The 54,979-nt window shown below is 73.7% G+C and carries 54 protein-coding genes (2 of these 54 cut by a window edge); 19 read left to right on the top strand and 35 right to left on the bottom strand.

Translation table 11 applies throughout. The features are described from left to right. The 5 genes in view from ACIQVI_RS02575 to ACIQVI_RS02555 are tightly spaced (at most 8 nt apart) and all read right to left on the bottom strand, a layout consistent with a single transcriptional unit that may run on beyond the window. Positions 1–766, bottom strand: the 5' portion of a protein-coding gene (locus ACIQVI_RS02575) for a glycosyltransferase family 2 protein (protein WP_403590104.1). The gene continues 119 nt to the left of window position 1, outside the view; 766 of the gene's 885 nt are visible here — the first part of the coding sequence; its start codon is at positions 764–766; the stop codon falls past the left edge of the window. Between the two features lie 8 nt (positions 767–774). Continuing rightward, complete coding sequence (locus tag ACIQVI_RS02570; protein ID WP_121829577.1) at positions 775–1,554, bottom strand: CDP-alcohol phosphatidyltransferase family protein; 780 nt, start codon at positions 1,552–1,554, stop codon at positions 775–777. Next, entirely contained in the window at positions 1,532–2,593 is a 1,062-nt protein-coding gene (locus ACIQVI_RS02565; RefSeq protein WP_121829578.1) for an iron-containing alcohol dehydrogenase family protein, read from the bottom strand. The genes ACIQVI_RS02570 and ACIQVI_RS02565 overlap by 23 nt, the downstream gene beginning before the upstream one ends. Continuing rightward, on the bottom strand, positions 2,581–3,318 hold the full coding sequence (locus ACIQVI_RS02560; protein WP_121829579.1) for a sugar phosphate nucleotidyltransferase: 738 nt from the start codon (positions 3,316–3,318) through the stop codon (positions 2,581–2,583). Before ACIQVI_RS02560 ends, ACIQVI_RS02565 begins: the two co-directional genes overlap by 13 nt. Next, positions 3,315–5,123, bottom strand: coding sequence for a DUF5941 domain-containing protein (locus tag ACIQVI_RS02555; protein ID WP_403592212.1), 1,809 nt, complete (start codon positions 5,121–5,123; stop codon positions 3,315–3,317). The genes ACIQVI_RS02560 and ACIQVI_RS02555 overlap by 4 nt, the downstream gene beginning before the upstream one ends. Before the next feature lie 414 nt (positions 5,124–5,537). Here ACIQVI_RS02555 and ACIQVI_RS02550 point away from each other — a divergent pair, with 414 nt between their 5' ends. The 3 genes from ACIQVI_RS02550 (at position 5,538) to idi (ending at position 8,784) form a co-directional block, all read left to right on the top strand. Next, the gene (locus ACIQVI_RS02550) at positions 5,538–6,479 is read left to right on the top strand and encodes a cation diffusion facilitator family transporter (RefSeq protein ID WP_403590101.1); all 942 of its coding nucleotides are present in this window, start codon (positions 5,538–5,540) and stop codon (positions 6,477–6,479) included. A 245-nt stretch (positions 6,480–6,724) separates the two neighbouring features. Then, positions 6,725–8,011, top strand: a complete 1,287-nt coding sequence (locus tag ACIQVI_RS02545; protein WP_403590098.1) for a GNAT family N-acetyltransferase — start codon at positions 6,725–6,727, stop codon at positions 8,009–8,011. Positions 8,012–8,163: 152 nt separating this feature from the next. Continuing rightward, positions 8,164–8,784 carry an isopentenyl-diphosphate Delta-isomerase gene (gene idi / locus ACIQVI_RS02540; RefSeq protein ID WP_351970580.1) on the top strand — a complete coding sequence of 207 codons (621 nt, stop codon included), beginning with the start codon at positions 8,164–8,166 and terminating at the stop codon, positions 8,782–8,784. Here idi and ACIQVI_RS02535 read toward each other — a convergent pair. Continuing rightward, on the bottom strand, positions 8,750–9,271 hold the full coding sequence (locus tag ACIQVI_RS02535) for an ATP-binding protein (RefSeq protein WP_351970592.1): 522 nt from the start codon (positions 9,269–9,271) through the stop codon (positions 8,750–8,752). The two genes, idi and ACIQVI_RS02535, sit on opposite strands and share 35 nt — an antisense overlap. A 130-nt stretch (positions 9,272–9,401) precedes the next feature. Continuing rightward, positions 9,402–10,028, bottom strand: coding sequence for an HdeD family acid-resistance protein (locus tag ACIQVI_RS02530; RefSeq protein WP_403592209.1), 627 nt, complete (start codon positions 10,026–10,028; stop codon positions 9,402–9,404). A gap of 138 nt (positions 10,029–10,166) precedes the next feature. On the opposite strand from ACIQVI_RS02530, the gene ACIQVI_RS02525 reads away from it, so the two are divergent. Next, positions 10,167–10,910 carry an enoyl-CoA hydratase/isomerase family protein gene (locus ACIQVI_RS02525; RefSeq protein ID WP_351970579.1) on the top strand — a complete coding sequence of 248 codons (744 nt, stop codon included), beginning with the start codon at positions 10,167–10,169 and terminating at the stop codon, positions 10,908–10,910. Between the two features lie 12 nt (positions 10,911–10,922). Here ACIQVI_RS02525 and ACIQVI_RS02520 read toward each other — a convergent pair whose 3' ends face one another. After that, complete coding sequence (locus ACIQVI_RS02520; protein ID WP_351970578.1) at positions 10,923–11,561, bottom strand: DJ-1/PfpI family protein; 639 nt, start codon at positions 11,559–11,561, stop codon at positions 10,923–10,925. 35 nt (positions 11,562–11,596) lie between these two features. Next, the gene (locus ACIQVI_RS02515) at positions 11,597–12,568 is read right to left on the bottom strand and encodes a GlxA family transcriptional regulator (protein ID WP_403590093.1); all 972 of its coding nucleotides are present in this window, start codon (positions 12,566–12,568) and stop codon (positions 11,597–11,599) included. 137 nt (positions 12,569–12,705) lie between these two features. On the opposite strand from ACIQVI_RS02515, the gene ACIQVI_RS02510 reads away from it, so the two are divergent. Next, on the top strand, positions 12,706–13,572 hold the full coding sequence (locus ACIQVI_RS02510; RefSeq protein ID WP_403590091.1) for a hypothetical protein: 867 nt from the start codon (positions 12,706–12,708) through the stop codon (positions 13,570–13,572). Positions 13,573–13,667: 95 nt separating this feature from the next. Then, positions 13,668–16,100, top strand: coding sequence for a Tex family protein (locus tag ACIQVI_RS02505; protein ID WP_403590088.1), 2,433 nt, complete (start codon positions 13,668–13,670; stop codon positions 16,098–16,100). A 63-nt stretch (positions 16,101–16,163) separates the two neighbouring features. On the opposite strand, the gene ACIQVI_RS02500 is transcribed toward ACIQVI_RS02505, so the two are convergent. The 6 genes from ACIQVI_RS02500 to ACIQVI_RS02475 form a co-directional block, all read right to left on the bottom strand. Beyond that, positions 16,164–16,568 (bottom strand): hypothetical protein, encoded by a 405-nt coding sequence (locus tag ACIQVI_RS02500; protein WP_351969887.1) that lies wholly within the window; start codon positions 16,566–16,568, stop codon positions 16,164–16,166. A gap of 128 nt (positions 16,569–16,696) precedes the next feature. Next, positions 16,697–18,334: an ABC-F family ATP-binding cassette domain-containing protein gene (locus ACIQVI_RS02495; protein ID WP_351969886.1), complete on the bottom strand. Its 1,638-nt coding sequence runs from the start codon at positions 18,332–18,334 to the stop codon at positions 16,697–16,699. 68 nt (positions 18,335–18,402) lie between these two features. Then, positions 18,403–18,900 (bottom strand): hypothetical protein, encoded by a 498-nt coding sequence (locus ACIQVI_RS02490; RefSeq protein ID WP_403590084.1) that lies wholly within the window; start codon positions 18,898–18,900, stop codon positions 18,403–18,405. Positions 18,901–19,245: 345 nt separating this feature from the next. Beyond that, on the bottom strand, positions 19,246–19,548 hold the full coding sequence (locus ACIQVI_RS02485; RefSeq protein ID WP_351969884.1) for a hypothetical protein: 303 nt from the start codon (positions 19,546–19,548) through the stop codon (positions 19,246–19,248). Between the two features lie 118 nt (positions 19,549–19,666). After that, positions 19,667–20,980: a M14 family metallocarboxypeptidase gene (locus ACIQVI_RS02480; RefSeq protein WP_403590081.1), complete on the bottom strand. Its 1,314-nt coding sequence runs from the start codon at positions 20,978–20,980 to the stop codon at positions 19,667–19,669. Then, positions 20,977–22,998 carry a Xaa-Pro dipeptidyl-peptidase gene (locus ACIQVI_RS02475; protein WP_403592206.1) on the bottom strand — a complete coding sequence of 674 codons (2,022 nt, stop codon included), beginning with the start codon at positions 22,996–22,998 and terminating at the stop codon, positions 20,977–20,979. The genes ACIQVI_RS02480 and ACIQVI_RS02475 overlap by 4 nt, the downstream gene beginning before the upstream one ends. Positions 22,999–23,229: 231 nt before the next feature. Between ACIQVI_RS02475 and ACIQVI_RS02470 the strand changes: the two genes are divergently transcribed. Next, positions 23,230–24,855 carry a M1 family metallopeptidase gene (locus tag ACIQVI_RS02470; RefSeq protein ID WP_403590078.1) on the top strand — a complete coding sequence of 542 codons (1,626 nt, stop codon included), beginning with the start codon at positions 23,230–23,232 and terminating at the stop codon, positions 24,853–24,855. A gap of 30 nt (positions 24,856–24,885) precedes the next feature. Here the strand turns inward: ACIQVI_RS02470 and ACIQVI_RS02465 are convergent, their stop codons facing one another. Both ACIQVI_RS02465 and ACIQVI_RS02460 read right to left on the bottom strand, forming a co-directional pair. Then, positions 24,886–25,749, bottom strand: a complete 864-nt coding sequence (locus tag ACIQVI_RS02465) for an oxygenase MpaB family protein (protein ID WP_403590075.1) — start codon at positions 25,747–25,749, stop codon at positions 24,886–24,888. A 97-nt stretch (positions 25,750–25,846) separates the two neighbouring features. Further along, the gene (locus tag ACIQVI_RS02460; RefSeq protein WP_403590072.1) at positions 25,847–26,332 is read right to left on the bottom strand and encodes a hypothetical protein; all 486 of its coding nucleotides are present in this window, start codon (positions 26,330–26,332) and stop codon (positions 25,847–25,849) included. Between the two features lie 125 nt (positions 26,333–26,457). Here ACIQVI_RS02460 and sph point away from each other — a divergent pair, with 125 nt between their 5' ends. Further along, positions 26,458–27,483, top strand: a complete 1,026-nt coding sequence (gene sph, locus ACIQVI_RS02455; protein WP_351969879.1) for a sphingomyelin phosphodiesterase — start codon at positions 26,458–26,460, stop codon at positions 27,481–27,483. Positions 27,484–27,493: 10 nt separating this feature from the next. Here the strand turns inward: sph and ACIQVI_RS02450 are convergent, their stop codons facing one another. Continuing rightward, on the bottom strand, positions 27,494–27,985 hold the full coding sequence (locus tag ACIQVI_RS02450) for a hypothetical protein (RefSeq protein WP_403590068.1): 492 nt from the start codon (positions 27,983–27,985) through the stop codon (positions 27,494–27,496). 94 nt (positions 27,986–28,079) lie between these two features. Continuing rightward, on the bottom strand, positions 28,080–28,574 hold the full coding sequence (locus tag ACIQVI_RS02445; protein ID WP_403590065.1) for a macro domain-containing protein: 495 nt from the start codon (positions 28,572–28,574) through the stop codon (positions 28,080–28,082). A gap of 123 nt (positions 28,575–28,697) precedes the next feature. Between ACIQVI_RS02445 and ACIQVI_RS02440 the strand changes: the two genes are divergently transcribed. After that, on the top strand, positions 28,698–29,435 hold the full coding sequence (locus ACIQVI_RS02440) for a MerR family transcriptional regulator (RefSeq protein ID WP_351969877.1): 738 nt from the start codon (positions 28,698–28,700) through the stop codon (positions 29,433–29,435). 4 nt (positions 29,436–29,439) lie between these two features. Here ACIQVI_RS02440 and ACIQVI_RS02435 read toward each other — a convergent pair whose 3' ends face one another. From ACIQVI_RS02435 to ACIQVI_RS02420, 4 genes are read right to left on the bottom strand one after another with little or no spacing between them, the layout of a single operon-like run. Next, on the bottom strand, positions 29,440–31,614 hold the full coding sequence (locus tag ACIQVI_RS02435; RefSeq protein WP_351969876.1) for a 3-hydroxyacyl-CoA dehydrogenase NAD-binding domain-containing protein: 2,175 nt from the start codon (positions 31,612–31,614) through the stop codon (positions 29,440–29,442). Between the two features lie 40 nt (positions 31,615–31,654). Beyond that, a complete protein-coding gene (locus ACIQVI_RS02430) occupies positions 31,655–32,869 on the bottom strand; it encodes an acetyl-CoA C-acetyltransferase (protein ID WP_121829755.1) in 1,215 nt (404 codons plus the stop codon). A gap of 57 nt (positions 32,870–32,926) precedes the next feature. Then, complete coding sequence (locus tag ACIQVI_RS02425) at positions 32,927–34,069, bottom strand: acyl-CoA dehydrogenase family protein (RefSeq protein ID WP_121829754.1); 1,143 nt, start codon at positions 34,067–34,069, stop codon at positions 32,927–32,929. Next, complete coding sequence (locus ACIQVI_RS02420) at positions 34,066–35,214, bottom strand: CaiB/BaiF CoA-transferase family protein (protein WP_351969875.1); 1,149 nt, start codon at positions 35,212–35,214, stop codon at positions 34,066–34,068. Before ACIQVI_RS02420 ends, ACIQVI_RS02425 begins: the two co-directional genes overlap by 4 nt. Positions 35,215–35,463: 249 nt before the next feature. Between ACIQVI_RS02420 and ACIQVI_RS02415 the strand changes: the two genes are divergently transcribed. Further along, positions 35,464–36,687, top strand: a complete 1,224-nt coding sequence (locus ACIQVI_RS02415) for a saccharopine dehydrogenase family protein (protein WP_403590059.1) — start codon at positions 35,464–35,466, stop codon at positions 36,685–36,687. 110 nt (positions 36,688–36,797) lie between these two features. Here the strand turns inward: ACIQVI_RS02415 and ACIQVI_RS02410 are convergent, their stop codons facing one another. The 3 genes from ACIQVI_RS02410 to ACIQVI_RS02400 all read right to left on the bottom strand — a co-directional run bounded on the left by ACIQVI_RS02410 (position 36,798) and on the right by ACIQVI_RS02400 (position 38,469). Beyond that, positions 36,798–37,106 carry a hypothetical protein gene (locus tag ACIQVI_RS02410; protein ID WP_403590055.1) on the bottom strand — a complete coding sequence of 103 codons (309 nt, stop codon included), beginning with the start codon at positions 37,104–37,106 and terminating at the stop codon, positions 36,798–36,800. Positions 37,107–37,260: 154 nt separating this feature from the next. Then, positions 37,261–37,632 carry a VOC family protein gene (locus ACIQVI_RS02405; RefSeq protein ID WP_351969872.1) on the bottom strand — a complete coding sequence of 124 codons (372 nt, stop codon included), beginning with the start codon at positions 37,630–37,632 and terminating at the stop codon, positions 37,261–37,263. Positions 37,633–37,761: 129 nt separating this feature from the next. Next, positions 37,762–38,469, bottom strand: coding sequence for an endonuclease V (locus ACIQVI_RS02400; protein ID WP_403590050.1), 708 nt, complete (start codon positions 38,467–38,469; stop codon positions 37,762–37,764). A gap of 89 nt (positions 38,470–38,558) precedes the next feature. Here ACIQVI_RS02400 and ACIQVI_RS02395 point away from each other — a divergent pair, with 89 nt between their 5' ends. Further along, positions 38,559–38,858 carry a YciI family protein gene (locus tag ACIQVI_RS02395; protein WP_351969870.1) on the top strand — a complete coding sequence of 100 codons (300 nt, stop codon included), beginning with the start codon at positions 38,559–38,561 and terminating at the stop codon, positions 38,856–38,858. 28 nt (positions 38,859–38,886) lie between these two features. On the opposite strand, the gene ACIQVI_RS02390 is transcribed toward ACIQVI_RS02395, so the two are convergent. After that, the gene (locus ACIQVI_RS02390; RefSeq protein ID WP_403592203.1) at positions 38,887–39,993 is read right to left on the bottom strand and encodes a WD40/YVTN/BNR-like repeat-containing protein; all 1,107 of its coding nucleotides are present in this window, start codon (positions 39,991–39,993) and stop codon (positions 38,887–38,889) included. 559 nt (positions 39,994–40,552) lie between these two features. Here ACIQVI_RS02390 and ACIQVI_RS02385 point away from each other — a divergent pair. From ACIQVI_RS02385 to ACIQVI_RS02375, 3 genes are all read left to right on the top strand, one after another. After that, positions 40,553–40,969, top strand: coding sequence for an SsgA family sporulation/cell division regulator (locus tag ACIQVI_RS02385; RefSeq protein ID WP_121829748.1), 417 nt, complete (start codon positions 40,553–40,555; stop codon positions 40,967–40,969). A gap of 259 nt (positions 40,970–41,228) precedes the next feature. Next, positions 41,229–42,872: an ABC-F family ATP-binding cassette domain-containing protein gene (locus tag ACIQVI_RS02380; RefSeq protein WP_403590046.1), complete on the top strand. Its 1,644-nt coding sequence runs from the start codon at positions 41,229–41,231 to the stop codon at positions 42,870–42,872. Between the two features lie 266 nt (positions 42,873–43,138). Continuing rightward, entirely contained in the window at positions 43,139–44,113 is a 975-nt protein-coding gene (locus tag ACIQVI_RS02375; protein WP_351969868.1) for an acyl-ACP desaturase, read from the top strand. A gap of 73 nt (positions 44,114–44,186) precedes the next feature. Here ACIQVI_RS02375 and ACIQVI_RS02370 read toward each other — a convergent pair whose 3' ends face one another. After that, positions 44,187–44,444, bottom strand: coding sequence for a WhiB family transcriptional regulator (locus tag ACIQVI_RS02370; protein ID WP_062756753.1), 258 nt, complete (start codon positions 44,442–44,444; stop codon positions 44,187–44,189). Positions 44,445–44,671: 227 nt separating this feature from the next. Between ACIQVI_RS02370 and ACIQVI_RS02365 the strand changes: the two genes are divergently transcribed. After that, on the top strand, positions 44,672–45,502 hold the full coding sequence (locus ACIQVI_RS02365) for a hypothetical protein (RefSeq protein ID WP_403590042.1): 831 nt from the start codon (positions 44,672–44,674) through the stop codon (positions 45,500–45,502). On the opposite strand, the gene ACIQVI_RS02360 is transcribed toward ACIQVI_RS02365, so the two are convergent. The 7 genes from ACIQVI_RS02360 to ACIQVI_RS02330 all read right to left on the bottom strand — a co-directional run bounded on the left by ACIQVI_RS02360 (position 45,492) and on the right by ACIQVI_RS02330 (position 51,766). Beyond that, positions 45,492–46,589: an LLM class flavin-dependent oxidoreductase gene (locus ACIQVI_RS02360; RefSeq protein WP_403590039.1), complete on the bottom strand. Its 1,098-nt coding sequence runs from the start codon at positions 46,587–46,589 to the stop codon at positions 45,492–45,494. The two genes, ACIQVI_RS02365 and ACIQVI_RS02360, sit on opposite strands and share 11 nt — an antisense overlap. A 4-nt stretch (positions 46,590–46,593) precedes the next feature. Beyond that, on the bottom strand, positions 46,594–47,457 hold the full coding sequence (locus ACIQVI_RS02355) for an ABC transporter substrate-binding protein (protein WP_403590036.1): 864 nt from the start codon (positions 47,455–47,457) through the stop codon (positions 46,594–46,596). Next, positions 47,454–48,245 carry an ABC transporter ATP-binding protein gene (locus ACIQVI_RS02350; RefSeq protein ID WP_351969864.1) on the bottom strand — a complete coding sequence of 264 codons (792 nt, stop codon included), beginning with the start codon at positions 48,243–48,245 and terminating at the stop codon, positions 47,454–47,456. Before ACIQVI_RS02350 ends, ACIQVI_RS02355 begins: the two co-directional genes overlap by 4 nt. Next, a complete protein-coding gene (locus ACIQVI_RS02345; protein WP_403590033.1) occupies positions 48,242–49,129 on the bottom strand; it encodes an ABC transporter permease in 888 nt (295 codons plus the stop codon). The genes ACIQVI_RS02350 and ACIQVI_RS02345 overlap by 4 nt, the downstream gene beginning before the upstream one ends. Beyond that, a complete protein-coding gene (locus ACIQVI_RS02340; RefSeq protein WP_403590031.1) occupies positions 49,126–50,148 on the bottom strand; it encodes an ABC transporter substrate-binding protein in 1,023 nt (340 codons plus the stop codon). The genes ACIQVI_RS02345 and ACIQVI_RS02340 overlap by 4 nt, the downstream gene beginning before the upstream one ends. A 161-nt stretch (positions 50,149–50,309) precedes the next feature. Continuing rightward, positions 50,310–51,374 (bottom strand): ABC transporter substrate-binding protein, encoded by a 1,065-nt coding sequence (locus ACIQVI_RS02335; RefSeq protein WP_403590029.1) that lies wholly within the window; start codon positions 51,372–51,374, stop codon positions 50,310–50,312. A 275-nt stretch (positions 51,375–51,649) separates the two neighbouring features. Further along, positions 51,650–51,766, bottom strand: coding sequence for a putative leader peptide (locus tag ACIQVI_RS02330; RefSeq protein ID WP_403590027.1), 117 nt, complete (start codon positions 51,764–51,766; stop codon positions 51,650–51,652). A gap of 200 nt (positions 51,767–51,966) precedes the next feature. Here ACIQVI_RS02330 and ACIQVI_RS02325 point away from each other — a divergent pair, with 200 nt between their 5' ends. From ACIQVI_RS02325 to ACIQVI_RS02310, 4 genes are all read left to right on the top strand, one after another. Further along, a complete protein-coding gene (locus tag ACIQVI_RS02325) occupies positions 51,967–52,758 on the top strand; it encodes an IclR family transcriptional regulator (protein ID WP_351969859.1) in 792 nt (263 codons plus the stop codon). 40 nt (positions 52,759–52,798) lie between these two features. Next, the gene (locus ACIQVI_RS02320; protein ID WP_403590025.1) at positions 52,799–53,455 is read left to right on the top strand and encodes a TetR/AcrR family transcriptional regulator; all 657 of its coding nucleotides are present in this window, start codon (positions 52,799–52,801) and stop codon (positions 53,453–53,455) included. A 673-nt stretch (positions 53,456–54,128) separates the two neighbouring features. After that, the gene (locus ACIQVI_RS02315; RefSeq protein WP_202526684.1) at positions 54,129–54,323 is read left to right on the top strand and encodes a hypothetical protein; all 195 of its coding nucleotides are present in this window, start codon (positions 54,129–54,131) and stop codon (positions 54,321–54,323) included. 86 nt (positions 54,324–54,409) lie between these two features. Beyond that, a protein-coding gene (locus ACIQVI_RS02310; RefSeq protein ID WP_403590023.1) for an MDR family MFS transporter crosses the window boundary here: on the top strand, positions 54,410–54,979 show its beginning. The gene runs 1,524 nt beyond the window's last position; only the first 570 of its 2,094 coding nucleotides appear in the window; the start codon lies at positions 54,410–54,412; its stop codon lies beyond the right edge, outside the window.

The raw sequence follows: 54,979 nt of genomic DNA, 5'->3' as shown, positions 1-54,979 counted from the left end.
GCGCGGGGAGCGAGGGCCGCCGGACCAGAGTGAGCAGCAGCCAGACGCCGAGGTAGACCGGCACCAGGGGTGCGGGCAGATTGCGACGGGCCAGCCACACCCGGTTGCGTGCCACGTTGAAGTGGTAGGAGGCGTGCCGGGAGGGTGCTGTCGTGGGGTGCAGCAGCACCATGTCCGAACGGTAGTCGATCATCCATTCGGCGTCGAGCGCGCGCCAGGCGAGGTCGGTCTCCTCGTGCGCGTAGAAGAACTCGTCCGGCAGGCCGCCGACTTCGGCGAAGACCTTGGTGCGGACGGCGTTGGCGCCGCCGAGGAAGGTGGTGACCCGCGAGGAGCGCATCGGGTCGGCGGCGCGCAGCCGCGGCACGTGCCGGCGCTGGGTGGCGCCGGTCTCCGGGTCGGCGATGCGGAAGCTGATGATGCCGAGGCGCGGGTCGGCGGTGAAGGCCTGGCGGACCAGCTCGGCGGTGTCGGTGTGGGCGAGCAGTCCGTCGTCGTCGAGGAAGAGCAGGACGTCGACGTCGGTGCCGCCGGGGCCGAAGGCCTCGATGCCGACGTTCCGGCCGGCGGGGATGCCGACGTTCTCGGGCAGGTCGACGGTGCGGACCCCGTCGGGCACCCCGGTGACCGGGGTGCCCTGGCCGACGACGACGACCTCGACCGGGTCGCCCTCCTGCGCGGCGACCGAGTCGAGCAGCGCGCGCAGGTCGTCGGGACGGTTGCCCATGGTGATGACGACGGCGCCCACCTTGAGCGGGGTACTCACGGCCGGCCTCACTTCAGCCTGCTGGAGACCATGATCGACACCAGGTGCAGCACGGTCTGGAGCAGGGCGATGCCGGCGAGGACGGCGACGCCGAGCCGGGAGAAGAAGAGGTCGCCCCTGACCTGGTCCGCGATCGCGAGGACCAGGATGAGCAGGGAGGCCTCGATCCCCAGGACGAGCCGGTGGAACTTGAGCGCGGCGGCGGCCCGGCGGGCCAGCGCCATGCCGGAGGAGCGCGGCTCGGCGGCGGACTCCTTGACCGGCGGGAGGCCGCCCTGGTGGCGGGCGACGCCGACGAGGTCGGTCTCGGCCTTGATCAGGATGGCGCCGAGGGCGGCGAGGGTGCCCAGGAAGGCCCACAGCCAGTCGATCCGCCCGGTGCCCCACAGGTCGGCGGCGCGCAGGCCGAAGCCGACGAGGACCGCCGCGTCGCACAGGTAGGCGCCGACCCGGTCCAGGTAGACGCCGCCGAGCGAGAACTGCTTCTTCCAGCGGGCCAGCTCGCCGTCGACGCAGTCGAGCAGCAGGTAGAGCTGGACCATGAGCACGCCGAGGACGGCGCCCGGGATGCCCGGCACGAGGAGCGCCGGGGCGGCGAGCACCCCGAAGAGGGTCATCAGGTAGGTCAGCTGGTTGGGGGTGACCCGGGTGTTCGCCAGCTGCCGGGTGATCCGCAGCGAGATCTCCCGCATGTAGAGGCGGCCGCCCCAGTGCTCGCCGCTGCGCCGGTCCTTCACGCCCGGGGGGTGGACGACCGGTCGGAGCTCAGCTACCGATGGCTTGTGCATAGTCGGCGTACGCGTCCCTGATCTCGTCGTCGGACAGGTCGAGGTGTTCGAGGATGGTGAAGCGGCCCGGTCGGGTCTGCGGGGCGAAGGACACCGCCCGGACGAACTCGTCCACGGTGAAGCCCATCTCCTCCGGCGTGACGGGCAGGCCGTGCCGGCGCAGGGTCTCGACGATCAGACCGGACTCCTCGCGGGCACCGCGCAGGTGCATGGCGAAGGCCGCTCCGAGGCCGCACTGCTCGCCGTGGCTGGCCGCGCGGGCCGGGAAGAGCAGGTCGAAGGCGTGGCTGATCTCGTGGCAGGCGCCCGAGGAGGGGCGGCTGTCGCCGCTGATCGACATGGCGATGCCGGACATGACCAGGCCCTCGGAGAGGGTGACGAGGAAGTCGTCGTCCCCGATGCCGCCGGGGTGCCGGAGCACCGCCTCGCCCGCGCTGCGGGCCATGGCGGCGGCGAGTCCGTCGACCTTCTCGCCGGTCTCGCGGTGGGAGAGCTCCCAGTCCGCGATGGCGGAGAGGTTGGAGACCGCGTCGCCGATGCCGGAGCGGACGAAGCGCGCCGGGGCGTCCCTGATCACGTCCAGGTCGATGACGAGGGCGATCGGGGTGGGGACGCCGTAGGAGCCGCGCCCGTTGTCGTTGTCCAGGGTGGAGATCGGGGAGCAGATCCCGTCGTGCGACAGGTTGGTGGCGATGGCCACCAGCGGCAGCCCGACCCGGGCCGCCGCGTACTTGGTCACGTCGATGATCTTGCCGCCGCCGAGGGCCACCACCGCGTCGTACCGCTTGCCGCGCATGGCGTCGGCGAGCTTCACGGCCTCGTCGATGGTGCCGCCGGAGACCGGGTACCAGTCGGCTCCGGGCAGCTCGGCGGCGAAGCGGTCGCGCAGCTTGAGGCCGGAGCCCCCGCTGATGGCGACGGCGATCTTGCCGTTGCTGGAGATCCGCTGGTCCGCGAGGAGCGCGGACAGGTCGTCCAGCGCTCCCCCGCGGATGTCGACGACGACCGGCGACGGGATCAGCCGGGTCAGTACTGGCACGCGATCTCACGGCCCTTCGCGAGGTCGTCGTGGTTGTCGATCTCGACCCACTTGACGTCGCCGATGGGGGCCACGTCGACGGTGAAGCCGCGGTTGACCAGCTCCTGGTAGCCGTCCTCGTAGTAGAGGTCGGGGTCGCGCTCGAAGGTGGCCTTGAGGGCGTCCGCGAGCTCCTCGGCGGCCTCGGCCTCGATCAGGGTGACGCCGATGTACTCGCCGGTGGCGGTGGCCGGGTCCATGAGCTTGGTGATCCGCTGGACGCCCTTGCCCTCGGCGGTGATGACCTTCATCTCCTCGTCGGCGAGGCTCTTCACCGTGTCGAGGGCGAGGATGATCTTCTGGCCGTTGCCGCGGGCGGCGAGCAGGGTCTCCTCGACGGAGACGGGGTGGACGGTGTCGCCGTTGGCGAGGATCACACCGCGCTTGAGTACCTCGCGGGCGCACCACAGGGAGTAGGCGTTGTTCCACTCCTCGGCCTTGTCGTTGTCGACGAGGGTGATCGTGAGGCCGTACTTCGCCTCCAGGGCGTCCTTGCGGTCGTAGACGGCCTCCTTGCGGTAGCCGACGACGATCGCGACCTCGGTGAGGCCGATCTCGGCGAAGTTCTTCAGGGTCAGGTCGAGGATCGTGGTGTCCCCGTCGACCGGCACGAGGGCCTTCGGAAGGGTGTCGGTGTAGGGGCGCAGACGCCGTCCGGCACCGGCTGCCAGTACGAGACCGATCATGCTGTTTCTCCTTCGTCGTGAACGGCGGGTGCTCCGGCGGAGACCCAGAAGCGGATGGACTCCACGAGCACCACCAGCGCGACGGCGGCCGCGAGGGCGGTCAGTGCCAGGGTGAAGTCGTCGCCGCGGCCCGCGAGGAGGGCGGCGAGGACGGTCACCAGGAGCGTGCGCCCCTCGTGTCCGCCGGTGACGCGCACCAGCCAGGCGGGCGGCGCGCCGGTGCCGCCGCGAATGCGGTACACCGTGTCGTAGTGATGGTAGGCGACCGCCGCGACCAGCCCGAACGCCGCCGGGAGGGCTCCCGGGGAGTCGGAGCGGGCGGCCAGGACGAGGACGGTGGTGTACTCGGCGGCGCGGAAGAGCGGGGGTACGAGCCAGTCGAGGGCGCCCTTGAGGGGCTGGGTGACGGCGAGCCCGGCGAAGATCGTGTAGCCGACGGCGGCGATCACGATCTGCCGGTCGCCGAACGGCCACGTGAGGACGGCGAACAGCAGGCCGGCCGTCGCGATCGCGGCGAAGACGACGCCGAAGCTCCGGTCGCCGGGGCGGTGGAAGAGCCGGGCGGCGAGCTGGGCGAGCGGGCCGGAGTCGGTGAGGTCGAAGAGCGCCCGGGCGGCCCGGTCGGTCCTCTTCCCCTTGCGGGTCAAGGAGCGCAGGACGCGGCCGGCGGTGGTGTAGCAGGCGCCGAAGGCGCAGCCGGCGATCAGGGCCCAGAAGACGATCCGGGGGCTGGTGACGGCGGTGAGGACCGCGATCATCGCCCAGCGCTCGCCGATCGGCAGGATGATCATGCGGCGGGCCCAGACGGTCCAGCCGACGCCGTCCAGTCTGCTGGAGAGGGCCAGGCTGGTCTTGGCGGCGGCGCCGGTGCTCTCGGCGTTGGCCTCGTTGAAGGAGAAGTCCACGACGTGCCGGCAGGTCATGAGGACCATGGCGCCGAGCGCGAGGGCCCAGACGTCGTCGCCGTTGCGGGCGGCGCCGAGGGCGAGGCCCGCGTAGAAGGCGTACTCCTTGGCCCGGTCGAAGGTGGCGTCGAGCCAGGCGCCCATCGTCGAGTACTTCAGCGCGTAGCGGGCGAGCTGCCCGTCGGTGCAGTCCAGGACGAAGGAGACGAGGAGGAGGACGCCGGCGGCGACGTAGCCGCCGCGCTCGCCGGTCGCCGCGCAGCCGGCCGCGATCAGGGCGGTGAGCAGCGAGGCGGTGGTGACCTGGTTGGGGGTCAGTCCGCGGCGCGCGCACCAGCGGGCGATGTAGCGCGAGTACGGGCTGATGAAGAAGGTGGTGAAGAAGCCGTCGTGGGCCTTCACGGCGGAGCGGAGGCGTACGGCCTCGTCGTCGACGGCCTCGACGGCGGCGCGCGCCGCGTGGCGGGCCCCGGCGTCGGTGGGGACGGCGGCGACGAGGGTGCCCAGCTGGGGCCGGTGCACGGCGACGCCGTCGGCGTCGAGGGCGTCGGCGAGGGTGCCGGGGAGGTCGTCGGCGGCACCGGGGCCCGCCCCGGCGGGCACGGCGGCCGCGCTCAGGGCGCGGGTCAGCGCGGGGCGGGCCTCGCTCTGCGCGGTGAGCGCGCCGGGCACGACGGCGGCCGGGAACCGGGGGTCGGTGAGGGCGAGGCGCAGCGCGTGCAGATGGCCGACGAACCGGGGGTCGACGAGCGCGACGCGCTCGCCCGCCGGAACGGCGGCGAGCAGGGCGCCGGTCTCCTCGGCGCCGGAGGCGATCCGGACGTCGAAGCCGAGCGACCGCAGATCACCGTCGAGCGAGGATCCGGGTGCCGGGGGGCCGGTGAGGATGGCGGTCGACAGACGAACTCACTCCTTGGAGCTGACGGCGGGGCCGGCGGGGCCCATGGCGGCCCCGGGCGCGGCGGTGCGGCCCGGCACCGGGCGGCGACACGTCGGCTGAGGCTATCCGATGAACAGAAGGACAGTTCACCGAGGCTTCGCGGGCAGGACTCCCCCGGGCCCGCCGGTGTCCGTCCGGATGTGCCCCGTCCGCCGGAGATCATGATGGGCGATCGCCCGCCCGCCCCACAAACCCCGGTCGGGGGCCTTCGCGGGGGCCGCTTCCGGACACTTCCCCGCACTCCCCGTCCGGATGGCATCACCGCAGGTCAGAGCATATGACAACGGTGTTCAGTACCGTGTTGCGCATACCCCCCACCCGTAGTTGACTTGCGCACCGGGGCATACGGACGACACCGACCGGGAGGCCATGTCATGGGGGCTGGACACGATCACGGGCACAGCCACGGAGGCCCGCCGCCGACGGGCACCGCGGGGGCCGCGTACCGGAACCGGTTGCGGATCGCGCTCGGCATCACGCTCTCCGTGATGGTGATCGAGATCATCGGCGGCGTGGTCGCGGACTCGCTCGCGCTGATCGCGGACGCGGCCCACATGGCGACCGACGCGGTCGGCCTCGCGATGGCGCTCCTGGCGATCCACTTCGCCAACCGGCCGCCCTCGGGGAACCGCACCTTCGGATACGCGCGGGCCGAGATCCTGGCGGCCCTCGCGAACTGCCTGCTGCTGCTCGGCGTGGGCGGGTACGTGCTGTTCGAGGCGATCCAGCGGTTCATGGAGCCGGCCGAGACCAAGGGCGGCCTCGCCATCGCGTTCGCGGTGGTCGGCCTGGTGGCGAACGTGATCTCGCTGACGCTGCTCATGCGGGGCCAGAAGGAGAGCCTCAACGTGCGCGGGGCGTATCTGGAGGTGCTCGCGGACGCGCTGGGCTCGGTCACCGTGATCGTCGCGGCCGGGATCATCCTGGCCACCGGCTGGCAGTACGCGGACCCGATCGCCTCGCTGGTGATCGGCCTGATGATCGTCCCCCGCACGGTCAAGCTGCTGCGCGAGACCCTGGACGTGCTCCTGGAGGCGGCCCCCAAGGGCGTCGACATGGCGGAGGTGCGGGCGCACATACTGGCCCTGCCGGGGGTCGAGGACGTGCACGACCTGCACGCCTGGACGATCACCTCGGGGATGCCGGTCCTCTCGGCGCACGTGGTCGTCGACCAGGGGGCGCTCGACTCGGTGGGCCACGAGAAGATGCTGCACGCGCTCCAGGGCTGCCTGGGCTCGCACTTCGACGTGGAGCACTGCACCTTCCAGCTGGAGCCGGTCGGCCACGCGGAGCACGAGGCGAAGCTCTGCCTGTAGCGCACCGGCTCCGCAGTGGCTCTCCAGCGCACCGGCTCCGTAACGCACCGGAGCGCCTGTTAGTCTTTTCGTACGAACGCGTGGTGGAGAGGAGCTGGGGTCGATGACCGTCGCGATGGAGGCTGCCTTCTGCGGCAGCGCCCGGTCGTCCCTCAGCCTCCGGGTCTCCGGCTGACCTGATCCCGGTCCTCGCACCGGTACGTCACGTCGTCGGCCGGGGCCCTCTCACCCAAGGGTTTCCCACGTTGTCCGACCACGCTCTTCGCGATTCCTTCTTCGCCCTGCACCACGGCCTGCCGCGCCAGGGTCCGGGCTCCGACACCACCACCCGCCGGCTCCTCGCCCTCGCGGGTCCGCTTCCCGCGCGTCCCCGCGTGCTCGACCTGGGCTGCGGTCCGGGCCGCTCCGCGCTGCTCCTGGCCACCGAGGCGGGCGCCGAGGTGACCGCCGTCGACACCCACGAGCCGTTCCTCGCCGAGCTGCGGGAGTCCGCCGCCGCGCGCGGGCTCGACGGCTCGGCCCCCGGCGCCGGTCCGGTCCGCGAGGACGGCGGTTCCGTCCGCGCCCTCCGCGCCGACATGGGCGCCCTGCCGTTCCCCGACGGCTCCTTCGACCTGGTCTGGGCCGAGAGCTCGGTCTTCGTGCTCGGTTTCGACCGGGCCCTCGCCGAGTGGCGCCGCCTCCTCGCGCCCGGCGGCACCCTCGTGCTCACCGAGTGCGTGTGGACCACCGGGGAGCCGGGCCCGGCCGCCCGCGCCTTCTGGGAGGAGCACTACCCGCTCCGCACCGTCACCGGGAACGCGGCGGCCGCGGTCGCGGCCGGCTACCACGTCCTGGGGACCCTCACCCAGCCGGAGGGCGACTGGGACGAGTACTACGGTCCGCTGGCCGCCCGCGCCGAGGCGGCCGACACCTCCGTGCCGGGCATGGCCGAGGCGGTCGCCGGGGCCCGCGCCGAGATCGCGCTGCGCCGCGAGCACGGCTCCGACTACGGCTACGCCGGTTTCGTGCTGCGGCCCTCCGATCCGCGCTGGCGCACCCGGCCGGAGGCCGCCGGCGAGGAGGCCGAGGTCCGGCGGGTCGAGGAGGCGGCCTTCGGTTCGGAGGCGGAGGCCGATCTGGTCGACGCGCTCCGGGCGGACGCCGACGCCTGGCTGCCGGGCCTGTCGTACGTGGCCGAGGCCCCGGACGGCACGGTCGCGGCGCACGCCCTGCTCACCCGGTGCCACGTGGGCGGCGCCCCCGCGGCGGCGCTCGCCCCGGTGGCGGTCGCGCCCGAGCACCAGCGGACGGGGGCCGGGCAGGCCGTCGTCCGGGCGGTCCTCGACGCGGCCCGGCTGCGGGGCGAGACCCTGGTGCTCGTCCTGGGGCATCCGGAGTACTACCCCCGGTTCGGTTTCGAACGGGCGTCCGCGTATGGAATCAGGCCAGGTTTCGAGGTCCCGGACGAGGCGATGAGGGCGCTCGTCCTGGACGACTCCGTGCCCGTTCCCCCGGGTGCGCTGGTCTATCCCGCGCCTTTCGGGGTGTAGTGCCCCCTCTTCCCTCCTCCGCTCCCGCCGCCCGGGGTGTACTCCGGTGCGGTGGGAGCGGACGCGTCCGGCCGTCGAAGTACGGACAAGCCGCTTTTGTACGGCAGACTGAGGGGGCCCCACCGGGCCGAGGACCGAAGCGAAGGATGGGTATGCCGACCACACCAGCCACCGCGGCTCAGATCTCGCCGGAGATCGCGTCGAACGGTGTCCAGCCGTCCGGAGACCCGGCCCCGATCATGCTCGAACTGGTCGACGAGGACGGAAGGACGATCGGCACGGCGGAGAAGCTCGCCGCCCATCAGGCGCCGGGGCAGCTGCACCGCGCCTTCTCCGTCTTCCTCTTCGACGAGTCGGGCCGGCTGCTCCTCCAGCGGCGGGCGCTCGGCAAGTACCACTCGCCCGGCGTCTGGTCGAACACCTGCTGCGGCCACCCCTACCCGGGCGAGGCGCCGTTCGCGGCGGCCGCCCGGCGCACCTTCGAGGAGCTGGGCGTCTCGCCCTCGCTGCTCGCGGAGGCCGGCACGGTCCGCTACAACCACCCGGACCCGGCCTCGGGCCTGGTGGAGCAGGAGTTCAACCACCTCTTCGTCGGCCTGGTGCAGTCCGCGCCGCGGCCGGACCCGGAGGAGATCGAGGACACCGCCTTCGTGACCCCCGCCGAGCTGGCCGAGCGGCACGCCGCCGCGCCGTTCTCCGCCTGGTTCATGACGGTGCTCGACGCGGCGCGTCCGGCCGTCAGGGAGCTGACGGGTCCGTCCGGGGGCTGGTGACCACCGGCTCCTGCGGCACCGCTCCCGGCCCCGGTGCCGCCGGGGCCAGGGGCAGCGCCGCCCAGATGATCTTGCCGCCGCTCGCGGTGTGCTCGACGTCGCAGGCGCCGCCGGCCTCCTGGGCGATCTCGCGGACCAGGAGCAGGCCCCGGCCGCCGGTCTGACCCCAGTCGGCCTCCAGGGCCTTGGGACGGTAGGGGTGGTTGTCCTCGACGGACACCCTGATCCACTCGGGTCCGATCGCCACCTCGACCGCTATCTCCGGGGACAGCAGCGCCGCGTGCCGCACGGCGTTGGTGACCAGCTCGGAGACGATCAGCAGCAGGCCGTCCATGATCTCGTCGTGGAGGGGGACGCCCTGGCGGACCAGCAGGTCGCGCACGGCGTGCCGGGCCTGCGGGACGGAGACGTCGACCGCTGCAGCGGTGAAGCGCCAGACTCCTTCGTAGGACGGGTGCCGGGTGGGGCCGCTTTCGCTGGGCTCCACCGTCCGGTTCCCGCCCTCGTGCTCGATTCTCGCCACGGATCGAGTCTTGGCAATGCGCGGGGGCGGACCGGCCTACTGACCAGAAGTCGACACTTATCGGCTGCCTTCTGATCGGGTGAGTATGCCGATGTCAGTTGTTCGACTGATCGCGCACGCTTTCTGAGGACTCCGGAAGCGGCTCCGGGCCGGGGCCGGAAGCCGGCTCCGGCGGGGTCACCATACTGACGATCCGTCGGCCCCCCACCCCGATCGCGATCAGACCGAGTCCGTCGAAGAGCAGCGCCAGCGAGAAGAAGAGCCCGAGGACGTACCGGCTGCTGTGCGGCCAGTCGAACAGGACGAGCAGACCGAGCAGCAGGCCGAAGGCGCCCTGGAGGAGGGTCCAGCCGAACTGCGGGCCGCGCACCACCACGCTGCCGACGAGCCGGAACAGCCCGCCGGTCAGGAAGAGCAGGGCCGCGAACATCGTCAGCGCCTCCGCCGAGCCCTCGGGGTGGCGGATCACCACGACCCCGGCCGCGATGTTCAGGGCGGCCACCACCGCGGCGAGCCAGAAGTAGCTGGTGCCCCGCGACTGGACGGCCTGGAGCAGTCCGACGGCCCCGCCGATCAGCAGCAGCCAGCCGAAGAGCAGCATCGAGGTGAGGGTGGCGGCGCCCGTGTAGACCAGGCCGACGATCCCGCCGAGCACCAGCAGGGCGCCGAGCACGGCGAGCCAACTGAAGCCGCGGCTGAGCTTCTTCCCCTGCCGCCGCATGTCTCCGGCCGGGTCGGGAACGCCCTCCGCCTCGCGGTGGTCCTTCCCCTCGCGGTGGTCCTCGGTCATCCGGTGCCTCCTCAGCAGGGCGACCCCTTCCTGATCGTACGTTCGGGGGTGCCGGATAGCATCCGGCCCATGGAGCCGCAGCTGAAGGACAGCGTCACGGACGGCGTCGCCACCGTCGTCATCGCCAACCCCGCCAAGCGCAACGCGATGAGCGCCGGCATGTGGCGCGCCCTGCCGGGCGTCCTGGAGCGGCTCGCCGCCGACCCGGAGGTCCGGGTCCTGGTCCTGACCGGCGAGGGCGACACCTTCTGCGCCGGGGCGGACATCTCGGCGCTGCGGGAGCCCGGGGACGAGCAGCAGAGCCTGGCGGTACGGGCCGAGGAGGCGCTCGCGGCCTTCCCCAAGCCGACCCTGGCGGCCGTCCGGGGCTTCTGCGTCGGGGGCGGCAGCCAGCTCGCCGCCGCCTGCGACCTGCGGTTCGCCGAGGAGGGCGCCCGCTTCGGGATCACCCCCGCGAAGCTCGGCATCGTCTACCCGTCCTCGTCGACCCGCCGCCTCGCCGCCCTCGTCGGCCCCTCCGCCGCCAAGTACCTGCTGTTCTCCGGCGAACTGATCGACGCGGAGCGGGCGCTGCGGACCGGGCTGGTGGACGAGCTCCACCCGGCGGGCGAACTGGACAAGCGGGTCGACGCGTTCTGCCGGGTGCTCGCCTCCCGCTCGCTGCTCACCCAGGCGGCGGCCAAGGAGTTCGCCGACGGGCGGACGGACCGGGACGGGCACTGGGCGGAGCAGGCGCGGGGCAGCGGCGACACCGCCGAGGGCGTCGCCGCCTTCCTGGAGCGCCGCCCGCCCCGCTTCACGTACGGCCTCTGAACCCCGTACGGGCTACGCGGTCCCCGTCCGCCCGGCCTCCGCGCGCCACTTCGCGACGATCTCGGCCGGGGCCTTCTCCGGCGAGCCCGCGTCGTAGGGCGGCCGGGGATCGTATTCGGTGAGGAGCTGGACCGTCTGGGCCGTCTCGTCCCCGGCGATCCGGCCGAGCAGGTGGAGCCCCATGTCGATGCCGGAGGAGACCCCGGCGGAGGTGACGTACTTGCCGTCGAAGACGACCCGCTCGCCGGTGGGCTCGACGCCGAGGGCCCGCAGCTCGTCGAAGGCGAGCCAGTGGGTGGTCGCCCGGCGGCCGTCGAGCAGGCCCGCGGCGGCCAGGACCAGCGAGCCGGTGCAGACCGAGGTGGTCCAGGTGCTGGTGGCGTCGGCGGTGCGCAGCCAGTCGAGGATCTCCGGGTCCTCCATGGCCACCCGGGCGTCGGGGCCGCCGGGCACGAGGACGACGTCCGGGGCCGGCACCTCGGCGAGGGCCCGGTCGGCGACGAGCGCCAGGGTGTCCTGGTCGTTGCGGACCGGACCCCGCTCCTTGGCCACGAGGACGGTCTCGGCACCGGGGAGGCGGGAGAGCATCTCGTACGGCCCGACGGCGTCGAGGGCGGTGAACCGGTCGTAGAGAAGGACGGCGATCTGCACGGTGGTTCCTCTCGATGGGCGGTGGACGTGCGGGTTCAGCGGACGGACGGGCGGAAGCGGCGGCGGTACTCCGCCGGGGCGGTCTCCAGGGCCTTGAGGAAGGCGCGGCGCATCGCCTCCGGCGTCCCGTAGCCCGAGGCGCGGGCGACCTCCTCGACGCCGAGCGGGGTGTCCTCCAGGAGCCGGCGGGCGTGTTCGAGCCGGACCCGGTCGACGTAGCGGCCGGGGGGCGTGCCGGTCTCCGCGTGGAAGGCGCGGGCGAAGTGGCGGGGCGAGAGCCGGACGCGGGCGGCGAGCGCCTCGACGGAGAGGTCCGCGTCCGGGTGCTCGGTGATCCAGTGCTGGAGGTCGCGCAGCGGCTCCCGGCGGGCGGTCTGGGCGGAGAGCTGGACGCTGAACTGGGCCTGGTTGCCGGGGCGGCGCAGGAAGACGACCAGGTGGCGGGCGACGGTGAGGGCGGCGTCCCGGCCGAGGTCCTCCTCGACCAGGGCGAGCGCCAGGTCGATCCCGGCGGTGACCCCGGCCGAGGTGGAGACGCGCCCGTCCCGTACGAAGATCGGATCGGGCTCCACGTCGACCTCGGGATAGCGGCGGGCGAGGTGCTCGCAGGCGTTCCAGTGGGTGGTCGCCCGGTGTCCGTCGAGGAGTCCGGCCTCGGCGAGGAGCAGCGCCCCGGTGCAGACGGAGACCAGGCGCCGGGCGCGCGGGCCGTGCGTCCGCAGCCAGTCGATCAGGGCCGGGTCGGGCGTCCGGGTGCCCTCGCCGCCGGGGACGACCAGGGTGTGCGGGGCGCCGCCGGCGACGGCGTCCGCGAGCGTGGTGTCGGGGAGCAGGCGCAGTCCGCTCTGCGTGCGGACCGGGCCGCCGTCGAGGGAGGCCGTACGGATCGGGTAGGCGGACGGGTCCCCGGTGGCCCGGCCCGCACCGGCGAACACCTCGACGGGTCCGGAGACGTCGAGGCTCAGGACGCCGTCGAAGAGGACGACGAGGACGGGGCGCTGTGGCATGGCTCCATCCTTGGCGGGGCCGACCGCGTCCACAAGGACGAGGACCCCACCTTTCCTGCCATGGCCGGCCCCGCCGTGGTCGCCGGTGGAGGGGTCCGCCTGTTCCCGTCGTACCGACCAGTCGGTAACGTTCGGGCATGACGACTGCCCTGCCGCCGCGCGCCGGACGCCGCTGCCACAACGCCCTGAACCCGCTGCACTCCTCGCTGTACTTCTCCCCCGACCTGGACCGCGAGTTCGCCGCCCTCGGCTTCACCGACCAGAGCGCGATGCGGCTCGTCGCCCGCAGCGCCCCGCTCGGCGCGGTGGGCGCGGGCACGGTCGCCGCGACCTTCTACAACTACAACCACGAGCTGCTCGCCCGGCACCTGCCCGCCGTGTGGGAGACCGCCTCCCCCGCCGAGGTCCTGGCCGCGCGGCTGCGCGCCGCCGACACCACCCTGCGCCGGCTGCTCGGCGAGGACGCCGTCGCCTCCCCGGAGATGGCCGAGGCGGCGGAGCTGGCGCTGCGCGCCGCCGAGGCCTGCACCCGGCACGCCCGGCCCCTCTACTCGGCCAACGCCGACCTGCCGGTCCCCGAGGAGCCCCACCTCGCCTACTGGCACGCCGCCACCCTGCTGCGCGAGCACCGGGGCGACGGGCACCTCGCGGCCCTGCTCTCCGCCGGACTCGACCCCGTCGAGGCCCTCGCCTCCCACACCGCCACCGGCAGGGGCATGGCCCCGCGCTGGGCCGTCAGCTCCCGGGGCTGGCGGCGCACCGACTGGGAGGGGGCGGTGGCCCGGCTGCGCGACCGGGGCCTGATCGACGCCGAGGGCGAGCTGACCGAGGCCGGGACGGCCCTGCGCGCCGAGATCGAGGAGCACACCGACCGGCTGGACTCCGCCCCGTACGAGCACCTCGGCGCGGCCGGCGTCGAGCGCCTCACCGAGCTGGGGCGCGGTTTCCTCTTCGAGGCGGCCGCCGCGGGCGCCTTCCCCGCCGACCTCGTCGGCAAGGGCTGAAGGACGCGCGGAACGGGTCGGTTGCCGCGTCCGGGTGACCGACCCGGCACAATGCAGTCGCAAGCTTGAGGCACGAGAAGGCGAGTCGGGACACCGTGACGACGTCCATCGAAGCAAGGATCGCCGAGGAGCTCGGCGTACGCGAGCGACAGGTGAGGGCAGCCGTCGAGCTCCTCGACGGCGGTTCGACCGTGCCGTTCATCGCGCGCTACCGCAAGGAAGCGACCGAGACGCTCGACGACGCGCAGCTGCGCACCCTGGAGGAGCGGCTGCGCTATCTGCGCGAGCTGGAGGACCGCCGGTCGGCGGTCCTCGACTCGGTGCGCGAGCAGGGCAGGCTGACCCCGGACCTGGAGGCCCGGATCCGGGCCGCCGACACCAAGGCGCGCCTGGAGGACATCTACCTGCCCTTCAAGCCGAAGCGCCGGACCAAGGCGCAGATCGCCCGCGAGGCCGGTCTGGAGCCGCTGGCGGAGGGGCTGCTGTCCGACCCGTCCGTGGAGCCGTCGGCGGCCGCGGCGGCCTTCGTGGACGCGGAGAAGGGCGTCGCGGACGCGGCGGCGGCCCTGGAGGGCGCGCGGGCGATCCTCGCGGAGAAGTTCTCCGAGGACGCCGACCTCATCGGCGAGCTGCGCGAGCGCATGTGGGGCCGGGGCCGCCTTGTCGCCAGGGTGCGCGAGGGCAAGGAGGAGGCGGGGGCGAAGTTCGCCGACTACTTCGACTTCGCGGAGCCGTTCACGGCGCTGCCCTCGCACCGGGTGCTGGCCATGCTGCGCGGCGAGAAGGAGGACGTGCTCGCCCTGGACCTGGAGCCGGAGGAGCCGGTCGAGGGCCCCTCCTCGTACGAGGGGATCGTCGCGCACCGCTTCGGCGTGGCCGACCGGGGGCGCCCCGGGGACAAGTGGCTCCAGGACACGGTCCGCTGGGCCTGGCGGACCCGGATCCTGGTCCACCTCGGGATCGACCTGCGGCTGCGGCTGCGGACGGCCGCCGAGGACGAGGCCGTACGGGTCTTCGCGGCGAACCTGCGGGACCTGCTGCTCGCCGCGCCGGCCGGCACCCGGGCGACCCTGGGCCTCGACCCCGGTTTCCGTACGGGCGTGAAGGTCGCCGTGGTGGACGCGACCGGCAAGGTCGTCGCCACCGACACGATCCACCCCCACGTCCCGGCCAACAAGTGGGACCAGTCCCTGGCGACCCTCGCGCGGCTCGCGAAGGAGCACGCGGTCGAGCTGGTCGCGATCGGCAACGGCACGGCCTCCCGCGAGACCGACCGGCTGGCGACCGAACTCATCGAGAAGCACCCCGGGCTGAACCTGACCAAGGTGATGGTCTCGGAGGCCGGCGCCTCGGTCTACTCGGCCTCCGCGTTCGCCTCGCAGGAACTCCCGGGCCTGGACGTGTCGTTGCGCGGCGCGGTCTCCATCGCCCGGCGGCTCCAGGACCCGCTGGCGGAGCTGGTGAAGATCGACCCGAAGTCGATCGGCGTCGGCCAGTACCAGCACGACCTGGCCGAGGTGAAGCTCTCGCGTTCGCTCGACGCGGTGGTCGAGGACTGTGTGAACGGCGTCGGCGTGGACGTCAACACCGCCTCCGCGCCGCTCCTCTCGCGGGTCTCGGGCATCAGCTCCGGCCTCGCCGAGAACATCGTCGCCCACCGGGACGCCAACGGCCCCTTCCGCTCCCGCCGGGCGCTCAAGGACGTGGCCCGGCTCGGCCCGAAGGCGTACGAGCAGTGCGCGGGCTTCCTGCGCATCCGGGGCGGCGAGGACCCGCTCGACGCCTCCGCCGTGCACCCGGAGGCGTACCCGGTGGTGCGCAGGATGGCGAAGACGACGGGCGGCGAGGTCGCGGCGCTGATCGGCGACACGGGCACGCTGCGCTCGCTGCGGGCGGACGACTTCGTGGACGAGACCTTCGGTCTGCCGACGGTGACGGACATCCTGCGCGAGCTGGAGAAGCCGGGCCGCGACCCGCGTCCGGCGTTCCGGACGGCCACCTTCAAGGAGGGCGTCGAGAAGATCGGCGACCTGGCGTCCGGGATGGTCCTGGAGGGCGTGGTCACCAACGTGGCGGCGTTCGGGGCGTTCGTGGACGTCGGCGTGCACCAGGACGGTCTGGTGCACGTGTCCGCGATGTCGAAGACCTTCGTGAAGGACCCGCGCGACGTGGTGAAGCCCGGCGACGTGGTCAAGGTGAAGGTCCTGGACGTGGACGTGCCGCGCAAGCGGATCTCGCTGACGCTGCGGCTCGACGACGAGCCGGGCGCGGAGGCGACGGGCGGCGCGGGCGGCCGGGGCCGGGGCGAGCGCGGTGACCGGGGCGAGCGCTCCGGCAGGCCGCCGCAGCAGCGGCAGGGCGGCGGCGGTGGTGGTGGCGGTGGCCGCCGGGCCGAGCGCGGTGAGCAGGGCGGCCGGGGCGGTGGCGGCCGGGACCGGGGCGCGGCCCCCGCTCCCGCGAACAGTGCGATGGCCGACGCGCTCCGCAAGGCGGGTCTCCTTGGCGAGGGCGGCGGCAAGCGGCGGTAGTACCGGCGTACGGGAAGGGGCCTCGGTCCCTTCCCGTACGGGTGTCGTCACGCCGTCACGCCGTCACGGCAGGAAGCGCAGGGCCCAGTCGGCACGATGGGCGACGGCGAGGTCGTCGTCCTCCGTCAGGGGCCGCAGCAGGCCCTCGGCCTTCTTCGGGTCCGCCTGGACCAGGTCGACGATCTCGGCGGCCAGGCCGTCCTGGTCGTCGCCGAGGTCGACGGCGGAGGCCCGCACCAGGACCGGGAGGCTGCCGGTGCCGCCGACGCCCGCGACGACGCCGCCGAGCAGTTCGCGGGCGTAGCCGTTGCGGTCCTCGACCGCCCGGCCGAGCTCGGTCTCCAGGCGCGGCAGCAGCTCCGGGCCGCCCGTCGCCGCGATCTCGTCCGCGAGGTCGATGGTCGCGTCGACGTCCGCGTCGAGGTCGTCCAGCATCGCGAGGAGCCGGGTGATGCCGTCGTCGGTCATGGGGTGCCTCCTGAAAGGTGCCGTCCACGGGGGCCGGAACCGGCCGCGCCCCGCGGAGAGCCGTCGTGCGTACAGTTCACGGCCCGGGTCGCGCCCGTGCAAGACGGGCGGCCCGGGCCGGGGGTGTCTCAGAGTTCGGTGACCCTGCCGTCCGCGACCCGGACGCGGCGGGTGGTGCGGACCGCGTCGAGCATCCGCCGGTCGTGGGTGACGAGCAGCAGCGTGCCGGTGTACGCGTCGAGGGCGGACTCCAGCTGCTCGATCGCCGGGAGGTCCAGGTGGTTGGTCGGCTCGTCCAGGACCAGCAGGTTCACGCCCCGGCCCTGGAGCAGCGCGAGCGCGGCCCGGGTCCGCTCGCCCGGCGAGAGGGTGGTGGCGGGCCGCAGCACGTGGACGGCCTTCAGGCCGAACTTGGCGAGCAGGGTCCGGACCTCGGCGGGCTCGGTGTCGGGCACGGCCGCGCAGAACGCCTCCAGGAGGGTCTCCGTGCCGTGGAACAGCTTGCGGGCCTGGTCGACCTCGCCGACGACGACGCCCGAGCCGAGCGAGGCGTCGCCGGAGTCCAGCGGGAGGCGGCCGAGGAGGGCGGCGAGCAGCGTCGACTTCCCGGCGCCGTTGGCGCCCGTGACGGCGACCCGGTCGGCCCAGTCGATCTGGAGGGTGACGGGGCCGAAGGAGAAGTCCCCGCGCCGCACCTCGGCCTCGCGCAGGGTCGCGACGACCGAGCCGGAGCGCGGGGCGGCGGCGATCTCCATCCGCAGCTCCCACTCCTTGCGGGGCTCGTCGACGACGTCGAGGCGCTCGATCATGCGCTGGGTCTGCCGGGCCTTCGCGGCCTGCTTCTCGCTGGCCTCGCTGCGGGCGTTGCGGCCGAGCTTGTCGCCGTCGGTGGCCTTGCGGCGGGCGTTCCTGACGCCCTTGTCCATCCAGGACCGCTGCATGTGGCCGCGCGCCTCCAGGGCCGCCTTCCGGCCGGCGTACTCCTCGAACTCCTCGCGCGCGTGGCGGCGGGCGGTCTCCCGCTCCTCCAGGTAGGCCTCGTAACCGCCGCCGTACAGGGTGATCTGCTGCTGGGCGAGGTCGAGTTCGAGGACCTTGGTGACGGTGCGGGTGAGGAACTCGCGGTCGTGGCTGACGACGACCGTCCCGGCGCGCAGCCCCTTCACGAAGGCCTCCAGGCGCTCCAGGCCTTCGAGGTCCAGGTCGTTGGTGGGCTCGTCGAGCAGGAAGACGTCGTAGCGGGAGAGGAGGAGGGAGGCGAGGCCCGCGCGGGCGGCCTGCCCGCCGGAGAGGGAGGTCATCGGCTGGTCGAGGCCGACGGTGAGGCCGAGCGAGCCGGCGACCTCCTCGGCGCGCTCGTCGAGGTCGGCGCCGCCGAGGTTCAGCCAGCGCTCCAGGCTGACGGCGTACGCGTCGTCGGCGCCGGGGGTGCCGTCGACCAGGCCCTGGGTGGCCTCGTCCATCGCGGTCTGGGCGGCGGCGACGCCGGTGCGCCGGGCCAGGAACTCGCGGACGGTCTCGCCCTCGCGCCGCTCGGGCTCCTGGGGCAGGTGGCCGACGGAGGCGGTGGGCGGGGAGAGCCGCAGCTCGCCCTCCTCCGGGGCGTCGAGCCCGGCGAGCAGCCGCAGCAGGGTCGACTTGCCGGCGCCGTTGACGCCGACGAGGCCGATGACGTCACCGGGGGCGACGACGAGGTCGAGCTGGGCGAAGAGGGTGCGCTCGCCGTGGCCGGCGGCGAGGTCCTTGGCGACGAGGGTTGCAGTCATCAGGGGACGCATCCTAGGCGACGGGAGGACCCGCCGAGGGGGCCGGGGGCGCCGGTGGCCGTCCCGGGTCAGCCGTGGGCGGCGCCCACCGGGACGGGGGCGGCCGCGCCCTCCCGGGGGCCGTCGAGGAGGCGGAGGAGAACGGCGCGGTAGGCGGGGCCGTGGAAGCGGTACGGGCCGGTGCCGGGGTAGCCGTCGCGCGCCGGGTCGACGGCGGGGCCGGTCCACCAGGCGAAGTCGCGCCAGACGACGTCGTCTCCGTCGCGCTCGACGACGGCCGTGACGGCTCCGCAGCCGGGGTCGTCGCAGTCGGGGCAGGAGTGGAGCACGTACCGGCCGCCGGGGAGGCCGTGTCCTTCGGTGTCGGCGCCGGGGTCCGCTTCGAGGAGGCGGCGGACGTGCGCGGGCCGGAGGACGGGCGGGAGGTCCGACGCCAGGGGGGAGACCGTGTCCGCGCCGTCGGTCTCGTCGAGCCGGTGGAGCAGCGGCCTGCCGTCGACCAGGAGGTCGGTGGGGGCGGCGGGGGTCGCGGGGGTGAGGTCGAGGCTGGTGTACGCGGACGGCATGGTCCGAGTATTTCCGCGCGGACCCGCCCGTTCCATGGCTGATCCGTCCTGGAAATGTCCCGATCCGGGTACGGCGACGGGCTCCTGCGGAGGGCTCGGTTGGGTGGACGGCCGGTCCTGTGGACGGCCGGTCCCGTGGATGGCCCGGTCCTGTGCACGACCGATCCTGCGCACGGTCGGTTCCGTGGACGGTCCGGGCCTGTGCGCGGCCCAGTCCTGTGGACGGCCGCCGCCGGAGTCGACCGGGCTCGTAGTCGCCCCCGGATCCGACCGGCCCCGAAAACGGCTGCGGGGCGGTTGCCGTCCTTTCGGATGGCAACCGCCCCGGCCGCCCCGTGCGCGGGGTTACTTGCCGAACGGCGGGCGGCTGGTGTTGTCCGCGTCGGCGCACTGGCGGGCGCGCTTCTCCAGGGCCTCGGCCTTGGCGACGGCCTTGTTGGCCTCCTTCGTGGCGCCGAGGTTCCTGAGCTTGGCGGCGCGGTCGCGCTCCTTGCGGGCGTCGGACTTCAGCTTGGCGATGTTGCAGGTGATGGCACCGGCGGCCGCGGGCTCGGCGGTCGCCGTCTGGCCGACCAGCACACCGCCGGCCAGCAGCGTGGTGGCGAGGAGGGCCGGCAGGACGCGGCGCGCGGTCTTGAGGGGACGCATGGTGATTCTCCAACTTCCGGGTCGGGACGACCCGTTCGAGGCATGGTCAGTACCAGTCGGTAACTTTACCTCGGCAAACGCGGGAATCACGCCACGGACCCCCGACCCCACAGGGTCGTCAACACTCCTCCACAGGACTCCCACTGACGAGGTGATAGGCGGCCCGCCCGTCGAGCAACAGGGGGACGAGCGCGCGCTGCGACTGCCGCAGCGGCACGAACGCCCCCGCGCCCTCGCGCCGTACGGCGACGCCGTGCAGGGCGAGTTCGTCGCCGACCTCCGCGTACTGCGCGGCGTCCAGGCGGTAGCCGCACGGCGGGTCGGCGAGGATCTCCTCCGGCTCCGGCGGGTCGTTGTCGGCGCCGCCGAGGAAGACCGGGCCCCGGTCGGCGAAGCCGGCGAGCCGGGCGCGGGCGGTGGCCGCCGCCAGGGGGCCGCGCCGCTCGTCGAGGTAGGCGAACATCCCCTTCAGGGCGGCGTGCTGGGTGGCGACCCGGCGCCGGTGGTTGCGGGCCGGGTCGTCCTTCTCCGCCCGGTCGAGCGCGTCCACCCGGGTCTCGACGAGCAGCCCGGCCGCGTGCTTGATCCCGGCCGTGTTGCGCAGGATCCGCTCCTGGCCGTCGCCCGCGACCTGCCGGACCGGCTCGCCGGTGATCGGGTCGGTCCAGATGCCGTAGATCCCGGTGCTGTGTCCGGCGCGTCCGGCGGCGGGCCGGACGTACGCCTCCGAGAGCGTCCGGGACTCGTCGTGGACGTGCGGGTCGGCGTCGAGGCTGCGCGGCCAGAGCGCGAGCAGGTCCTTCTCGTAGTACCGGGGGGTGGCGCCGTACTCGTGCAGGTCGTAGACGAGCTGGGGGCGCCGGTCGCGGACGAGGGCGGCGATCGCCCGTGCCTCGGCGGTCCGCAGGGCGAGGTGGTCGCGGTTGACGTCGATGCCGTCGGCGTTGCCCCGGGTGTCGGCCTCCCGGCCGTCGGGATTCGCGGTCGGGACGACCAGGAGGGTGGTCCGGTCGAGGAGGCGCCGGGTCTCCGGGTCCCGGGCGAACGCGAGGTCGCGCACCGTGCTCAGACAGGCCTCGCGGCCGGCGGGCTCGTCGCCGTGCTGGCTGCACACGAGGAGCACGGTGGTGGCGGCCCGGGGCGCGCCGAGGGTGACGAGCCGGAGCGGTCGGCCCTGCGCGGTGGTGCCGAGCTCGCGCAGCGCCACCCGCTCGCCCGCCCGGTCGACGGCCGCGAGGAAGTCCCGCTCCTCGGTCTCGGTGGTCCACCGGGCGCCCCGGCTCGTCTCGAAGCCGGTGCGCGGCGGCGGCTGAGCGGGGGCGCTGCCGGCCGTCTCGGCGGGGACGGCGACGAGCGGCAGGGCGAGGGCGGCGGCGCCCGCCACGAGGGCGAGCGCGCGCCGTGAACTCCGCCGTGCGGTACGGGTGCTCATCGGGCGGCTCCCGCTCCGGGCAGGCGCGGACCCGCGACGGCGGCCGGCGGTGCGGTGAGGGACGGGGGCAGGAGGAGGGACGGCGGGGCGGAGAGGGCCGGGGCCGGTCCCCTCGTGGCCCGGGCGAAGGCGCCCGCGCCGCCGACCAGCGGCAGCTCCGCCCGGGTGCGGGCGAGGTCCAGGGTGAGGGTCGGGGTGGTCGACGGCGGGTCGAGCAGGTCCCGGTCGGTGCCGCCGACGATCAGGGCGAGCCGGTGGCCGGCCGGGACGACGTGGTCGGCGGCGGCGAGGTCCAGGGTGAGGGTGTACGCCCTGCCGGGGGTCAGCGGGCGCCCCTTCCGGGGATCGGCCCAGGTGCCGAGGTCGGCCCAGCCCCGGCTGACGACCGTGTGCGGGACGGCGGCGGTGCGGGCCTCGGTCTCCTTGAAGCAGGCGCTGTCGCCGGGGGTGCTCGCGCCCCAGCAGGTGCGGTGGTCGAGGGTGGTGATGCCCTCCCCCGCCGCCGTGTAGTCGCGGATGGTGGCGGGGCCGAGGTCGACGAGGACGGCGGAGAGGTGGGCGGTGGCGGTGGTCGGGGTGGCGGTGACCGTCACCCGGGAGGAGCCGGCGATCCGCAGGTCGCGGGAGAGCGGGCGGGTGACGAACCCGGCCTTCTCGGGGGTCGCGGTGTCGATCCGGGCCGCCCAGTCCAGTTCGCCGAGGGTCGGGTCGTCGGTGAAGGTGGCGGTGGAGCCGGGGGCGGCGGGGGCGCGGCCGAGGACGCCGGGTCCGGCGGCGGCTCCGGGGGCGGTGCGCAGGGTGGTGGTCGCGGTGCCGCGCGGCGGCCAGTGCCGGTCGGTGGTCCAGCGGTCCGGGGCGCGCTCGACGTCGGCGACGGGCTCGCGGTCGATGCCGTTGTCGTAGCCGAGGAGGTAGTGGTCGAACCAGCGGTGCAGGGTGCGGACCCAGTCGGCGCGCCGGAAGTCGAAGGGGTCGACGTGGCCGGTCTGCGAGAGCCAGACCTTCCGCTCGACGCCGTGGGCGGCGAGCGCGTCCCACCACTTGCCGAACTGCCCGGCCCGGACGTTGAGGTCCTGCTGTCCGTGCACGGCGAAGACGCTGGCCTTCACCTTGTGGGCGTCCTTGACGTGGTCGCGCTCGCTCCAGGCGGCCGTCCAGTCGCCGCTGTAGGGGGTGGCGGCGGTGATCCGGTCCTGGACGGCGCCGCAGCGGGCCCGCGCGTCGGGGCTGTTGACGTAGTCGGAGAGCCAGCTCGGGTTGGCGTCGTAGAGCGGGGCGCCCTGGGAGTGGAAGTAGTCGTACCAGGAGGAGATCGCCCCGATGGGGACGATCGTTTTCAGCCCTTCGACGCCGGTGGCGGCCACGCCGTTGGCGACGGTGCCGTCCCAGCTCTTGCCGATCATGCCGACGTTCCCGGTGCTCCAGCCGGTGGCGCGGGCCGGGGCCGTGCCGGTGCGGGTGGTGTAGCCGCGGGCGCGGCCGTTGAGCCAGTCGACGACGGCCTTGGCGGAGCGCACGTCGGAGCGTCCGCCGACGTCGTCGCAGCCGTCGGAGCGGTTGGTCCCGGCGAGGTCGACGGCGACGAAGGCGTAGCCGCGCGGGACGAAGTAGTTGTCGTAGTACAGCGGGAACTGAACGGGCCCGCCGTCGGCGTCGTAGGTCTTCTTCTGGCCCTCGTTGCCGCGTCCGCAGCAGGCGTAGTACGGGCTGGCGTCCATGATCACCGGGATTCTGCGCCCGGCCGCGGCGGGCTCCCGGGGGCGGACGACGTCGACGGCGACCCGGTCGGCGCGCCCGTCGCCGTCGCCGTCGAGCCCGGTGTCGACCCAGACGGACTCGCGGACGGCGTCGGCGTACGAGTGGACGGGGCGCGACTCGCGCACGGACCCGGCCGGGGGCGCGGCGGGGTCCGTCCGGGCGCCGGCCGGGGTGACGAGGGTCGCGAGCAGCGCGGCCGTGGCCGCCGCCACGAGGGTTCCGTACGGCGCTCGGGCTCCGCGGGTGATCCGCTTTCGCATCGGCATGGGCGGGAACGTACCCCGGTCAACTCCCGTGCAAAAGAGCGCCGGAGGGAATCAGGGGTGATTCGGGGTGATCCCGGAGCCGGAGGGGTTCGTGTCGGCCGAATGGCGATCGTGTGACAGGAGGTCCTCTGGACGTGACGGTCCGTCGGGGGCCTGAATAAGGTCGAAAGCAAGGACCGACGACCACCCGCGCGTCTTACGTTTCTTATGACTTGGGGAGCACCTGTGCACCGCAGAATCATCGTTCCGAGCGCCCTCGCGGCCTCCCTGATGCTGGCGATCCCGGCGTCGGCGGCCGACTTCACCCCTGGGGCCCCGGGCATCGGCGACTCCTACTACCCCGCCAGCGGCAACGGCGGCTACGACGTCTCGCACTACGACCTGCGCCTGAAGTACGAGCCCGCCACGGACCTCCTGGAGGGCACGGCGACGATCGTCGCCACCACCAAGCAGAACCTGTCCCGGTTCAACCTCGACCTCGGTCTGAAGGTCAGCGAGGTCCGGGTGAACGGCCGGGTCGCGAAGTTCGCCGCTTCGGGCGACCACGAGCTGGAGGTCACCCCGGCCGTCCCGCTGGAGAAGAACAAGGAGATCTCGGTGGTGGTCCGCTACGCGGGCAAGCCCTCCGAGTTCAAGGTCGACGGCTGGTCGGCCTGGGCCCGCACCCCGGACGGCGGCGTCGCCGCGCAGGAGCCGGACTCGGCCGCGTGGTGGTTCCCGTCCAACGACCACCCGCTGGACAAGGCCACCTTCGACGTCTCGGTCTCGGTGCCGGCCGGTCACCAGGCCATCAGCAACGGCGTGCTCCAGTCGCAGTCCACGGCGCTGGGCCGGACCCGTTTCAACTGGCGCTCCGACAAGCCGCAGGCGACCTATCTGGCCACGCTCGCCGTCGGGAAGTTCGACATCACGACGGACCGGACGGCGAACGGGCTGCCCGTCCTCAACGCGTACAGCAAGGACCTGGGCGCCAACGCGGGCGCGGCGCGCGCCTCGGTCGAGCGCACGGCCGAGGTGACGGAGTGGCTGGAGACGGTCTTCGGGCCGTACCCCTTCAACGCGCTCGGCGGTTACGTGCCCAACGTGACCAGCGGCTTCGCCCTGGAGACGCAGACCCGGCCGTTCTACAGCCCGCGGCAGTTCGCCAACGGCGCGAACGTGTCGGTGGTCGTCCACGAGCAGGCGCACCAGTGGTACGGCGACAGCGTGTCCGTCCGGGACTGGAAGGACATCTGGATCAACGAGGGCTTCGCCCGTTACAGCCAGTGGCTGTGGTCGGAGAAGGAGGGCGAGGGCACGACGCAGGAGCTGGCGGACTACGTGTACGCCCTGCGGGGTGCCGACGACCCGTTCTGGACGGTGAAGCCGGGTGACCCGGGTCCGGAGAACCAGTTCCACGGCGCCGTCTACGACCGGGGCGCGCTGGCGCTCCAGGCGCTGCGCAACAGGATCGGGGACGAGGCCTTCTTCGCGATCCTGAAGGGCTGGCCGAAGCAGTTCGCGCACGGCAACGCGCGGGTGGCCGACTTCGTGCGGTACGCGGAGCGGGTCTCCGGCAAGCCGCTGGCCGAGCTGTTCGACACCTGGCTGTACCAGCCGTCGAAGCCGTCCGCCTCGACGGCGGACGCGGCCGGCGGGTCCGCCCCGACGGCCGCGGAGGCCAGGGCACGGGCCGGGGAGAAGCTCAAGGCGAAGGCCAGGGCGGCGGCCACGGCGAAGGCGACGGCGACGGCGACGGCGACGGCCGACGCGAAGCCCGCGCAGCCGAAGTCGTGGAAGAAGATCGCGGCGACGAACACGATCCACGACCACGAGCGCGGCCACGGGCACGGGGGCCACGGCGGTCACTGAGCCGTGCGGTGGGCCCCGGGGGGCCGTCCGTCAGCGCTTCGCGCGGCGGGCGGCCCTCCGCGCTTCCCCGGCCAGCGGCAGGTAGCGCAGCCGCTCGGGCAGGACGGGGACCACGGCCCGCAGGACCCGGCAGAGCCGGCGCAGGGTCCGCTCCTGGGCGTCCGTCCACTCCAGGCCGATGGCCTCGCGGGCGTCCGGGGGCATGAAGCCCGCAGTGAGGAAGGCGCGCAGCCGCAGGAAGGGGCGGCGCAGGAGGGGCCAGAGCAGGCGGAGGGCGAGCCGGAGCGGCAGCGGGCCCCGGTCGGGGGCGGGGACGGGCAGGTCGGTGTCGAGGAGTTCCCGGACGACGACGGTGGCCTCCAGCTCCTCGGCGAGGACCTTGCGGTAGTACGGCCAGAACTCCTCGATCGTCTGCGGCATGTCCCGGTCGTGGATGCCGAGGATGCGGCCGACCCGGAGCCACTCGGCGTACAGCTGCCGTTCCTGGGCCCCGGTGAGGGGGCGGAAGAGCAGGCGGAGGCCGTGCCGGTAGACGGGGAAGCCGGTGGCGTGCACCCAGGAGTAGTAGGCGGGGGTGAGGGCGTGGTAGCGGCGTCCGTGGGCGTCGGTGCCCCGGATCGTGCGGTGCAGCTCCCGGAGGCGGCGGCCCTCGCGGGCGGCCTCCTCGCCGCCGTAGATCCACAGCTGGACCGAGCGCAGCGAGCGTTCGCCGCGGCCCCAGGGGTCGGTGCGGAAGACGGAGTGGTCGTCGACGCCGGCGCCGATCGCGGGGTGGGCGACCTGCATGGTGAGGGCGGCGGGCAGCATGAGGAGCGCCCGGACGTCGCCGGCGACGCTCCACAGCACTCCGCCGACGGGCGGCGGCGGGGGGTCGGCGGGCTTCACGCGTTCCACGGTGCTTCTCCTCCATGTCGTCTCCAGGATGCACCCGTGAAGAGGGGCACGAAGAAGGGGCCGTCGCCCGGGCGACGGCCCCTTCCGGGTGTGCGGGTCAGGCGCGGTCGGCGCCGACCGGCTCGCCGACGATGCGGGCGGCGAGGGCGTGGGCCCAGGCGTCGACGTCGGCGTTGAGCTCGCGCTCGGCGGCGGCGCGCTCGTCGGCGATCTTCGCGGTGCCGGCGGTGAGGATGGCGTCGCGCTCGGCGGAGCCCTCGGCGCGGGCGGCGGCGATGGCGGCGGAGCCCTCCTCGACGGCCTTGGAGCGGATGCGCGCGGCCTCGTGGCGGGCCTCGGCGAGCTCGGCCTCGTACTGCTCGCGGACGCGGGCGGCCTCGGCGCGCAGGTCGTCGGCGCGGTCGGTGCCGCCCTCGATGGCGTCCTCGCGCTGCTCGATCGTGCGCTTGATCTTCGGCAGGACGCCCTTCGCCAGGATGAGGAAGGTGATGCCGAACAACACCAGGCCGAGGATGAGCTCGGCCCAGACGGGGTTGAGCGGACCGAGGTCCATCTTGAAGATCTGCGAGTTCGCGAGGGTCATGCGCGCATTCTACCTGGAGCAAATGGGTGCAAATACGGCACCGGAGTGAGAGTTGGCACGCTCGTGCGGGTCCGGCCAGATTCCCGGCACCCAGAGGCTACCGGAAGGTAACCACGGCTGATTGTATGTGCGGCGCCAGCCCAATCCCCCACGCCTCCCTGGGAGTTCACGTGTCGTTCGCCGCGCTCCGCCGCGCCCCCGGCGCCGCTCTTTCCCTCGCCCTCGCCGCCGCCACCCTGGCGGCGGCGGCCCCGGCCGCGTCCGCCGCGCCCGCCGAGACCCCCCGGCTGAAGGTCCTCACCTACAACGCGTTCCTTTTTTCGAAGTCCCTGTACCCGAACTGGGGGCAGGACCACCGGGCGAAGGCGATCCCGGCCGCCTCCTTCTTCCAGGGGCAGGACGTCGTCGTCCTCCAGGAGGCCTTCGACAACTCCGCCTCCGACGCCCTCAAGGCGAACGCCGCCGGGCAGTACCCGCACCAGACCCCGGTCGTGGGCCGGAGCAAGAGCGGGTGGGACGCCACCGGCGGGTCCTACTCCGCGACCACGCCCGAGGACGGCGGCGTGACGATCCTCAGCAAGTGGCCGATCGTCCGCAAGGAGCAGTACGTCTACAAGGACGCGTGCGGCGCCGACTGGTGGTCGAACAAGGGCTTCGCGTACGCCGTGCTCGACGTGAACGGCAGCCGGGTCCACGTCCTCGGCACCCACGCCCAGTCCACCGACCCGGGCTGTTCGGCGGGCGAGGCGGCGCAGATGCGCAGCCGCCAGTTCAAGGCGATCGACGCCTTCCTCGACGCCAAGAGGATCCCGGCGAACGAGCAGGTGATCGTCGCGGGCGACATGAACGTCGACTCGCACACGCCCGAGTACGGCACCATGCTCGCCGACGCGGGCCTGGTGGGGGCCGACGCCCGCACCGGCCACCCGTACTCCTTCGACACCGACCTGAACTCGATCGCCTCCGAGCGCTACCCGGACGACCCGCGCGAGGACCTCGATTACGTCCTCTTCCGCGCCGGGAACGCCCGTCCGGCCGGATGGACCAACCACGTGGTCCTGGAGAAGAGCGCCCCGTGGACGGTCAGCAGCTGGGGCACGAGCTACACGTACACGAACCTCTCCGACCACTACCCGGTCACGGGCTTCTGACGGCCGCGCCTCAGTAGCCCCGGCCGCCGAAGAGGCTGTAGAGCCAGGCGCCGAGGACCGCGGCGACGCAGAGCATGACGAACAGGGAGCCGGCGCTCGTGTGCCGGCCCTTCCGGGGACGACGGCCGGGGCGGGGGGCGCGAGCCTTCCGCCCCGGCTTCTCGCGCTTCCCGGCCCTTCCCCCGCGGTCCGGCACCGGCGCCGGCTCGGCCACCGCGGCGACGTCGGCGAGCAGCCTGCGGCAGACCGCCGCCAGCTCCGCCGTCCCGGCCGTCAGGTCGACGACCACCTCGGTGCGCGCGGGCGCCGTCGTGCCCCCGTCCAGGATCCGCCCGGCCCGCAGCAGCGCCCGGTCCTTGCCCCCGGTCGGGGCCAGGCTGATCCAGCGGCGGACGTGCTCGCCCCGGATCACCACCCCGCCGCCCCGCTCGCGATAGACGGTGTGCTCCCGCCACAGGATCCCGGCCAATTCCCCGGCCGTGTCCCTGAGTTCCGCGTACATCGAATCCCCCCTGCTCCCCTGTCCCCCGCTGCGACAGCGGCCGACTCTAACCCCCGCGCCCGGCCCCCTCACCGCCACCCCGGCCCGGCGCCCCTTACGCGCCGAAGTCGTACACCGTGACCGGTATCCCCCGGTCCACGAGCCGCCGGAGGACCAGCGGCTCGACCCGGTCCCAGGAGCCGCCCGCGAGCCCGCAGCCGATCCGGGGCATGTGCACGGACGCCCCCAGCGCGGCGGCCTTGTCCGCCAGTGCCCCGAGGGCCGTGTCGATCGCCTCGTACCGCACGGGGACGCCGGTGCTCCGGCCCGTGCGCGTCCCCCGCTGCCCCACCAGGTTGGCCACCCAGACGTACGGCTCGACCCGGACGAACTGGGCCGCGCCCAGGCCGAAGTCGTTCCCCGCCCGCTCCCGGTGCCACCGGCGGTAGGCGGCCTCGGGCTCGGGCCAGCGGCGCGAGAGGGCCAGGACGAAGCCCTTCCCCCAGCCGCCCAGGTCGTTGCAGACATGGGCGATGATCTTCACTCCCCCGCCCCGCGGGGAGGTCGCGTCCCCCCGGACGTACGTGATCCCGTTCGCACTCCCGTTCATGACGATCACGCTACGGGCGACCACTGACAATCGCGCCGGTCTTTTACACAGCTGGTGAGACAGCAATACTGTTCAAGCGGTCCGGACACGCGGGCCGACGGCTGGGGAAACGAGGCGGCTCGGATGGACGTCGGGAGTGACGTGGAGCGGGGACCGAGCTACACCGTCGACGAGCTGGCCGCGCGGGCCGGGGTGACGGTGCGGACCGTACGGTTCTACGGGACCCGGGGGCTCCTCCCGCCGCCCGTCATCGGGGCCCGGCGGGTGGGGCACTACGGGCCGGAGCACCTCTCCCGGCTCGCGCTCATCGAGGAGCTCCAGCGGCAGGGCATGACGCTCGCCGCGATCGAACGGTACCTGGAGCAGCTGCCGCCCGACCTCAGCGCCCGCGACCTGGCGGTCCACCGGGCCCTGGTGGCCTCCTGGGCGCCCGAGTCCGCCGAGTCGATCACCCGGCGCGAGCTCGAGCGACGGGCCGGGCGGGCGCTGGCCGAGCGGGACGTCGACCGGCTCGCCGCGATGGGGGTCCTCGACCGGACCGACGACGCCGACACGTACCGGCTCGACGGGTCGCTGCTGCGGCTCGGCGTGGAGATGCTGGACGTGCCCATCGAGCACGAGACGATCCTCGCCTCCCGGACGGTGCTCCTGGAGCACGCGCGGGCCGCCGCCCAGGAGCTGGCCCGGCTCTTCCGGGAGGAGGTGTGGAACCCGTACCGGGAGAGCGGCGAGGACCCGGACCACCTGAGAGCGATGAGGTCGCTCTCGGCCCACATGCAGCCGATGGTGATCCAGGCCCTCGTCACGGCCTTCCAGCGCTCGCTGAGCGAGGAGCTGAGGACGGCGTTCCGCGGTCCGTGACCGGTCAGGCGTCGGTGAAGACCTCGCCCCGCTCCGCCTTCTCCACCAGGAGGGCCGGCGGGGCGAAGCGCTCGCCGTACGTCTCCGCCAGCTCGCGGGCGCGGGCCACGAAGCCGGCGACCCCGCCCTCGTAGCCGTTGATGTACTGGAGGATGCCGCCGCTCCAGGCCGGGAAGCCGATGCCCATGATGGAGCCGATGTTGGCGTCGGCGACCGAGGTCAGGACGCCCTCCTCCAGGAGGCGGACGGTGTCGATGGCCTCGGAGAACAACATCCGCTCCTGCATGTCGCGGAAGGGGATCTCGTACCCCGGCTTGGTGAAGTGCTCGCGCAGGCCGGTCCAGAGCTTGCCGCGCTTGCCGTTCTCGTCGTACTCGTAGAAGCCGGCGCCGCCGCTGCGGCCGGGGCGGCCGAACTCGTCGACCATGCGGTCGATCACGGCCTCGCCCGGGTGGGTGTCCCAGACGCCGCCGGCCTCCTCGATGGCCCGCTTGGTCTCGTTGCGGATCTTGCGCGGCAGGGTGAGGGTCAGCTCGTCCATCAGAGAGAGGATCTTGGCCGGGTAGCCGGCCTGCGCCGCCGCCTGCTCGATCGAGGCGGGCTCGATGCCCTCGCCGACCATGGCGACGCCCTCGTTGAGGAACTGGCCGATCACCCGCGAGGTGAAGAAGCCGCGCGAGTCGTTGACGACGATCGGGGTCTTGTTGATCTGCCGGACCAGGTCGAAGGCCCGCGCCAGGGTCTCGTCGCTGGTGCGCTCGCCCTTGATGATCTCCACGAGCGGCATCTTGTCGACGGGCGAGAAGAAGTGCAGGCCGATGAAGTCGGCCTGGCGCTCCACGCCCTCGGCGAGGACGGTGATCGGCAGGGTGGAGGTGTTGGAGCAGAGCAGCGCGTCGGGCTCCACGACGGCCTGGATCTCCTGGAACACCTTGTGCTTGAGGCCGGTGTCCTCGAAGACGGCCTCGACGACCGCGTCGCAGCCCGCGAGGTCGGCGACCTCGGCGGTGGGGGTGATGCGGGCGAGGAGGGCGTCGGCCTTCTCCTGGGTGGTGCGGCCGCGCGCGACGGCCTTGGCGCACAGCTTCTCGGAGTACGCCTTGCCCTTGGCGGCGGACTCGGCGGAGACGTCCTTGAGGACGACCTCGATGCCGGCGCGGGCGCAGGAGTAGGCGATGCCGGCGCCCATCATGCCGGCGCCGAGGACGGCGACCTTGCGGACCCGGCGGGGCTCGATGCCCTTGGGGCGGCTGGCGCCGGAGTTGACGGCCTGGAGGTCGAAGAAGAACGCCTGGATCATGTTCTTCGCCGTCTGGCCGGTGACCAGCTCGGTGAAGTAGCGGGACTCGATGACGGAGGCGGTCTCGAAGTCGACCTGGGAGCCCTCGACGGCGGCGGCCATGATGGCGGCGGGCGCCGGGTAGGGGGCGCCGTTCAGCTGCTTGCGCAGGTTGGCCGGGAAGGCCGGCAGGTTGGCGGCGAACTTCGGGTGCGCGGGGGTGCCGCCGGGGATCTTGTGGCCGGGCAGGTCCCAGGGCTGCTGCGACTCGGGGTGGGTGTCGATGAAGGCGACGGCCTTCGCGAGCATCTCCTCGGGGGTGGCCGCCAGCTCGTGCACCAGACCGTTGTCCAGGGCCCGCTTGGGGTTGTACTGGGTGCCCTGGAGCAGCACCTTGAGGAGGGCGTCGGTGATGCCCATCAGGCGCACGGTGCGGGTGACGCCGCCGCCGCCCGGCAGCAGGCCGAGGGTGACCTCGGGCAGGCCGATCTTGGAGCCGGAGGCGTCGAGGGCGATCCGGTGGTGGGAGGCGAGGGCGATCTCGTAGCCGCCGCCGAGCGCGGCGCCGTTGATCGCGGCCACGACCGGCTTGCCGATGGTCTCGATGCGGCGCAGGGCCTTCTTCATCTCCAGGGCGCCCTCGAAGATGTCCTGGGCGTGCTCGGGGCCCGCCTGGATCATGTCCTTGAGGTCGCCGCCGGCGAAGAAGGTCTTCTTCGCCGAGGTGTAGATGATGCCCCGGATGGAGTCCTTCTCGGCCTCCACGCGGTCGGCGATCGCGATGATCGAGGCCCGGAAGGCCTGGTTCATGGTGTTGGCGGACTGGTTCGGGTCGTCCAGGACGAGGGTGACGATCCCGGTCTCGTCCTGCTCCCAGCGGATGGTGGTGCTCTCGCTCATGACTGATGCTTCTCCGTAAGAAGGGGTTCGGACGGGACGGTCAGACGCGCTCGACGACGGTGGCGATGCCCATGCCGCCGCCGACGCACAGGGTGGCCATGCCGTAGCGCTTGTCCTGCCGCTCCAGCTCGTCCACGAGGGTGCCCAGGATCATCGCGCCGGTGGCGCCGAGCGGGTGGCCGAGCGCGATGGCGCCGCCGTTGACGTTGACCTTGTCCAGCGAGGTGCCCATGTCCTTGACGAAGCGCAGGACGACGGCGGCGAAGGCCTCGTTGATCTCGACCAGGTCGATGTCGTCCATGGTCAGACCGGCCTTGGCCAGGGCCTTGCGGGCGGCCGGGGCCGGGCCGGTGAGCATGATGGTCGGCTCGGAGCCGGAGACGGCGACCGAGACGATCCGGGCGCGGGGCGTCAGGCCGTACCGCTCGCCGACCTCCTTGGAGCCGACGGCGACGAGGGCGGCGCCGTCCACGATGCCGGAGGAGTTGCCCGCGTGGTGGACGTGGTCGATCTCCTCGATCCAGTGGTACTTCTGCAGCGCGACCGCGTCGAAGCCGCCCAGCTCGCCGATGTCCGCGAAGGACGGCTTGAGCTTCGCCAGGGAGTCGGCGGTGGTGCCGGGGCGCAGGAACTCGTCGTGGTCGAGGACCGTGAGGCCCGCGCGGTCCTTGACGGGGACGACGGAGCGGGCGAACCGGCCGTCCTTCCAGGCCGCGGCGGCGCGCTCCTGGGAGAGGGCCGCGTACTCGTCGACGTCACGGCGGGAGAAGCCCTCGATGGTGGCGATGAGGTCGGCGCCGATGCCCTGGGGGACGAAGTTGGTCTCCAGGTTGGTCATCGGGTCGGCGAACCAGGCGCCGCCGTCGGAGCCCATCGGCACGCGGGACATGGACTCCACGCCGCCGGCCAGGACGAGGTCCTCCCAGCCGGAGCGGACCTTCATGGCGGCCATGTTGACCGCTTCGAGGCCGGAGGCGCAGAAGCGGTTCTCCTGGACGCCGGCGACGGTGTCGGGAAGTCCGGCGGCGATGGCGGAGACGCGGGCGATGTCGGAGCCCTGGTCGCCGACCGGGCCGACGACGCCGAGGACGATGTCGTCGATGGCGGCCGGGTCGAGGCCGGGGTTGCGGCTCTGGATCTCCTTGATCAGGCCGACGACCAGGTCGATCGGCTTGGTGCCGTGCAGGGAGCCGGTGGCCTTGCCACGACCGCGCGGGGTGCGGATCGCGTCGTACACGTACGCTTCGGTGCTCACGGGAAGCCTTTCGCGATGAGGGTGGGAGGGGTTGCGCCGGGGGTGTCGCGGAGGAGGTCAGCCGAGGAGGGAACGGCCGATGATCTCCTTCATGATCTCGGTGGTGCCGCCGTAGATGGTCTGGATGCGGCCGTCGGTGTAGGCCCTGGCGACCGGGAATTCCGTCATGTAGCCGTATCCGCCGTGCAGTTGCAGGCAGCGGTCGGCGACCTTCTTCTGGAGTTCGGTCGCCCACCACTTGGCCATCGAGGCGTCCACGGCGTCCAGCGCGCCGTTCGCGTGCTCCTCGATGCAGCGGTCCAGGAAGGCCCGGGTGACGGCGCACTCGGTGGCCATCTCCGCGATCTCGAAGCGGATGTGCTGGAGCCGGGAGAGCGGGCGGCCGAAGGCCTCGCGCTCCTTGACGTAGGTGGTGGTGATCTCCAGGAGGTGCTCGGCGGCGGCGATGCCGGCGACGGCGATGGCCATCCGCTCCTGGGCGAGGTTGGTCATCAGGTGGATGAAGGCGCCGTTGAGCTCGCCGAGCAGGTTCTCCTTGGGGACGCGGACGTCGTGGAAGAACAGCTCGGCGGTGTCCTGGGACTTCTGGCCGATCTTGTCGAGGTTGCGGCCGCGCTCGAAGCCCTCCGCGCCGCGCTCCACGACGAGCAGGGAGAGGCCGTGGGCGCCGCCCTCGGGGGTGGTGCGGGCGACGACGACCACGAGGTCGGCGAGGATGCCGTTGGAGATGAAGGTCTTGGAGCCGTTGAGGATCCAGTGGTCGCCGCGGTCCTCGGCGGTGGTGCGGATGCCCTGGAGGTCGGAGCCCGCGCCCGGCTCGGTCATGGCGATGGCGGTGATGGTCTCGCCGGAGCAGAAGCCGGGCAGCCAGCGCCGCTTCTGCTCGTCGGTGGCGAGGGAGGTGAGGTAGGGGCCGATGATGTCGTTGTGCAGGCCGAGGGCGAGGCCGGGGGTGCCGGCCCGGGTGAACTCCTCGGCCAGGACGGCGCCGTAGCGGAAGTCGGGGTTGCCGCCGCCGCCGTACTCCTCGTCGACGGCGATGCCGAGCAGGCCCTGCCGTCCGGCGGCGAGCCAGGCCTCGCGGGAGACGATGCCGTCCTTCTCCCACTGCTCGTAGTGGGGCAGCACCTCCTTCTCCAGGAAGGTGCGCACGACCGCCCGGAAGGCTTCGTGGTCCTCGGTGTAGATGCGGCGCTTCATGCGGAAGTCTCCTGGGGGTGCAGGGAGGGTACGGCCCAGTCGCGGGCGACCTCGGCGGTGTCGGCACCGGGCAGGGCGGGGCCCGTGCGCAGGGTGCCGGGGGTGACGGAGAAACGGGGTGCGGGGGCCGGCTGGACCTGCCCGGCGTGCTCGGCGAAGGTGCCGCGGGCGGCCAGGTGCGGGTGGGACGGGGCCTCGTCCAGGGAGAGGACGGGGGCGACGCAGGCGTCGGAGCCCTCGAAGACGTCCGTCCACTCCTGCCGGGTCCGGCCCAGGAAGGCCTTGGCGACGGCCTCGCGCAGTTCGGGCCAGCGGGCGAGGTCGTAGCGGCCGGCGGCGGCCTCCCCGCCGATCCCGAGGAGGCGGACGAAGTCGGCGTAGAACCGCTCCTCCAGGGCGCCGACCGCCATGTGGCCGCCGTCGGAGGTCGCGTACACGCCGTAGAAGGGGCAGCCGCCGTCGAGGAGGTTGGTGCCGCGCCGGTCCTGCCAGCTCCCGGCGGCCAGCATTCCCCGGATCATGGTGGTGAGGTGGGCGGTGCCGTCGACGATGGCGGCGTCCACGACCTGGCCCTCGCCGTGGGCGCGGGCGTGCTGGAGGGCGGCGAGGACGCCGATGACCAGGTAGAGCGAGCCTCCGGCGTAGTCCCCGAGCAGATTGGCCGGGATCGACGGCGGGCCGTCCGGGTCCGGGCCGATCATGCCGAGGGCGCCGGTGATCGCGATGTAGCCGATGTCGTGCCCGGCGGTCGGGGCGAGCGGTCCGTCCTGGCCCCAGCCGGTCATCCGGCCGTAGACCAGGCGCGGGTTGCGGGCGAGGCAGGCGTCCGGGCCGATGCCGAGGCGCTCGGCCACGCCGGGCCGGTAGCCCTCGACGAGGACGTCCGCGCGCTCGACCAGGTCGAGGACGGTCGCGGGGCCGTCGGCCGCCTTGAGGTCCACGAGCACCGAGCGCTTGTTGCGGTTGGTGAGGTCGCGGGCGGGGTCGATGCCGAGCCCGGGGCCGCCGGGGCGGTCGACCCGTACGACGTCCGCGCCGAGGTCGGCGAGCAGCATCGCGGCGAAGGGGCCGGGGCCGATGCCGGCCAGTTCCACCACGCGCAGCCCGGTGAGGGGGCCGGTGCGGGCGGTGTGCGTCGTGCTCATCGAACCCCCGGAAGTGTGTGACACCAATGATGTAACACCGGAGATGCTAGGAACGTGTTCCACTCGGCACAAGCCCCCCGGCCGAGCAAGCGCTTGGAAATTCCGGAGAGGTTCCCCGATCGGGTGCCCCGCGTGCTTCCGGGGGCCCGGGGTATCCGAGGGCCCGGGAGATCCGGAGGAGGGCTTCCGCTATCCTCCGCCGACGACGACCGCGCACGGCGGCGCGGTCCGGCCGAGACGAGGGGCTGCATGGACACAGGGGCGGGCGTGGCGAGCGGGGCGGGGGCGGGCCCGGAGCGCGGGGGCAGGCCGTACGACGTGGTCCTCTTCGGGGCCACCGGTTTCGTGGGCGGGCTGACCGCGGAGTATCTGGCCGAGCACGCCCCCGACGGGTGCCGCTGGGCGCTCGCGGGACGCGGTCTCGGCAAGCTGGAGGCGCTGCGGGACCGGCTGGCCGCGACCCGGCCACACCTCGCGGACCTGCCGCTGGTCGTGGCGGACTCCGCCGACCCGGCCTCGCTGCGGGAGTTGGCCGAATCCGCCCGGGTGGTGGCGACGACGGTCGGACCGTACGTCTGGTACGGCGAGGAGCTGGTCGCCGCCTGCGCGGAGGCCGGAACGGACTATCTGGACCTGACGGGCGAGGCCGAGTTCGTGGACCTCGTGTACGTGCGGCACGACGCGCGCGCCCGGGAGACCGGCGCCCGGATCGTGCACGCCTGCGGCTTCGACTCGATCCCGCACGACCTGGGCGTGCACTTCACGGTGGGGCAGCTGCCGGAGGGCGTGCCGCTGCGGGTGGACGGTTTCGTACGGGCCGGGGCGGCCTTCTCGGGCGGCACCTTCGCCTCCGCGCTCACCGCGCTCGGCCGGGGCCGGGAGGTCCTGCGGGCCGCGCGCGAACGGCGCCTGCACGAGCCCCGGTTGGTGGGCCGCCGGTCGCGGGCCCCGCTGGGCGGCCCCCGGTTCAGCCGGGAGACGGGCACGTGGGCGCTGCCGCTGCCGACGCTCGACCCGCAGGTCGTGGCGCGTTCGGCGGCGGCCCTCGACCGGTACGGGCCGGACTTCCGCTACCGGCACTACGCCTCCGTGAAGACCCTCCCGATGGCGCTCGGCGGCGCGGCGGCGGTCGGCGCGGGCGTGGCGGCGGCCCAACTCCCGCCGGTGCGGAGCTGGCTGATGGAGCGTTACCGGGCCGGGGAGGGTCCGTCGGCCGAGCGGCGGGCCCGCAGCTGGTTCTCCGTGCGGTTCGTGGGCGAGGGCGGCGGGCGGCGGGTCTTCACCGAGGTGTCGGGCGGCGACCCGGGGTACGACGAGACGGCCAAGATGCTCGCCGAGTCGGCGCTCTGCCTCGCCTTCGACCCGCTGCCGAAGACCGCCGGGCAGGTGACGACGGCGACCGCGATGGGCGACGCCCTCACCGCCCGCCTGCGGGAGGCGGGCATCCGCTTCCGGGTGGCGCACCGGGGCTAGGGCCTGTCCGGCGGATCAGGGTCGCGGCCCCGGCCATGATCCGCCGGACAGGCCCTGGGGGGTGTCGCCCTCGTTCCGTACGGGCGAGGGCGGCACCCGGCGGGTCCCGGTCAGTAGGCGCTCACGTACCAGATCGCGCCGCCGAGGAAGACCGGCAGCGTGAAGGCCATCTGGAGCATCCAGGGGACGTCCGGTCCCTCGTCGTCGGGCTTGCCCGGGTTCTCCGCGCGCCACGTCATGAAGGCGCGCATCGCCTTCCGGTGACCGGCGACGCCCAGGGCGATGCCCAGGAACGCCCCGCAGTAGAGGGGGAGCAGCCCGGTCAGGGGCGTGTCGTAGGTGGTGCTGTAGGTCGCGGCCGCCACGAAGCACAGCGCCGGGCCGCACGACACCCAGAGCTTCTGCCGCCCGTTCGTCATGCCCGGAAACATCAGAGCGAGATACACGGCCACGGTGATCACGGCGAACAACCACCACAACGGTGACGTCCTGTCCATGTTCGCCCCCCCTTTCTTCATCCCCCGCCTTTACGGTCCGTGACCCATTCTCCCCGGTGGGCGGGGGCCCGCCGCCTCAGGGCCGTACGAGGCGGAAGGGGTGGCCGGCCGGGTCCGCGTAGACGCGCCGGGCCGGGTCGCCTCCCCCGTCGTCGAGCGGTACGGCTCCGAGGGCGAGGACGGCCTCGTCGGCGGCGGCCAGGTCGTCGACCCGCACGTCGAAGTGGAACTGCTGCTCGGGCGCGCCCCAGACGGGCGGCTGGTGGCCCGGGACGCTCTGGAAGGCGAGGACGGGGCCGCCGTCGCCGCGCAGGACGACACAGCCCTCGCCGGCGGTCCACCGGGGATCGGGGTCGTCGACCTCGCCGCCGATCAACCGCTGGTAGAAGAGGGCGAGTTCGTGCGCGTCCGGGCAGTCGAGGACGACGCACCGCAGCCTTCCGATCACGCGGGCCTCCCGGGGGCGGCGGGGGTCGGGGCCGGGCCGTGCGGGACGGCACGCTGCGGAACGGGAGGGGGAGGCGTCATGGCCCCCACCCTGCCGGACGGTCCGGGGAGCCGGTATCCGTACGCGTACTCAGAAGGCACCGGGCGCCCCGGAGAGCGCCTCCGCGAGGGCGCGGCGGCAGAGGGAGTCGGCGCGGCGGGTGGTCTCGGGGAGCCGGTAGCGCGGGGCGAGGTGGAGGGTGTGGGCGCAGGCGCGGGCGAGGGAGATCCGGTGGCCGACGGAGACGAAGACCGGCTTGACCCGGCTCCGGGTGCGCACGGCCCGCCCCACCTCCTCCCCGTCGGCGAGCAGCGGGGAGGAGTCGCCGCGCGCGGGCCCCGGCTGCTCGTGGGCGAAGGCGAAGGGGTTCTTGGCGACGCCGACGGACGGCCGCCCGGTGAGCACGCCGAGGTGGCTGGCGAGCCCGAAGCGGCGGGGGTGGGCGAGCCCGTAGCCGTCGCAGACCAGGAGGCCGGGGTCGGCCCCCAGGGCGTCGAGCGCGGCAAGCACGGTCGGGACCTCCCGGAAGGCGAGGAGGCCGGGGACGTACGGGAACGAGACCCGGCCGACCGCCGTCGCCTCCTCCACGACCTCCAGGGTCCGCGCGTCGAGCACGACGGCCGCGGCGGCGACGAGGTCCCGCTCGTCGTCGTAGGCCACGTCGAGCCCCGTGACGTGCCCCTCACCGACCGCCGGCCCCTCCTCGTCCCGTACGAGCCGCCCCCTCAGCTCCCGCTGGACGGCGAGGGCGGCGGTCTCGTCGGCGGGCCAGCCCGCCGGAATCTCGATGATCGTCATGATGCGGCCACCCTACGGCCGGGCGGGCGCCCGTTCCGAGGGCCGGAACGGACGCCCGGGGCCGGAGGGCGGCCGGTAGCCTGGCGATCATGTTCGTACTGGAATTGACCTACACCGCCCCCGTCGAGCGGGCGGACGCGCTGCTCGACGCGCACGTCGAGTGGCTCGACGCGCAGTACGCCGCCGGCGTGTTCCTCGCGTCCGGGCGGAAGAACCCCCGGGACGGCGGGGTGATCCTGGCCGCCGGGGTCGACCGCGCGGAGATCGAGAGGATCGCGGCGGCCGACCCGTTCAGCACCGAGGGCGTGTGCGCGTACCGGATCACGGAGTTCTACGCGACCAAGACGGTCGACGGGCTCGCCCCGTACCGGGACCGGCTGCCCTCCTAGTCTCCCGGCCTCCTAGCCTCCCGGCCCCCTAGCGGAGGCCCAGGCGTGCGATCCGGCCCTGTTCGCCGGAGGCCCAACAGGAGCCGTCCGGGGTGCAGTCGACCGTGTCGTACGAGCCGGTGTCGACCGTGCGCCAGGTGCGGCCGCCGTCGGTGGTGAGGTCCGTGCCGGTGGGGCCGACGGCGAGCGCGGCCGTCCTGCCGTACGGGAGCCAGGCGACGCCCGAGCGGTAGGCGGGCGGCGGCGCGGCCGAGGGGCGCCAGGTGCGGCCCGCGTCGGCGGTGACGGCGGCGGCCTCGGGGGACGGCTGGTCCTTGCGGTAGTCGCCGCCGACCGCGATGCCGTGCGTACGGTCGCGGAAGGCGAGTCCGAAGACGCCCCGGGCCGGGTCCCCGGCCGGGATCGGGGACGCGGTGGCGGTCCAGGTCAGGCCCCGGTCGGCGGAGTGCAGCACGCGCGCGGTGGCCGCGCCGCCCGTCGCCAGCCACACGTCCCGGGATCCTGCCGACACCAGGCACTGGCCGCTCGCCGCGAACCCCGCCTCGCCGGGGAGCGCCTCCGGCATCCCCGCGTCCGGCAGGACCCGCCAGGACCGGCCGCCGTCGCGGGTGGAGAGGACGCGGTACCTGCCGTCGACCGGGTCGCTCATGGCGAGGCCGTTGCGGGGGTCGAAGAAGGTCATGCAGTCGTAGAAGGCGCGCGGGTCGGTGTTGCGGAAGGACTCGGTCCAGGTGGCGCCGCCGTCCTCGGTGCGCAGCACCCGCGAGGCCTCGCCCTCCCCGATGGCGAGGACGACGGCCCGGCGGGCGTCGAAGGCCTCGACGTCGCGGAACTCCAGCCCCTCCGCGCCGGGCGGGGACACGTTCCGCCAGCTCCGGCCCCCGTCGGTGGTCCGCAGCACCGTGCCCTTGGATCCCGCGGCCCAGGCGGTGCGGCGGTCGACCGCCGCGAGCCCCCGGAAACGGGCGTCGGTACCGGTCGGCGCGAGCCGCCAGCCGAGCACGGACGGGAGGTGCCGGTCGGCCGCGAGCGCGAGCTGTCGGTCGGCCGCCGGTGCGGAGTCCCGGCCGGTCGTCGGCGGGAGGTCTCGGTCGGCGGACGACGCGGACCGCGCATCCGTAGCCGTCGCCGTCACCAGTGGCAGGTTCGCCGCCGGTACGAGCCGGCTCTCAGCCGCCGGCGCGAGCGGCCGGTCCGTCGCCGGCGCGAGCCGTTCCTCCCCCGTCGGCGCGACCGTCCGCGCGTGCTGTCCGTCGGTCGCCGCCGTGGGGGTCGCCCCGGCCCGCGCCGGGACGGCCAGGGTCAGCGCGAGCGCCGCCCCGACCAGTCCCGCCGACATCGTTCGTCTCGTCTTCCCCATGGACGTCATGGCGCCGGAAGCTAGTGCCCCCGCCCGTCCGCCGTCCAGGGTGCCTCCGCGCGAGCGGCCGGTACCGGTCGCGGGCCTCCGCATTCCGGCTGTACCACGACCTTTCCGACCCTTGCGCCGAATCGGCCCGACAACTTTCCGGCCAGAGTCGGGACGCGGCGGAAAGGCCCCGACCTGCCCGGACGCCCTTCCCCCGGGCCCGGTGACGCAGCTCACGTGGATCCGGAGTGCACGTTCCGGCCGTCTCTCCCGTCTTCCCGGGTGTCAGGAGCCCCGGTGTCGGGGAGACGCACAGGATCCGAAACCCGCGCGAGAGGAGCCGGTCTTGTCCGCCGTCATCGAGCAGGCCGTCCAGGCCCGTCTGGTCGCATCCGCTCCCCGGATGGAGACCGTCCCCGCCACCCTGCGGTACGACCGCGAGGATCCGTACGCCGTCAGCATGGCCTTCCCCCCGCCCGCGACCCTGGAGGGCGTCGAGGTCTCCTGGGCCTTCGCGCGCGAACTGCTCGTCCAGGGCGTCGAACGCCCGGCCGGGGTCGGGGACGTGCGGCTGCGCCCGTACGGCTACGACCGGACCGTGGTCGAGTTCCACGCCCCGGAGGGGGTGGCCATGGTCCACGTCCGGACCTCGGAGCTGCGCCGCTTCCTGGAGCGCTCGCAGCACCTGGTGCCGGAGGGGCGCGAGCACCAGTACCTGGACTGGGACCAGGACCTGACCGAGCTGTTCCGCGAGCGCCCGTGACCCCTCGCCGCCGGACCGTCCGTTAAATCGTTTGCCGCCCTCCCGGTCGGGCTCGTATCGTCGGCATCGACCTTGTCGTCACCCGATCGGAGAAGGACGTTGCTCGTCTGAGGTTGCGAGACACCGCGCCGCGCGTGCCCCCTGTGCCGCGTGTGCCGTTCTCGACCTCGGCGTACGAGCCGTCTTCCCACAGCCCGCGCCCCGGTGTCTCCACGCGTTGCATCTCTTCACGCCCGCGCTCGCGCAACCGGAGGCCTTCATGGCGCATCACCCCACTTTCCTCACCTGTTCCTCGCTCTCCTTCTCGTGGCCGGACGGCACCGAGGTCTTCGACGACCTCCGGCTCGCGGTCGGCCCCGGCCGCACCGGTCTCGTCGGGCTCAACGGCTCCGGCAAGTCCACGCTCCTCAAGCTGCTCGCGGGCGAGCTGACGCCCTCCTCCGGCACGGTCCGGGTCACCGGCGAACTCGGCCACCTGCCGCAGAACCTGGTCCTGGACACCACGCGCCGGGTCGACGAGATCCTCGGCATCGACGCGAAGCGGGCCGCCCTGCACGCCATCGAGGCGGGCGATGCGGCCGAGGAGCACTTCGCCGTCCTCGCCGACGACTGGGACGTCGAGGAGCGGGCCCGGGCCGCCCTCGACCAGCTCGGCCTGGACGGCATCGGCCTGGACCGGACCGTCGGCGAGGTCTCGGGCGGCGAGTCCGTCCTGCTGCGCCTCGCCGCGCTGCTGCTCGCCCGGCCCGACGTCCTGCTGCTCGACGAGCCGACCAACAACCTGGACCTGCACGCCCGCGCGCGCCTCTACGAGGCCGTGGAGAAGTGGTCCGGGGTGCTGGTCGTGGTCAGCCACGACCGCGAACTCCTGGAGCGGGTCGACCAGATCGCCGATCTGCGGGACGGCGAGGTCGCCTGGTACGGCGGCTCCTGGTCGGACTACGAGGCGGCGCTCGCCGCCGAACAGGAGGCGGCGGAGCGGATGGTGCGGGTCGCCGAGGCCGACGTCCAGCGGCAGAAGCGGGAACTGGCCGACACCCAGATGAAGTTGGCGCGCCGGAAGCGGTACGGGCAGAAGAGCTTCGAGAACAAAGTCGCCTCCAAGCTGGTGGCCAACAGCCAGAAGCGCAGCGCCCAGGTCACGGCCGGCAAGCAGCGCACGCTCCACGCCGAGCGCCTCTCGGAGGCCCGGGAGCGGCTGGACGCGGCGGTGGAGGCGGTGCGGGACGACGACGAGATCCGGGTCGAGCTGCCGCGCACCTCGGTGCCGCCGGGCCGCGAGGTGCTGCACCTGCGGGACCTGGAACTGTGCTACGGGGCCCGCGTCGGGGGCGCGTTCGAGCTGCGCGGCCCGGAGCGGATCGCGCTGGTCGGGCGGAACGGCGCCGGGAAGACGACGCTGCTCCGGACGATCGCCGGGGAGCTGGAGCCGCTGGCCGGAGAGGTGGACGCGCGGGTGCCGCTGCGCTTCCTGCCGCAGCGGCTCGACGTCCTGGACGACGGGCTGAGCGTGGTGGAGAACGTGGCCCGCTTCGCGCCCGCCGCGACGGCGAACGCGATCAGGGCCCGGCTCGCGCGGTTCCTGTTCCGGGGGGCGCGGGCCGACCGGGCCGTGGGCACCCTCTCGGGCGGGGAGCGGTTCCGGGCGACGCTCGCGGCGCTGCTCCTCGCGGAGCCGGCCCCGCAGCTGCTGATGCTGGACGAGCCGACCAACAACCTGGACATGGCGTCGGTGCGGAAGCTGACGGAGGCCCTCGACGCCTACGAGGGGGCGCTGGTCGTGGCGAGCCACGACGTGGCGTTCCTGGAGTCGCTCGGGATCACCCGCTGGCTGCTGCTCGACGGCGAGCTGCGGCCGACGACCGCCGAGGAGGTCCGGGAGGTGGCCGCCGACCGGTCCTGACGGCCGCGCGCCCGGACGCCCCGGGGGCGCGCACCCAGCGCCGCCGGACGCTCGCGCCGTGTAGTCGGCGGGGTGTCCGGCGGGCGCCGCACCGGACGTGACCTGCGTCTCCGGAAACCGGCTCGACCAGGGAGCATGACGGAGCGTGACCGGGCGATGCCGGGGGCGGGGTTGGTGGACGCCTTACGGAGCCTTAACCTACGGTTTCGTAACCTACGGATTCGTAGGTACGCCCGTATGTCCTTCTCCGTCCCCAGGAGTTCCCCTTGACGCTCACCTCTCCCCACCTCGGCAGCTCGGCAGAGTGGACCGACGCCCGGTTGCTCTACGCCCTGGAAGAGGTCGTGGAGAAGGAGCTCAACCGGCACCTGAAGGTCACCAAGGACTGGATGCCGCACGAGTACGTGCCGTGGTCCGACGGCCGGAACTTCCCGGGCTTCTTCGAGGACGGCGAGGCCTGGGACCCGAAGCAGTCCAAGGTGACCGAGATCGGGAAGATCGCCCTCGTGGTCAACCTGCTCACCGAGGACAACCTGCCGAGCTACCACCACGAGATCGCCAGCCTCTTCGGCCGCGACGGCGCCTGGGGCACCTGGGTGCACCGCTGGACCGCCGAGGAGGGCCGGCACGGCATCGTGATGCGCGACTACCTGCTGGCCTCGCGCGCGGTGGACCCGGACAAGCTGGAGCAGTTCCGGATGGCGCACATGAGCGAGGGCTTCGAGTCCGACAACCGGCACTCGATGCTGCACTCCGTGGCGTACGTCGCCTTCCAGGAGCTGGCCACCCGCATCTCGCACCGCAACACCGGCCACCAGTCCGGCGACCCGGTCTGCGACCGGATGCTCGCCCGCATCGCCACCGACGAGAACCTGCACATGGTCTTCTACCGCAACCTGCTGGGCGCGGCCTTCGAGATCGCCCCCGACCTGACCATGCAGGCCGTGCGGGACGTCGTGGTCGGCTTCCGGATGCCCGGGCACGGGATGCCGGGCTTCGAGCGGGCGGCGGCGCAGATGGCGATCGGCGAGATCTACAACATGCGCATCCACCACGACGACGTGCTCCAGCCCGTGCTGCGCTTCCTCAAGGTCCTCCAGATCGACGGCCTGGGGCCGGAGGGGCTGCGCGCCCAGGAGGAACTGGGCCTGTACATGAACGGTCTGAACAGCGAGGCGAGCAAGTTCGACGAGAAGCTCGCGGCCCGCAAGGCCCGGCTGGCGGCCCGCGCGGCGGGCTGACCGCCCGGACACCCCGTCCGGACCGCCCCACGACGCCGGACCACCGCGCGGCGGACGCTCCCGCCGCGCGCGGTCAGCCCCGGTTGCGCTTCAGCCGGAACCGCTCCTTCTCCGAGAGCCCGCCCCACACGCCGAACCGCTCGTCGTGCGCGAGGGCGTACTCCAGGCACGCCACCCGCCCCTCACAGGCCCCGCAGAGCTGCTTCGCCTCGCGGGTGGAGGAGCCGGGTGCCGGAAAGAAGAACTCCGGGCCGGCCTGGGCGCAGAGCGCGTTCTCCTGCCAGCTCATGTCGGGCTCCGGTGCGGTCAGTACGCTCGTGTCGGTCTGCATGTCGTACACCGTGCCGGAGCGTCGTAAACGAGCCATCAACGTTCGATCAATGCGGCGCGCCGAAAGGATTTGTCAGGTGGCCCCGCATGGACGAGGATCACCGTGTGACGACCAGAAAGGGCCATGCCGCCTAGGCGCCCCGCTCCGCTCTCCCGCGCTCGCGCGCCACCGGGCCCCGCTCCCCGCAGCGCCCGACCGCACCCCGCGACCGCCCACCCGGAGAGCCCGTGCACGAGATCGCCCTCACCCCTCACGCCCGTCTGCCCCGCGCGCACCACGACCGCCACGTCCTGGGCAGTACCGTCGACGCGTTCGGCGCCGCCCACTGGCTGCTTGCCGAGCGCGGGGCCGACGCGGACCCGTACGACGCCCTGGTCGTGTCCGTGGCCGACGGGGCCGTCGAGACCATGGAACTGAGCGCCGTACGGGCCCGGTGGCCCAAACTGGACCGACTGCCGGACGGCAGGTTCGTCGTCGCCTCGTCCCGGAGCGACGGGGGCGACGACACGAGCCAGGTGCAGGTCTTCAACACGCTCGGGCGCGAGTACGCGGCCTTCTCCGTCGGGGACGCGATCGAGCACCTGCTCGCGGACGAGGCCGGCGACCTGTGGGTCGGACACTTCGACGAGAATCCCCTGGGCATCCGCCGCTGGAGCGCGACGGGTGAACTGCTGTGGGCGTCCGAGGACGATCCCGGCGCCGGGTGGATCACGGACTGCTACGCCCTGAACGTGTCCGGCACCGGCGTCTGGGCCTGCCCGTACGTCGATTTCCCGCTCCTGGAGATCAGGCCCGGCCAGGACGTGAGGAGACGGGCCGGCATCGTGAGAGGCGCCGACTCCCTGGCCGTCCACGGCGAGCGGGTCGCCTTCCTCGACCACGGCCGGATCGTCCACGGGGAGATGACCGGGAGCTCCGTGGAACGGAGGGACGTCGCCCTGCTCACCCGCCCGGAGGGCGGCCCCGTCGGCCGCCGCCGGGTCGCCGCCCGGGGGAGCAGGATCTACGTCGGGTACGGCCCCCTCACCGAGTGGGGCGTCTTCGACCTCAGCGCGTGACCCCCAGGGCCGGCAGGACCGTCTCGGCCACTCGGTAGGCCTCCTCCAGGAGGGGGTTGCCGGAGAGGATGAAGGTGTCGACGCCCAGGTCGCGGTATTCCTGGAGGCGTTCGACGACCTGGGAGGTGGAGCCGACGACCGCCGTGCCGGGGCCGGGGCGGAAGAGGCTCATGCCGGGCCAGAGGTTGGGGTGGGTCTCCAGTTCGCGGGCGCGGGCCGGGACCCGGCCGCCGTGCTGGCGGAACTGGCGCTGCCAGCCGACGCCGTCCTCCCCCGCACGCTCGCCGAGCTGCCGGGCGTACGTCGCCTCGCTGGTGACGTCGAGGAGCCGGTCGGCGGCGGCCCAGGCCTCGTCCTCGGTGTCGCGGACGATGAGGTGGAGGCGCAGGCCGATGCGGAGGGTGCGTCCGTGGGCGGCGGCCCTGGCCCGTACGTGGTCGAGCTTCTCCTTGAGGAGGTGCGGCGGTTCGCCCCAGGTGAGGTAGACGTCGACGTGTTCGGCGGCCATCTCGATGCCGGGGGCCGAGGAGCCGCCGAACCAGAGCGGGACGTGCGGCTCCTGGACCGGGCGCAGGTCGCGGAAGGAGGCGCCCGCGTTCCTGAGGTCGTAGAAGCGCCCCTTGTGGTCGAAGACCTCCCCCGCCGTGAGCCGCTTCACGATCGACCAGTACTCGGCGCTCAGTTCGTACCGCTCGTCGTGCTCGACGTGCAGGCCGTACTCGCGCAGGGAGGCGGTCGAGCCGTTGACGACGTTGAAGCGGAGCCGGCCGCCGAAGAGGTTGTCGAAGGTGAGCGCCGTCTTGGCCAGCAGGGTGGGGGAGATCAGGCCGGGGTGGACGGCCAGGAGGGGCTTGAAGCGGGTGCTGGTGGAGGCCGCGAGCGCGGAGCCGAGCGGCCACACGTCGTAGAGGTCGGTGGCGAGCAACGCCCCGGTGTAGCCGAGGCGTTCGACCGTTCCGGCGAGCTGCTGGAGGTAGCCGAGGTCGACGGGGCGGCGGCCCTCCGGCTCCCACGGGTAGGCGCCTTCGCGCGGGATGATGTACCAGAGGACTTCGGGGGCCCGGGGGTTCGGTTCCTGGGTGGTCACGGGATCAGGCCTTCCGGGGCAGCGCGTCCGCGACGGTGATCGCGCGGTCGACGAATCCGGTGCGGTGGAAGACGTCCGCCGCCCGCTGCTGCTCCGCGACGAACTCCTCGCCGACCTCCTCGATCGTCCAGGGCAGGGCGCGCAGGGCGGTCTCCCAGTCGTCCACCGTGCCGCCCTGGTCGGCGGCGGCGATCTCGGCGGCCTCGCGCGGGTGGGCGGCGGCCCACTCGTCGGCCCGGCGCAGGGCCCGGACGAGCGCCTCGACCACCTCGGGCCGCTCCTCGGCCAGGTCGCGGCGGGTGAAGAAGACGGACCGGTCGCTGATGACCTCGCCGGTGGGGACGAGGACGCGCAGGCCGCCGGTGCGGCGGGCGGCGGCCAGTTCGGCGCCCTGGGCGACCCAGGCGGTGATCTCGCCGGAGCGCAGCTTCTCCTCGCTGCCGGAGTCGCCGCGCACGGCGGTGACGTCGGTGGCGTACGACAGGCCCGCGTCGTCCAGGGCCTTGGCGACGAGGTGGGTCTGCCAGGAGCCGACGGCGAGGTGGACGGTGCCGCCCTTGAGGTCGGCGACGGTGCGGACCGGGCTGTCCTCAAGGACGAGGAGGGCGCCGTGGTCGGGGCGGGGCGCCGAGACGGCGACGTAGACGATGTCGTGGCCGGCGGCCTGCGCGGTGACGGGCGGGGTGGAGCCGGTGCCGCCGAAGTCGATGGTGCCGTCGGCGAGGTGCGCGCCGGTGCGGACGCCGTCGGTGTACGGGTGCCAGGCCACGGTCTCGCCGAAGGCGGCGAGCTCCTGCTCGGCGTAGCCGAGGCGGGAGAGGTGGTAGAGGGAGGGGTTGCTGCGGTGGACACCGATGACGACGGTCATGCGGGCGCTCCTTCGAAGGACTCTTCGGACGGGACGGTGACGGGGTTCGGGGCGGGCGCTTCCTCGGGGGCGTGGACCCCGAGGTCCGCGAGGAGGCGGCGGCGGAGGGCGACGAAGGCCGGATCTCCGGGGTCGCGGGGGTGGTCGACGGCGACGGGTTCGTCGGTGACGAGCCGGCCGTCGCGCAGGACGGCGACCCGGTCCGCGAGGCGCACGGCCTCGTCGACGTCGTGGGTGACGAGCAGGACGGCGGGCCGGTGGATCCGGCGCAGCTCGCCGACCAGGTCCTGCATCCGGAGCCGGGTCAGCGCGTCGAGGGCGGCGAACGGCTCGTCCAGGAGCAGTAGTTCGGGCTCCCTGACCAGGGCCCGGGCGAGCGCGACCCGCTGGGCCTCGCCGCCGGAGAGGGTGGCGGGCCAGGCGTCGGCGTGCCGTTCGAGGCCGACCTCCGCGAGGGCCCGCAGACCGGTCTCCCGGGTCGCGGCGCCGCGCGGGAGGCCGACGGTCACGTTGGCGAGGACCTTCTTGGAGGGGATGAGCCGGGGCTCCTGGAAGACGATCGTGCGGGCGGCGGGGACGAGGGCCTCTCCCCCGTCGGCGCCGTCGAGGGCGCCGAGGATGCGGAGCAGGGTCGTCTTGCCGCTGCCGCTCGCCCCGAGCAGGGCGAGGAACTCGCCGCGCGCCAGGGTGAGGTCGAGGCCGTCGAGGACCGCGCGGGTGCCGAAGACCCGGCGCAGGCCCCGTACCCGTACCGCCGTTCCTCCGGTCCCGGTGGTGGGCGCGGTCATCGGGCTCCTCCCCCGGGGCCGGCCGTGCGCCAGGGCATGAGGACCCGCTCCAGGCCCCGGACGAGGACGTCGGCGGTGAGGCCGAGCAGACCGTAGACGAGGATGCAGACGGCGAGGACGTCGGTGCGGGCGTAGCTCTGGGCCTGGGACATCAGATAGCCGATGCCCGCGGTGGCGTTGATCTCCTCGGCGGCGATGAGCGCGATGACGCTCAGCGTCATGGAGAGCCGCAGTCCGGCGAGGAGCGAGGGCAGGGCGCCGGGCAGGACGACCTGGCGGACGATCGCGAGCCGGCCGAGGCCGAAGCTGCGCATGGCCTCGACGAGCTTGCGGTCGGTGTTGCGGACGCCGCCGGTGGTGGAGACGTACATCGGGAAGGTGGTGGCGACCGCGATGAGCAGGATCTTCGCGGTCTCGTTGATCCCGAACCAGACCATGAAGAGGGGGACGAGGGAGAGGAAGGGGATGGTGCGCAGGGTCTGGAGGGAGGAGTCGAGGAGTTCGTCGCCGAGCCGGGTGAAGCCGGTGGTGATGCCGAGGGTGAGCCCGGCGGCGAGGCCGATGACGAGCCCGATGCCCGAGCGGGTGAGGGAGGTGGCGAGCGCGTCGGGCAGCTGCCCGTTGCCCCACAACTCTCCTACCGCTCCGACGACTTGGGCGGGCGAGGCGAGCACGTCGGGGGTGAGGAGCCCGGTGGCGGAGGAGGCCCACCAGAGGGCGAGGAGGGCGACCGGGCCGAGGGCGCGGACGGTGAGGGCATACGTGCGGGAGCGGGCGCGGTGGACGGGCGGGCGGGGGGCGACGAGCCCGGAGGCGTCCCCTTCGGTCCCGCTCCCCCGGAGCTTCCCGGTCGGGGGCTTCGCGCCGGTGGCCGGGGCCGTCACGACAGCTTCTCCACGTCGAGGAGGTGGGCGGCGATGTCGACCTTGTTCGGCGTGACCTTCTGGTCGGCGTAGAAGCGGGCGACGGTCTCGAAGCGCTTGACGTCCTCGGGTCCGATCGGGTCGACGGTGCCCGCCTTGGCGGTGAAGGCGATCTGGACCTCCTTGGCCTTGCCGTTGACGGCGGTGGGGCCGGCGTCGGTGAAGACGTTGAGGTAGGCGGCCGGGTCCTTCCTCTCCTTGGCGCTGTTCTCGTGGAGGTAGGCGTAGAGGGCCTTGACGATCTCGGGGTGCTCCTCGGCGAACTTCGAACGGACCGCGTTCAGGCTGTAGTTGTCGGATCCGATGGCGGTTCCGTCGGCGAGGAAGCGGGCCTTGCCCGAGCCGATCTCGGCGACGGCGTAGGTGGACCAGACGGCCCAGGCGTCGACCTGGCCGGCGTTGAAGACGGCGGCGGTCTGGTCGGGGCGGAGGTAGACGCGCTCGACCTCGTCGGCGGGGATGCCGGCTCCGGCGAGGGCCTTGAGGAGGAGGTACTCGCCGGTGCCGCCCTTGTTGACGGCGACCTTGCGGCCGACGAGGTCCTTCACGGAGGCGATGTCGGAGCCCTCGCGGACGAGGATGCCCTCGCCGACGGGGTCGGGGTCGGTCGCGGTGAAGAAGGCGAAGCCGGGGCTCTGGGAGAGGGAGGTGATGCCGGAGGTGATCGAGCCGGTGGCGATGTCGAGCTGGTCGGCGTTCATCGCCTGGGCGGCGGGGGCGAAGGGGCCGGCGCTGCCGGTCCAGGCCACCTTGGCGCCGACGGCGGCGAGGGCCTCGTCGAGGCTGCCGTCCTTCTTGCCGAGGGCGAGGACGCCGGAGTTGCCGGGGTCGGGGATCCGGACGGTGACCGTTCCCTTCGCCCCCTTCGGGCCGCCGTCCCCGCCCGCGGCCGTGTCCGCGGCCGGGCTGCCGCCGCAGGCGGTGACGGTGGCGAGGGCGGCGAGGGCCGCCAGAGCGGCGAGCGGGGTGAGTGGGCGCATGACGGCCGTCCTTCGGGGTCGGGGTGGCTTGCGTCGGTGACGGGGCGGGGGCGGGTGGGGCGGTACGGGGCACGTACGGCGGTACGGGGGCGCGTGGCGCCGTGGTTACGGGGCGGGCACGCGTTCCGCGTGGTTACGGAGCGGGTTCGCGCATCGCGCGGTTACGGGACCCGCTGCGGGGACGGCCCCGCGTGCGGTTCCGGTACGACGGTGGAGGCCGAGGAGGAGGTGGCAGTGGCGGCAGCGAGCAGCCGAGCGCGGCGCAGTGGTTCCGGGTCGGCCCAGGTCCGTACGTCCACGGCCCCGGGCAGGAAGCCGTGGGCGCGCAGGGCCTCCTCCTGGCGGGCGAGGAGGTCGAGGCGGGTCTCGGACAGGTCGGGGTGGAGGGTGCGGTGGGTGCCGGGCCGGTAGGCGCCCGCGACCCCCTCCGCGCCCGCGCCGGTCTCGGCGCCGAGGATGCGGGCGACCTCGTCCGGTTCGCCGGCGGCCCAGTCGGCGGCGCGGAGCAGGACGGAGAGGAAGCGGGCCACGAGGTCGGGGTGCTCGTCCAGGAGGTCCTGGTGCACGGTGAGGGGGCGGGGGGTGCCGTTGTTGACGCGGTGCGCGGGGTCGGGCAGCTCGTCGAGCTCGACGGCCACCTCGGCGCCGGCCCGCCGGGCGGCCTCGACGGCGAGGGCGCCCTTCACGTAGACGGCGTCGACCTCGCCCCGGCGCAGGGCGTCCAGTTCGGCGGCCCACTGGCCCTCGTGCCCGTCGGCGGGCACGTCGACGAGGACGGCGTCGGCGAGTCCGTACCCCGCCGAGGCGAGGACGCCCTCGAAGCCGCGCAGGGCCATCGCGCGCCAGAAGTCGATGGGGACGGAGTGGCGGGGCACGGCGAGCCGGAGTCCGCGCAGGGCGGCGGCTCCGCGCACCGGGGAGCCGGGGGCGACGAGGACCGCCTGCCGCTCCTCGATCCAGGTGAGTCCGACGAGCCGGGTGCGCTCGCCCCGCGAACGGGCCCACAGCGCGGGCACGTTGCCGCCCTCGCGGAAGAGGCCGGGGAGGGCGTGGGTGAAGTGGGTGGCGCGGTCGGCGCCGGGTTCGGCGTCCTGGAGCGAGCGGACGGCGATGCCGTCAGCCGCGAACTCCCCGGCGAGCCAGCCGCGGTCGGCGGCGACGCCGGTGGCGGTGGGGACGGGGCAGCGGGTGAACCAGAGCGTGTCGGGCACGCGGGCGTGCGTCATGGAGGGCTTCCCGGGGTGTGGTGGGGGCGAGGGGGCGGCGGCTGGGCGCGTCGGCGGCGGGCGGCCGTCCCGGCTCGGACGGGGGCGCGGGTCCGGTGGACGGCGGGTGCCGCGCGGAGGGCTTTTCGGCCACGGCCTCGCGGGGGCGGGCGCCACCGGACGGAGGCGCGGTGGATCCGGAGGCGGGCCTGGGGCGTACAGAACGGAGGGGCCGTCAGCCGGAGCCGTCACCGGCGTGTCGTGCCGGGGGCGGCCGGTCCCGGCCGCCGGTCGCGTCAGCGACAGGTGGCGCCGGCGACGCGGGCCAGGTCGATGTGGCGGCGGCGGGTGAGGCCGAGCGGCACGGGGGAGGCGGCGGGCGTACGGCGCGTCGTACGGAGTCCGTTCGTCACTGGCCCTGCTCCTTCCCGCTCGGTACCGCCGTGGTGGTGCGTTGGCCGGAACCTTGCCATGGAAGTCCGACCGCCCACAACTGGTCTCCCACCATGTGGGATTGCTCGTGAACGGAGTGTTTCCGACCTCGCGGGACCACTGATTCGGCTCCCGCCATGTGGGAGCGTGGGAGCCCGATCACCCACGGGGAGCGAACCCTATGACGACCGAGGCCGGCATCGTCCGACCCCCGGCGGGCGCCCAGGCGGTCCGCCGCGCACTGGACGTGCTGCACTGTTTCCACGACAACGGGCCCGACCTGAGCGCCTCCGAACTCGCGCGGCGGCTCGGGCTCTCCACCTCGACGGCGCACCGGCTCGCCCGGACGCTGCTCGGCGCGGGCTTCCTCGAACAGGACGCCAGGACGGCCCGCTACCGGCTCGGTCCCGCGATGACGGAGCTGGGCCGCCTCTCGTACCACCAGCGGGGGCTGCACCTGGCGGCGCCCGAGCTGTCCGACCTGGCCGAGCGGACGGGCGCGACGGCCGACCTGGCGCTGCGCAGCGGTCCGCACGTGGTGATCGTGGCGGGCGGTTCGGTGACCCCGAAGGTGGGCCTGCGCAGGCCGCTGCACTCGACGGCGCTCGGGAAGGTGCTCCTCGCGTGGCCGAGGGCGGGCGAGGGCGGACCGCGTTCCCTGCCGCCGCTGTACGCGTTCACCGAGCGGACCATCGTCGAACCGCCGCTGCTCGCGGCCGAGTTGGAGCGCGTACGGGAGGCGGGGTACGCGCTCAACGACGGCGAGTCGGCCCACGGGGTGCGGACCGTGGCCGTGCCGGTCCTGGAGCGGGCGGGCCACGCGCGGTTCGCGCTCGCGCTCCGCGCGACCCCGGAGCTGATCACCGACGAGCGGCTCGACTGGTACCTGGCCCAGGCGCGGACGACGGCGCGCGCCCTGGAGGTGCTGCTGCTCGCCCCCGGGGAGCGGCGCGGCTTCGACGAAGGGACCTGACGAGAATCCCGCACGGTCGTGCGTTCAGTACGATGGGGGCATGAGCGGTGGTACGGGGACGAAGACGGACGGGCGCGTCGAGCGCGGCAACCGGACCCGGCGGCTCGTGCTCGGGCGGACGATGGACATCGCCTCGGTCGAGGGCCTCGAAGGCCTGTCCCTGGGGCGGATCGCGACCGAGCTGGGCCTGAGCAAGAGCGGCGTCTTCGCCCTCTTCGGCTCCAAGGAGGAACTCCAGCTCGCCACCGTCAGGGCCGCCGTCTCCGTCTTCTCCCGCCGGGTGGTCGCCCCGCTGCGGGACGTGCCGCCGGGGGCCGTGCGGGTGCGCGACCTGTGCGGGAACTGGCTGGCGTACTCCTCGGAGCGGGTCTTCGAGGGCGGCTGCTTCTTCTCCGCGGCCTCCGCCGAGTTCGACGCCCGCACGGGCCCGGTCCACGACGCCGTCGCCCGGGCCCGCCGGGACTGGACCGCGTACATGGAGGAGAACCTGTCGGCGGCGCGCGCCGCCGGGGAGCTGGTGGCGGACCTGGACGCGGAGCAGGTGGCCTTCGAGGTGATCGCCCTGATGGAGGCGGCCAACGCGCACTCGGTGCTGTTCGGCGGGCCCGGGGCGTACGACCGTGCCGAGCGGGGCATCGCGGCGCGGCTGCGCGCCTCGGTCACGGACCGGGGCCGGGAGGCCCTCGCCGCCGCGTAGCCCTCCCCGCGCCCCGGCCCGGGGTCGGCCGGCGGCGACCCGTTCCCCGTCCCCGGACGGCTCGGCCGCCGGTGCCGTCACGAACTCCACGGCCGCCACGACAGCGTCGAAGTCGCCGTGCCGGGCGTGCGGCCGCCGGACGATCTCGCGGTACTCGACGCGCGGCGGATCTCCTCGGTGACCTAGACGTGAAAAACATTAGCACGACCGTTCGTCTTGTTTTTCCGGCAAAAGACCGTGGAGAGGCGAGGGCGCGAGCACATACCCCACCCGCTCCGAAAGACTCCGGACCGACGAGTGAGATCCTTCACACCCCGCCGGATGTGGATCACCCCCGACACCCCTTTTGTGGATCTTCCGTACGCCGAACGCGCGGTCGATACGCAGAGAAGGTGCGCAAACCGCCGACGCCTCCCAGCCCCCGCACCTGCGGGAACGCCGTCCGGAAGATCACCCTTCGCGCCCGGTCCGCGCCCCCGGCGCCCGCGCGGCCCGCCGGAGGCGCCCCCGGCCGTCGCCGTTCCGCGACACCTCCGTGTCCGAACCCGCAACGCCATCCGGTACGTATGGGGGAGAGACTCTTCCGTACCCTTCCCGGACCCACTAGGACTGACCCGTGATCACCTCGCCCTCGCGCCTCGTCCCCGTTCCGATCCCCGACCGCGTGGCCGCGATGATCGGCGCCTGTCTGCCGCTGCACGTCCTCCAGGCCGAGGTCGACGCGGACTGCGCGGCGCGCGAGGTGTACCGGTTCCGGGGGCCGCTCTGCGCGGAGGACCGGGCCGACCGCGAGCACGCCCTCTCGGCGCTCGCGCGGGCCAACAAGATCCTCGCCAAGCACCACCCCGAGCTGCCCGTCACCCCCTGACGGGGTCCTGAGGGGCCGTGACGGAGCGACACCTGTCCGGCCGTCCCCCACATGCGCGGCGGCGGGGCCGGTGTGACGCTGCGAGGGTGACCACGACCAGCGACGCAGCGCCCGCGCCCCCGGCCGCCACCGAGCCGCCCGTGCTCGACGGGCGCCGCCGCAACATCGTCTTCGGCACGATCATGCTGGGCGTCCTCCTCGCCGCCCTCGACCAGACGATCGTCGGCACCGCCCTGCCGACGATCGTCTCGGACCTGGGCGGCGCGGCCCACATGTCGTGGGTGGTCACCTCGTACCTGCTGGCCGAAACCGTCGCGACCGTCCTGGTCGGCAAGTTCGGCGACCTCTTCGGCCGCAAGGTGATCTTCCAGATCTCCGCGGTCGTCTTCATCACCGGCTCGTTCCTCTGCGGACTCGCCACCAACATGACGCTGCTGATCGTCTGGCGCGGCCTCCAGGGCATCGGCGCAGGCGGTCTGATGGTCACCTCGATGGCACTCATCGCGGACGTGATCCCGCTGCGCGAGCGCGGCAAGTACCAGGGCGCGATCGGGGCCGTGTTCGGCGTCTCCACCGTCATCGGCCCGCTCCTCGGCGGTGTGTTCACCGACCACCTCAGCTGGCGCTGGGCCTTCTACGTCAACGTGCCCATCGCG

The organism is Streptomyces sp. NPDC098101, from assembly GCF_044760185.1.
Lineage (GTDB): Bacteria > Actinomycetota > Actinomycetes > Streptomycetales > Streptomycetaceae > Streptomyces.
This window is presented reverse-complemented; position numbering and strand designations above follow the sequence as displayed.

Excerpts from the sequence above, each read along its gene's own strand:
- ACIQVI_RS02420 (WP_351969875.1), bottom strand. The coding sequence starts at position 35,214 with ATGAGCACGACGCACACCGCCCGCACCGGCCCCCTCACCGGGCTGCGC.
- ACIQVI_RS02495 (WP_351969886.1), bottom strand. The coding sequence starts at position 18,334 with ATGACTGCAACCCTCGTCGCCAAGGACCTCGCCGCCGGCCACGGCGAG.
- ACIQVI_RS02410 (WP_403590055.1), bottom strand. The coding sequence starts at position 37,106 with ATGACGAACGGGCGGCAGAAGCTCTGGGTGTCGTGCGGCCCGGCGCTG.
- ACIQVI_RS02350 (WP_351969864.1), bottom strand. The coding sequence starts at position 48,245 with ATGACCGCGCCCACCACCGGGACCGGAGGAACGGCGGTACGGGTACGG.
- ACIQVI_RS02320 (WP_403590025.1), top strand. The coding sequence starts at position 52,799 with ATGAGCGGTGGTACGGGGACGAAGACGGACGGGCGCGTCGAGCGCGGC.
- ACIQVI_RS02380 (WP_403590046.1), top strand. The coding sequence starts at position 41,229 with ATGGCGCATCACCCCACTTTCCTCACCTGTTCCTCGCTCTCCTTCTCG.
- ACIQVI_RS02445 (WP_403590065.1), bottom strand. The coding sequence starts at position 28,574 with ATGAACGGGAGTGCGAACGGGATCACGTACGTCCGGGGGGACGCGACC.
- sph (WP_351969879.1), top strand. The coding sequence starts at position 26,458 with ATGTGCGGCGCCAGCCCAATCCCCCACGCCTCCCTGGGAGTTCACGTG.
- ACIQVI_RS02325 (WP_351969859.1), top strand. The coding sequence starts at position 51,967 with ATGACGACCGAGGCCGGCATCGTCCGACCCCCGGCGGGCGCCCAGGCG.
- ACIQVI_RS02480 (WP_403590081.1), bottom strand. The coding sequence starts at position 20,980 with ATGAGCACCCGTACCGCACGGCGGAGTTCACGGCGCGCGCTCGCCCTC.
- ACIQVI_RS02490 (WP_403590084.1), bottom strand. The coding sequence starts at position 18,900 with ATGCCGTCCGCGTACACCAGCCTCGACCTCACCCCCGCGACCCCCGCC.
- ACIQVI_RS02400 (WP_403590050.1), bottom strand. The coding sequence starts at position 38,469 with ATGACGATCATCGAGATTCCGGCGGGCTGGCCCGCCGACGAGACCGCC.
- ACIQVI_RS02435 (WP_351969876.1), bottom strand. The coding sequence starts at position 31,614 with ATGAGCGAGAGCACCACCATCCGCTGGGAGCAGGACGAGACCGGGATC.
- ACIQVI_RS02515 (WP_403590093.1), bottom strand. The coding sequence starts at position 12,568 with ATGCCACAGCGCCCCGTCCTCGTCGTCCTCTTCGACGGCGTCCTGAGC.
- ACIQVI_RS02530 (WP_403592209.1), bottom strand. The coding sequence starts at position 10,028 with ATGCGGCGGCAGGGGAAGAAGCTCAGCCGCGGCTTCAGTTGGCTCGCC.
- ACIQVI_RS02475 (WP_403592206.1), bottom strand. The coding sequence starts at position 22,998 with ATGCGAAAGCGGATCACCCGCGGAGCCCGAGCGCCGTACGGAACCCTC.
- idi (WP_351970580.1), top strand. The coding sequence starts at position 8,164 with ATGCCGACCACACCAGCCACCGCGGCTCAGATCTCGCCGGAGATCGCG.
- ACIQVI_RS02335 (WP_403590029.1), bottom strand. The coding sequence starts at position 51,374 with ATGACGCACGCCCGCGTGCCCGACACGCTCTGGTTCACCCGCTGCCCC.
- ACIQVI_RS02415 (WP_403590059.1), top strand. The coding sequence starts at position 35,464 with ATGGACACAGGGGCGGGCGTGGCGAGCGGGGCGGGGGCGGGCCCGGAG.
- ACIQVI_RS02355 (WP_403590036.1), bottom strand. The coding sequence starts at position 47,457 with ATGACCGTCGTCATCGGTGTCCACCGCAGCAACCCCTCCCTCTACCAC.
- ACIQVI_RS02440 (WP_351969877.1), top strand. The coding sequence starts at position 28,698 with ATGGACGTCGGGAGTGACGTGGAGCGGGGACCGAGCTACACCGTCGAC.
- ACIQVI_RS02340 (WP_403590031.1), bottom strand. The coding sequence starts at position 50,148 with ATGCGCCCACTCACCCCGCTCGCCGCTCTGGCGGCCCTCGCCGCCCTC.
- ACIQVI_RS02460 (WP_403590072.1), bottom strand. The coding sequence starts at position 26,332 with ATGACCCTCGCGAACTCGCAGATCTTCAAGATGGACCTCGGTCCGCTC.
- ACIQVI_RS02395 (WP_351969870.1), top strand. The coding sequence starts at position 38,559 with ATGTTCGTACTGGAATTGACCTACACCGCCCCCGTCGAGCGGGCGGAC.
- ACIQVI_RS02500 (WP_351969887.1), bottom strand. The coding sequence starts at position 16,568 with ATGACCGACGACGGCATCACCCGGCTCCTCGCGATGCTGGACGACCTC.
- ACIQVI_RS02370 (WP_062756753.1), bottom strand. The coding sequence starts at position 44,444 with ATGCAGACCGACACGAGCGTACTGACCGCACCGGAGCCCGACATGAGC.
- ACIQVI_RS02560 (WP_121829579.1), bottom strand. The coding sequence starts at position 3,318 with ATGATCGGTCTCGTACTGGCAGCCGGTGCCGGACGGCGTCTGCGCCCC.
- ACIQVI_RS02425 (WP_121829754.1), bottom strand. The coding sequence starts at position 34,069 with ATGAAGCGCCGCATCTACACCGAGGACCACGAAGCCTTCCGGGCGGTC.
- ACIQVI_RS02450 (WP_403590068.1), bottom strand. The coding sequence starts at position 27,985 with ATGTACGCGGAACTCAGGGACACGGCCGGGGAATTGGCCGGGATCCTG.
- ACIQVI_RS02315 (WP_202526684.1), top strand. The coding sequence starts at position 54,129 with ATGATCGGCGCCTGTCTGCCGCTGCACGTCCTCCAGGCCGAGGTCGAC.
- ACIQVI_RS02550 (WP_403590101.1), top strand. The coding sequence starts at position 5,538 with ATGGGGGCTGGACACGATCACGGGCACAGCCACGGAGGCCCGCCGCCG.
- ACIQVI_RS02485 (WP_351969884.1), bottom strand. The coding sequence starts at position 19,548 with ATGCGTCCCCTCAAGACCGCGCGCCGCGTCCTGCCGGCCCTCCTCGCC.
- ACIQVI_RS02525 (WP_351970579.1), top strand. The coding sequence starts at position 10,167 with ATGGAGCCGCAGCTGAAGGACAGCGTCACGGACGGCGTCGCCACCGTC.
- ACIQVI_RS02570 (WP_121829577.1), bottom strand. The coding sequence starts at position 1,554 with ATGCACAAGCCATCGGTAGCTGAGCTCCGACCGGTCGTCCACCCCCCG.
- ACIQVI_RS02510 (WP_403590091.1), top strand. The coding sequence starts at position 12,706 with ATGACGACTGCCCTGCCGCCGCGCGCCGGACGCCGCTGCCACAACGCC.